This window comes from Mesorhizobium sp. LNHC252B00, assembly GCF_000502955.1.
In the GTDB taxonomy this organism is placed as follows: domain Bacteria; phylum Pseudomonadota; class Alphaproteobacteria; order Rhizobiales; family Rhizobiaceae; genus Mesorhizobium.
The window spans coordinates 230,687-285,773 of the sequence record NZ_AYWO01000005.1 but is presented as its reverse complement, the minus strand read 5'-3'; the positions used below and the strand labels follow the sequence as shown (position 1 = coordinate 285,773).

Below are 55,087 nucleotides of genomic sequence, written 5' to 3'. Positions count from 1 at the left end.
GTCGCTCGCCGCCGGCCATGTCGGGAGTTGCGCCGACTATCTTCGCAACACCGTCCTTCAGCTCGAAGCGCGCAACATCCGCGACGCAACCTTATGGCGGCTGCAGGGCAAGGTCGCAACCTACCTGGCATCGCTGCAATCGAGCGCGACCTTGCCACCCTCAACGTCGGAGATTGATCATGCATGCGAAGGTTAATGGACCATTTCCCCCCTCGGAAATCGCAAGGGAGGCGGTGCACCGTATCCTGTCGACGGGCAACATTGATCTTTGTGGCGGCGAAACGGTGCAGATGCTGCACTATCTCGATGGACTGATGCCCCATGACATAATCATAGTCGCTGGCAAAGGAAGGCGTGGGCTTTGGAAACGCTTTTCCGGCGTCTTTCGGACTTGACCTTTAGCGACTTCTGCCGCTCCGATGGTCGTGGCGCATTTAGGCGCGGCGATGGTGCAAAGGCTTGGCACAACAGATCGGCAGCGCTGTTCTCGATCTCGAGCGCGGCACGTTGCGGCGCGACGGCGAGATCGTGCCGGTCAGGCCAAAGACTTTCGACTTGCTTACCTTCCTGGTGCGCAACCCCGCCCGTGTGCTGAGCAAGGACGAACTGTTCCAAGCGGTCTGGCCCCATACCATCGTGACCGAGGATTCTCTCACCCAGTGCATCCGTGACGTGCGCAAGTGTATAGGCGACGAGATGCAGTCCTTGGTCCGCACCGTTCCTCGACGCGGCTACATATTTCAGCCTGCCGACGACTTCGCGCCCGTTTCGCTGGCGCCGGCCACTGCCGCCGTCGTAACCGGACGAACGCCCGAACCGATGGTGGCTATCCTGCCGTTTCAAATCAACGTTGACGATGCGACGGCAAAGCCACTCTTTGACGGGGCGGTCGAGGAGATCACCAATGCACTGTCCTACTTCAAGACAATTGCGGTGCTGGCGCGCCATTCGGCTTTCGCACTCGCCGAACACTCTGTTCAGGACATCTGGGCGACCGCCGAGCGTCTCGGCGCCGACTATGTCGCGGAGGGCACCGTCGAAAGCAATCCCGGTGGTTACAGTGCGCGCGTGGTGCTGTCCGAGACGGCCTCCGGCCGGAGGGTGTGGGCGCACGCTTTTTCATTTGAGGTCAGCGAGATTTTCGCTTTCCAAAGAACGGTGGCGCAACGGATTGCCAGCGCGCTCGTCGCCAACATCGAGAGCGCGGCTATGCGGCGCATTTCCCCCGCACCTGCTGCCAACATCACGGCTTATGTTCACATCTTGCGCGGCATTGCGCTGCTGCGCAGTTATGGCGAGCGGGTCAACCACGAGGCCCGCGACCATCTGCTGAAGGCGCTCGAAAGCGATCCGGATTCGGGGCTCGCCCACGCCTACCTCGCTCTGGCCGATACGATCATAGGAGGTTACAGCTCCGCATCCCGATCGGTGCTGGACCAAGCGCGCGACCGGGCTCTCCATGCCACGGCCCTCAGTCCCGATGAGGCTCGATGCCATCGCATCCTCGCACTGATCCTGCTCTATCAGTCGGACTTCGACGCCGCAGCACAGCATTTCGCCCGCGCGCTTGAGCTCAATCCCTACGATGCTGACACCTTGGCCCAGACCGGCTTTTTCGAAGCCATTCGGGGCCATGGCGAGACCGGCCTGGCGCTGCTCGATCAGGCCATTCATCTCAATCCGATGCACCCGGCATGGTATTATTTCGACAGGGGCGAGGCGCTGTTTGTCCTTGGTCGCTATCCGGAAGCGGTGGCCGCGTTTTCGTGCCTGCCGCGCAAGAGCGGATGGTATTGGGCTCGGCTTGCCGCGTGCTATGCCCTGGAGGGGGACGTCGACAGGGCCCAGCGGTGCGCAGTGGAAGGACGGCAGCTGGAGCCTGGCTTGACCGTGCAGGCGATCGTCGCGGATCTTCGCTTCGAGCGTGTCGAGGATCGGGAACGAGTAAGGTCCGGTCTCGAACTTGCAGGTTGGGGCGCTAGCGAGACAGCTGGATAGTTCAGGTTCGAGGCCGGTGCGCTGCTTGCTTCTCGGCCTGCGAGACGCGCTGCATGACCCCGAAGTTGCGGGCGAGGATCGTCGGCGTCCACCTACCGAAGAGGCTTTCGCAACGTATTTAGCCAGACAGATTGTTTTCCACCGGAGGAACCGTGCTCTCATTTCGCTGTTTGATAATTGAACGGCAGTTTTTTCGGACAGGAGACCATGAGATGAACGGCTTCTTTTCGCATTAGCCATGGTGGCTTTGTCAACCGGCCTTGCCTTTGCTCAGTCGAGCACCAGTGGATCGTCCACGACGACTACCACCACAACGATGCCGAGCACCAATGACCAACAGAGAACTGACTCGACCATCACCGGCGGGACCAATCCGAACTCGGCGAGGCCCTGCGCCCCCGGTCAACAGACCGGCAGCGCAAAGCAGGCCGCTCCGGGGCAACAGGATACCGCCGCCAAGACCGCTGCTCCAGGGCAGATGAAAAAGACGACGAAAGGTTGTTGATCAGCCGCTGAGCCGCGAGTCTGATTGGCCCGCGTCATCCACTAGTGACGCGGGCGGATTGTGTAAAGTCTGCTCATGCCTTCTACCTCGATATGCAAAACGGAACATGATCCGAACAGCAGAATCCTGTCTGTATGGTTTGTGGCCAGCGGCAAACGCTACGAGTTCGAGGACGTGCCGCCCGCCTTTGCTGCATTTCGAGCCGCTTTCGCCAAGGGTCGCTACTTTAACGATCACCCGCAATCACTTCCGGTATCGTCAGGCCGACCAAGACGACGATCCTTGATGAGGTTTGCTGTTTCCGCTCTCGCGGGCTTCAAATCTCCTCTGGCTCTTCGTTTTGTCGACCTCACCGGCAGCGCGAAGCAGCCCCCGCGATGCTCCGCGGCTGGATAAAGGTGAGGGACCCATTTACCGGACGTTCGATCATCGATGCGGTCTTACTGGTGATCTATAGCTGTCGACGACAAACAAGGCCTTCCAGCGGGCGGGCGGCATCAACGTTGCGCTGCACGCCTGAGAGTGCGAGCACACTAGGCTTCAGCCGTTCGTCCTTGCCGTAGTCATCGGCGGCGTGGAAGAATAATCGCGGCGTGTCGTTGATTTCTTCGAGCCTCTTTCGGTAGGCCTCCAGGTGGGCCTTGCGGCCATCGTCGCCGACGCGGCCCGGCATGTAGGCGACAAGGGGTGGCAGCACATCAAAGCCTGAGTAGCGTAGCAGGCCATTGAGGATCGGCCACAGAACCGTGAGAAATGCTTACTCTAGCGCGTCCGCTGGGGAGAATCGTGATCACCGTACTGGTCAGCGCGACCTCGTCACCGATCTCAAATTCCCGAGGTATGCCGTGGTGCAACATGGGCTTTCTGCGGTGCTTTTCTTATTAATGCTGCAAACTGACTTGGTTGCGCGAAATCGTACGTGAATGGTACAAAGGAGAGAGGATGGTGGGCCTGAAGCCCAGTCGTCCGGAACTGTAGCCAATGGGCGTCGCATCTATGCTCTGGCTGGATCACTTCCCGGCGGCGACCTCGTTTTGCTCAACCTTCGCCCTGATCTCCAGAAGCTTGCTGAATTTGGTTCATCACATGTTGGGGATCGATATTCTCTGCCAGTTGCGGCAGCTCGTTGTCGGCGGGGGTCGAGACGTTCAGACGCGCCGTCAAAGCAGCCATCATCTCGATCAGTCGCGTGGTTTCATGCTCGTTGAGAAGGCTGATCTGCAAGTCCAGTTCCGCTCGGTGCTCGCTGTGTTCAGCCATTCTGTTCTGATTGATCAGCACGAAAGTGGACAAGAAGATTGCCTCGACGGAGGCGACCATGGCCAGGATCACAAAAGTGGGGTCCCAAGCTGGGATGGATGGTATCGCGCCAAGGTTCGCGAGAATCCAGGCTACAAGAATTGCGAGATGCAAATAGACAAAAGGCATGCTTCCCGCGAAGCGCGAAACGGCGCCAGCAACTCGCACCTGAACGCCTTGGTTCTCCTCCTGTTGTCGTCTGTGGTCGACCAGAGTCTGTATGTTCTGGCGAAGGACGGACTGCATGTCGGCGGGACGTTGATCACTCATGTTTTTTGAATGCCATTTTTGTGAAAGCGGCGCTCGTCTCCCCCCTCGACTGGTCAGGCGGTCTCGAGCTGTGGCGACGAGCCCTGCAACTTGCCACCATCGCGAACACCGCCCGCGGCGCCCTTACGAACCCTGTGGCCGAAGCCCGAAACGATCTCAAGGAGAAACCCACTGATCTCTCCATGCAGGCGTGGTGCATCCGCTTCCGGGTCGAACAGCCGGTCCCCAGATCCGGCCACGATGCCGGTCGGCTCGGCGATATTCTTCTAGCTAGCCTTCGACAACAGGCCTGCGGCCAACATTTCGCCCAAGGCCAGGCCAGCCTCACAAGCAGCGGCAGCAGGTGTGACGGAGAGCGGTGCCGATTACCGGTAGGGCCGGGAGTGCGGCTAGCGCAAGATCGAGCCGCGGAGCCGGATAGCCGGAGAGCAGCACCACGGCCAGGGTGGAGCATGCCTGCGGGCCGGCACGAGGGCTGCCCGAGCTCCCCAGGAATGTCCAAGCACGAGATATTGCTCGATACCGTCAATGTAACTATTAGCGAACTCCCGTTGCCTCGCCAGACGGGCCTTACCGCTTCTTCACCTCCTCGACCCGCACCTTGGCACCGTTCTCCTTTGCCATGGCCAGCGCCTTATCCTTGGTGGTCTGACAACGTAGGTTCCGACCATCGCCTGTGCAATTGAAGCCCGCGCCCTCTGTGAGAGCACGGGCCGATCAGAGAACACCGATCTTCAGCAGGCGATGGAGGGCACCTGCCGCACGCACAACCCTTAGGGACTGTTAATGTTCCATCGAGACTGATTGAAAATCGACTTCCAATCGAGGTCGTCGCTTCTTCGGCGTTGTAGCTGAACCCCACGGCCATACGACCGTTTTTCCACGAGAGAAACGAAGGAGTTCGCCACCATGGACTGGAACCGCGTCGAAGGAAATTGGAAGCAGGTCAAAGGCAAGGTGAAGGAACANGAAGGAGTTCGCCACCATGGACTGGAACCGCGTCGAAGGAAATTGGAAGCAGGTCAAAGGCAAGGTGAAGGAACAATGGGGCAAGCTCACTGATGATGATCTTAACCGCATCGCCGGCAGGCGCGATGAAACTACGCCACGAAGGGCAAAGGTCCCAACCCAATAATCGAGCGGTGGCCGCCTTCACGTCAGTCGGCGTGATGGCGCGCGGCGGCTTTGTGTTGCACTGGCTTGGCGGGGACTCAAACGCATTCGGCGTTGGGAATCCAGCCACTCACGGGCTCCTGCGATATTTAAGGACACATATGGTGCCATCAATTGACAGGGGTCAAATTTAATGACACAGGCAGTGTCGTGAAATTTGGAACGAGCCGCATGTCTAGTGTCCGTGCCTACAACAGCCCCGTGCGCGAGGAAAAAGCGCGTGAGACACGCGAGGCGATCCTTATCGCACTGTTTGAACTGATGGATTCGGCGAGCGCCGCGGACGAGATCAGCACGGAAGCCATCGCGTTGAGGGCCGGAGTACAGCGGCGGACCGTGTTTCGCCACTTCGCGACTAAGGACGACCTGTTGGCCACCTTCTGGCCTTGGCTGAATGCCCGGATAGGTGTCTCCGCGACACCTGAGAGTCTAAAAGACCTCGTCGATGGCCCACGACAAGCGTTCCCAAAGTTCGACACACACGAAGCGGCGATCCGCTCCTCGCTACACTCCCGGACCGGCCGCGAGATGCGTACAGGCACGGTGGCGAAGCGGCGTGCCAATTTCGCTCACGCACTCGCTCCCGCCATCGCCTCCCTTCCGCCCGCCGAGGCCGAGAAGATCAGGTCGCTAGTCCATCTTCTCTTCTCGGCCTCTGCCTGGGAGGTCCTGAAAGACTACGGCGGTCTCACCGGAACCGAGGCTGGCGAGACCGCATCCTGGGCAATTGAGGTGATACTGTCCGCAGTCACCTCGGGCCACTCTCCAGCGGACGTTACATCGCAAATGAAAGAGACAGGTAATGAAAATTGACGTCACCAACCCCTACGACGGCCAGACCCTCTGGGTCGTCGCCGATCGCATCCGCTTCCTGGGAGGCCTTGTGGGCTCGAACCTCGAACTCATTGAGGTCGAGGTCCCGCCGGGCTCCGGCACCCCGCCGCACAGCCACGCGTCGCCCGAACAATTTTATGTAATCGAGGGCGACCTCACGGTCCGCCACTTTGCCGAGGGCGGCCCGCCCGAGGTGACGGTCGCGAGCCCCGGAACCTCGGTGCGTATCGGTCCCAGAGAGCCGCATAATTACTCAAACGACAGCAGCCACCCGGTGCGGATGCTCGTGCTCATAGAAACTTCTATGGTCGTCTTCTTCCGCGACATCGGCACGGCCGAGCCACAGACGCAGCCCGACTTCGCGCGGATCGGCGCGGCAATGCAGCAGCACGGGATAGAAATGCTGACAATGGCGGCCTGAGTTGCATCGCAATTTCGAGTGGTTTCGAGCTCTTGCGTCATATCCGGCAATGATGGTCCCCGAAACCATTCCTCCGACAACCGGCTGTGGTGATGGTATTTGCGCCCCTCCGAGAAAGCCATTCGCGAGGGAATCGGGCCGGCGCCAGGCACGGTGGCGACCTTGCAATGGTCCATATCCAGAGGCGGCGGCCGAGCGAGAGCTCGATCATCGCCGTGTACAACGGCCGGGCGATCAAGTGGCCGGCGATGGGGCGCTGGTTGGTTCCGCAGTCTGGATGCCGTGTGCTGCGGGCGTGGCGGCGCCCGGCGCCATCTGCCTTTCCGAGGATGCCTATCGGCAGGTCAAGGCAACGCTCGACCTCTCGGTCCGCGATCTCCACAGCACACAACTCAATAATTTCGCCGAGCCGATCGTGGTCTATTCGCTGCAAGTCGGCAGCGCCGGGAACAAGGCGATCGCTATGTCGGAACCCTCGACGAGCCGGCCGGCAGGGTCAACGCCGGCAAAGCATTCGATCGCCGTCCTGCCGTTCGCCAAAATGGCGACACCGAGCAGGGCTACTTCGCCGACGGCATCAGCGAAGACATCATGCATTCCTTGATCCGCCGCTGCATCAGACCGTTCCGCGTATCGGGTTGACGATCTGAAGTCCGGCGAAGTCCTTTTCGTTATCCGTCACCACCACGCAGTCATTCGCACTGGCGACGGCGGCGACGATCATGTCGAGCGCGCTACGCGGCCGGCCAGCCGCTTTCCCTTCTGCCATCAGTTGCGCCCAAATCAGCCCCGATTTGTCGTCGAACGATAGGATGCGCCCGGCAAACAGAGCCTGCGGCCCTTCCGACCCAGAGAACCACTTGTCCAGTGCGTCACGTTTCTTACCGCGCGGCTTCTCCAGAATACCGCGGCGGATTTCCGCAACGGTTAGCGAAGCGATGAAGAGGTCATCGTCGTTCTGCGTTCCCATCCAGGCCAGCAGCGATTCTGAAGGCTCCTGCTTTATGGCATTGCTGATGATATTGGTATCGAGGAGGTAGCGCGTCACAGGTCGACCTTACGCCCCTCTTCTCGCGGCCGGCTGAGGTCGAGATCGGCACCGACCAGAGGCGAGCGACGCAATGCGGCGAGAATACCGCCCGTTTTCCGAGGTTCACCCGCAACGGCCTGCTGTATGGTCCGGCGAAGCCGGCCAGCTTCCGGCCCCTCCTCCGTCAACTTCCGGGCAAGGCTCCTGAGTAGATCGCGGTCGGCGTCGAGCGCCTGGATTTCAAACCGCGCGATGCCACGCGCGGTCAGGCGGGACCGATAATTGTCGATCGCTCTTTTCTGCGCACTGTTGCTCATCGCGTGCCTCCGTGCTATATCCAGATATATAGCCGTGTAGTCTTTGGAGCGCAAGGCTGGGTAGTGGATCAGTTTGAAATTCGGCCCGACCACAACAGGCGGTTTCGCCTAGGCTCTGTCTGGAAATAGGCGGAAGCGCGGGGCCGCATGATTGAGCAGGAATGCAAATGAAGCTGCGATTTTCGGGATTGTGTTTCGCACTATACCGGTCCTGATCAGCCTTTGCGCTTTAGAAGATCTTTTACGTTTGACGCACTTCGGCTGCCCTGACTCTTATTCTTTTATATGGTTCTACGCGATCGGCCATTACATTTCTAAATTTGCTCGCTTTATACTTCGTTCCCAGCGGGAACCCTAAATTTCATGGCTCATCGCCGGCAGTTACCAACCGTAGCTGAAGGTGGCACCGCCACCGCCATTGCCGTTCTGTGCGACGTTGGCGTCGGTAGTCCTTCCGAACTGGAAAATGCCGTAAGCGTTGTCATTGCCATTCTGCTGCAGGGTGGCGGAATGGCCATTACCCTCCTGCTGGATGATGCCCAGATTGCCGCGACCATTCTGGCCGATGCCAGCTGCGTTTCCGTGTCCTGACTGACGGATGCTTGCACCATGCAGGCCGCGATACAGCGAATAGAAGCGCAGTCCAGTCGCCAGGGCGCCAGCGTCGCGAACGTTGCCGGGGGCAAATGTCACCGAAACCCAGCCGCCCGCGTAAGCCGGTGCGGACAGCGCCGCTGGCCGATGCTGCCGGCAACGAGAACGGCGGCAAGAGTTTTCAATGTATTGCGGGTCATCTTGGTCTCCATTTTCCGGCTGCCCCAGCCTGTGGCCAATCTTCTCATCTGGTGGCTGAACCCTGCCGGAATCCTTCGTTCAGCTGTCGTTCATTCACTCCCGGCCTGACGCACATAGGAAAAGGGCGCCGATTGCCGACGCCCTTTTCGCAAGTCTGGCGATCCGATCAGGTCGCGCCTCCGAACTGCTCGGCGCAGCTGCTGCTCTTGCCATCGACCGTGAGCTCGAGCCTGGCGTCATAGACGCCGCCCTTCGCGTCGAGCGTGACAGCGCTGAGCGTAGCTGGCTTGCCGNGAGCTCGAGCCTGGCGTCATAGACGCCGCCCTTCGCGTCGAGCGTGACAGCGCTGAGCGTAGCTGGCTTGCCGGGCGCTGTGCTGAAGGCGCCGCCCTGCTCGATGTTGGTGCTGCCGGTGCGAGCGGCACTTTCAACATGGAAGGAATAGGTGCCGCTCACGCTTTTGTTGGCATGGGCGAGCGCCTCCAGCGAGACCATGTCGCCTTCCGGCGTTGCGCGGATCTCGCAGCGCACCGGCCCGAGGGCCTGACCGGCGGTGGCCATGGTCGCCAAAGCGCCGGCCGGGATCAGAAGCAGGGCGAATGCGGTCATGACGCTACGGGGAAGTTTGACGATGCTTGGCATGGTTCGTCTCCTTGGCATTCGTGGGCCGCGGACTGTTTCCGCGGCCGCCCAGCCGGTGCTGCTTATGGGCAGGCCTGAACGAAAGCGGCGACATTGCCGCTGCCACCCTGGCTGACATTGGCATCGCAGCCGTGGCCAACCTGCACGCCGGCAGCGATGTTGCCGTTGCCGTCCTGAGTCAGGATGGTGGTGTGATTGGAGCCGAACTGGGCGACGCCTGCGACGTTGCGATTGCCATTTTGATAGGTGGCGCCGTAGTTGCCGATCCCCTGCTGGCCAATGGCCGAAAGGTTATGGCGGCCGCGCTGCTGGCCGATCACCTTATTGAATCGGCCGTCCTGGTAAACCCGGATACGGTTCTTGAAGCCGTTCTGGGCGCCACCAGCCGAATTGGACCAGCCGTATTGCTCGATGCTCACGTCGTTGGCCATGGCCGGGGCAGCGACGGCAATGCCGAGAAGAGCGGCGAGCGCGGTTGCGGTGAAAGAATTGGGGATCATGAGAGCGTCTCCTTTGGCGGACGGGACCGCGAGTTTGAACGGCTTCGTTTTAGGAGATGCAATTCGAACCGATGCTGAAGACGGCGTTCAGCCGTGGTTCAGGAGGAGCAGCGCGTGAGAGGGCCGGTCAACTTGCTTTCGGACGCTCCATTGTTCGAGACGCGGTTCCCTCGACCAGTGGTTAGGAGCGCCTCTCAAGTGCGACTGCAGAGCCGCCGGGTCCCCTGAGTGAACTGCTGTCCGGCAACGGCCAATGACTTTTTCCAGTCGGCCGGAACTCAATTTCCCGATCGTAGTTAAGCTCAACGTAATAAACCGGTCGTCCCCTAGGGCGACGACCGAACCGAGGAAGACTAACATGGTCCAGGCCAATGAGATGAAAGAGCATGCACGCCAAGCGGCGGAGCAACAGAAGGAAGCTGGCGCCGAGCGGATCGACGAGATGGCTGACGCGATCCATAGCGCTGCCCATGAGCTGGAGAAGCAATTTCCACGAAGTGCTGACTACGTTCACGACGCCGCATCACGTCTGGAAGGCACAGCCGCTGCACTGCGTAAGCGCAGAGTCGAGGATCTGGTTAACGACCTTGGCGATTTCGCACACACTCAGCCTGCGGCGTTCTTCGGCGGAGCCATTCTGGCAGGGATCACTCTCGCGCGGGTTCTGAAGAGGTCTCCCGGCCCTCAGAAGCACGGCGGAACGCATCCCTGACAGGAGAAGAAAATGACAACTCTCGGACATAGCCGGTCCATTCCGGACATATTCTCGGATGTCGTGTTGCAATTCACGACCCTGCTTCGAAAAGAAGGACAACTTGCCCGCAGCGAGATTTCGGAGAACATAGGCCGTGCTACGGCCGGATTGAGCCTTGTGATTGGCGGCGCTGTGCTGCTCATTCCGGCGCTGGTCATACTGTTTCAGGCCGGCGTCGCCGCTTTGGCGCCTGCACTTGGAATCACGGCCGCCGCATCGGCCCTGATCGTGGGCGGCATAGCCCTGGTGTTGGGTCTCATCTTCCTTCTCGTGGGCATGAACCGGCTCAAAATCAAAACGATGATGCCCGACAAGACCATTCACCAGCTTCAGCGGGACGCATCCGTTGCAAAAGAGCAAGCGAGGCATCGCCATGACTTACACAGAGCAGCTTGAGCGCGAGACGGAGCGGATACGCTCGCAGCTCGTGGACACACTTGACGAACTGAGGGCCAGCGTCACGCCTGGCCAAATTCTGGATCAGTTCAGCGACTACGCCGGTCGAGGCGATGCCGGTGAATTCTATCGTGGCCTGCGCCATCAGATGGCAAGAAATCCGCTGCCCGTCACCTTAATCGGAGCCGGAATCGCTTGGCTGATGTGCGCTGGCCCGGCAAACGGCAGAGCCGCCGACATTGGCACACGCCCCAAGCCCGAAGGCAGCGACCTGGACCGGATGAGTGACAAGATTGGGGCCGTCGCCGACTCAGTCACGGAAGCTGGTGCGGCGGCCGGTTCCCAAATTAGGGATGCAGCTGGGCGCCTGGGCGCAGCCGCTGGGGAGAATGCTCTATCGGCGGCAGCATCTGTCTCAAGGACGGCATCCTCGACTTATGACGCGGTGGCCGACAGCACCAGCCGAACAGCGATGGCGATCGGCGGTTCAGCACGAAGCCTCGGCCATAGCCTCGCATCGACCACTCAGAGCCTGCTGAATTTCTGCCGCAATGAGCCGCTTGTCCTGGCGGGCATCGGCTTGGCAGTCGGCGCGGCAATCGGTGCGGCTTTGCCGCCCTCGGAAGTGGAAGATCCCCTGATACGCGATAAACCAGGCGGTGCGACAGAAGACCCACGCAGTCCGCAACCCGGCCGACATCGCCAGTCCGGAGATGGTACTGAACAACCCACTCCGTCCGGCGAGAAAGAGGTTGCCGCTAAGACAAAAGAAGAAGGAAAGGAGCCAGCAAGGCCGGCCGTGCCCGCGGCAGCGGCAGAGCCAGACACGGGCAACAAAGCAGCCTCAAGAGAAAACACCGCGCGCACACCGCAGGCGAAAGAAGAGCACGACAAAGCAGGGTGATGACAACGACTGCCACCGGCCAGCCGGAGAACCGCTCCCTTCACAAGAGGGATTTCACTCCATTTTGGGTTCCTGCGGCTACTCTGGTTCTGCTGGCGTTCGGATTCTCACCACGTCGATACGCCGCTCCAGCTGCTACGCCGCTGCATGAGGAAAACAGTGACGCTGGCCAGCAGCGCCTCACTAATTCTTCGGCAAGCTCGTTCGCAAGCTGGAGGAACATCCTTCTTCGCGTTAAGACGGGCATCACAGAACACCGCGTGCTTGCCATTGCTGCGGGAATCGCTTTTTACACCATCCTTGCCATTTTCCCTGCCATTGCCGCACTGGTCGCCGTCTACGGATTGTTCGCCGATCCGCAGACTATTGCCTCACACTTCGACCGCATCTCAGGCTTGCTACCCGCCGGGGCACTGGAAGTTATCCGCAACCAGATGCAGCACATCGCCTCGCAGCGAAGCGGAACTCTTGGGCTGGCATTCATAATCGGTCTTGCCGCCTCGCTGTGGAGTGCCAACGCCGGCGTTAAGGCACTCTTCGATGCCCTTAATATAATTTATGGCGAGAAGGAGAAACGCGGCTTCTTCCGCATCAATGCGGTTTCTTTGGCCTTCACGATGGGCGGGATCGTCCTGGGGCTACTGGCAATCGGCGCTGCCGTGGCCGTCCCAATCCTGTTGTCGTTCGTCGGACTGTCTGGGGCGACGGACCTGCTTATCCGAATTCTGCGCTGGCCTGTAGTGCTTGCAATCGTCGCGCTCGGCTTCGCCCTCCTCTATCGTTTCGGTCCGAGCCGGCACAGCGCGCCATGGCGCTGGATAGGTTGGGGCAGCGCCGTCGCGGCACTCGGCTGGCTGGTCGGATCGATTCTGTTCTCCTGGTATGCGGCCAATTTCGGAAACTATAATGAAACCTATGGTTCGCTCGGCGGGATCATCGGCTTTCTGATTTGGATCTGGATTTCTTCCATTGTCATCTTGGTTGGCGGCGAGCTCGACCATGCAATGTCAAAACAGTAACGCGCGCCTCAACAACCCAGACCTCCCACCATTCCGCAAAAAGGCTGCGTCACCTGTCTCCGATGTGAAATCGACGAACGACCTGCGCCAAGCATAGCCGTAGCGGCAATGTTTCAGCGGCAGGAACCATTCCATGGTGGGTGAGTTCGGCGTGTAAACCAATGTTCCGAGAGTTCCGAACATGCCAGAACTTGACCGATCAAGGCAGAAGGCTATTGCCGAAATCGTGCGGCGCTGGATTGGCACGGAAATCCTGCGCCGGCATCTGCGCAAGCTCTTAAACTGGCAGGTAGAGCCCGAGCTGCCCCCCAACATTGCTTCATTGGCCGATGAACTTGATGAAAAAGGACCCGATGCCCAGCCCGACGATACGCAGCGTTGAACGCTCTGCCCCGATGACGCGACGATATGACATGGAAAGAACGCCTGAAGGCACGTGGGACGTCATCGACGTGTTCACCGGCATGCCTGCCGTCGAGTTGGGCGTTCCGTTGATCGACATGCCTGTCGAAGAGGCTGATGATCTGGTCGAGCTTCTCAATTTGCGCGACAAGAAGCGGCGGCGAGACTAGGCAAAACGGAAATGTGCCTTGTCACCCGAGCGGCCCGGCGTCGAGGGGTCTGGGGGACTGGCGCGAGCCTAACCGGTACGGGGTACTTCACCGGCTGCTTTAATGTGCTCTAAAGCTAATGTAAGTGCAAACGCAAAGACGCGACGGAGGTCGCGTCGGTCCCTATTCACCCGGCCTCTTGGCTTGATACATCCAAACTTGATCTTCGTTTGGTGAACCATAGACCACTTAGGTTTCTCCCTTGGGGAGGAGCGATGAGGCTTCAAGCAGTTTGCGAGCCCGTGGCCACCGCCAACGAGTTGGTCGAGGCGGCGATGCGTTTCATCCCGGTTGGCAAGCATTGTCTCCGGTCACACCATCGCCGCAGTTCATAAGGCCGGGCCCGTCCTACGAGAGACCGACCGGAATTGGTCGAGATCATCATGGACTGAGCGACGCTTCACGATCAATTCGTGCTCTTCGTCCTCAGAGAGCCCTGACGGCTCTGCATTGATTCAACCTCCGGTCTACGTCAGGACAGACAAACCTGGCATCCGCTTCGGGTCAGTCATGCCGAAGGTGCCTCCGAGCATCTCCTGAAGTGTACGAGGCGTGGCCCTAAGGCCCTAAGGAAACAGGCGGTGGAAACCTGCTTGTCTGCTGTGGAAGGCAACATGCCCGCTCAGGAGGCCCGCAAGAGATTCGAGGCGAAGAGAAGATGTTCCTCCCCCTGTAGGGTCTCCGGCGCAATTCGGCAGCGTTAGATTCAATGGCTTGCTCCACCACCAAAGGCCATTCGGAGCCCGAGGCCGACAATGAAGAAGCCCGCGATCCGCTGCTGCCACCGCCTTACGCGGGGATGCGCCATGATCCACGTCCCTATGCTGCCCGAAGCCATGGCATAAGTTCCTAACACGAGTACGCCCGTCAATTTCTGAGTGGCGCCCAGCAACAAGAGTTGGAGCGTAATCGAGCCTCCATGCGGGTCCACGAACTGGGGCAGGAATGCAACCATGAAAGTGATGGGCCAAGGATTGATTAGATTGGCGATCATGCCTTCGCCTGCCGCCGCAAGGTGCCCGGGCGACCTCCCATCGTGCTGGGCAGGGACATGCGCGGCTGTGAAAATCAGCCGAAGCCCGAGCCAAATGAGATAGGCCGCTCCCATCCATTGGAGCGCAGCGAACGCGAGCGGTGAAGCTCTAATGAGAGTAGTGAGGCCAAGCGCGATAAGGGGCAGTTGCACCATGCCCGCTCCGACGGTCATCCCGAGCACAGTGAACAGCGCAACTCCACGGCCCTGCGCAATTCCGCGCGCCATCACAAGCATGCTGTCCGGCCCCGGTGGCACTTGCAGTGCGATGACCGTTCCGACGAATGCTATCCAGAGGCCAGGATGCACGGAATGTTCCTCTCGAACGCGGATGACTGCAACTAGGATGCATACGCCGCTGGTCAACGGCAGCGCATCGTGACCTTGTCTGACATACCGGCGGTCTTTCGGCGGATCGTGCGCTGAAAGAACGGAAGAGGTTTGCGGCGAAAACCGCCGCAGTGCCGACTATAAGCATCATCGAAGGCTCCAACGCTGGCGCTGTCTGCTTGGTCTTAGGGCGTGCAAGGGTGCGAGCGAAGGCGCCAGCTGCTCTTCCATGCGCCGTCGGTAAGGGCCAAGGGTTACATTCGCAATCCAGGCCCCCGATCAATCCGAAATGCGGCTACTATCGGACGAGCAATTTCGAACAGACCAGCGAGGGATTGCTCGAACAAAACCGGCTCGACATACCGGGCCTTCGCTGCCCGAGAATGCGGGGCATGCAGCCCAGTGCCATTAGGCGAAACACGGCTTGTCCACCAGCAAAAAGAGCACGCCACAACAAGCTGGCTTATGCCGTCCGGCTGATCCGCCTCTGACGTTTGGCATTATGACTTCGGCTGAACCAGAGATCGGGTCGCTGGGCCGTTAAGTACCGTCCCGTCCGGCGCGAACTGCGAGCCATGGCAGGGGCAATCCCAGCATTGCTCGGTGGAATTCCAGTGCACGATGCAGCCAAGATGGGTGCAAGTGGCTGATCGCCTGTGCAACTTGCCGGCGCGGTCGCGGCACACGGCGAGTTTGCTCAAGCCGTCCTGAAGGACGCCGCCTTCTCCGGGCTTGAGATCCCTGGCCGATTTCATCTGGCCGGGTAGCAAGTAACCGGCGAGATTCTTCACCGTCGTGAGGTTCTCATTGATGTAATGCGTGAAGGCAGCTGGCGGCGTCCGGTCGGGAGCATAGACGGCTTCCCAGGGATTCGATCCGTCGACGATCAGATCGCGGATCAGGCGCCCGGCCAATGCACCATGCGTCATGCCCTGGCCGGAGTCGCCGGTGGCGATGAAGACGTTGCCGTTGCCCGGGCTGCGGCCGATGAAGCCACAATAGTCAATGGTTTCGAGAACCTGACCTGACCATCTCGCTCTTTCCCCACCAAGATTGGGCACCAGCGCTCTGATCCAGGCCTCGAGCGCCGCAAAGCGCGCCTCGCCATCGTCCGTCTCGCCCGATCTATGATCGCGACCGCCCGCAATGAGACAGTCGGTCTTACCAGACCCGCGGCTGAGGCGGACGTAATAATACGGGTCGTCCATATCCCAGTAGAGCGCGTCCGGGAGAATTCCCCCGGCGATCTCGAAAGCCATCGCATAGGTGCGATAGGGCGCCATCTTGCTGTGGATTTTGACCCAAGTGTTGATCGGAGAGTTGGTTGCAAACACCGCGTTCAAAGCCGTGATGGTTGAGCCGCTGTCGCATTTGAGGCGAATTTGCTTCCCCTCCTTGATTTCGACGACGGCGCTGTCGGCGAAGGCCTTGCCGCCTCGCTTCTTGAAATCAGCAAGCAGGGCGCGCAGGTACTTCAGCGGGTGGAAAGTGGCCTGGCCCGGATAGCGCAGGACGGGCGCCGATTCATGACCCTTGAGCGGCACGCCCTTGCCACGCTCGACTTCGACGCCCGTCTTTGCCGCAGCCGCATACTCCTCGTTGCATCGTCTGGCGGCCTCCTTCTCGTCCATCCATGCGGCGGGGAAAAGGAACCCCTCCAGTCGCCGGAAATCGCAGTCGATTTCCAGGCTGGCGACATGCTGTTCGATCCGGTCGATCGCGGCTCGCTGGCTTGTCTGAAACCCGCGCGCCAGAGCTTCGCCACGCATCTCGACCAGTGCGCTCAAGCCGTCGTCGCAGATGGGCGCCAGATGGGCGGTCGTGCGCGAGGTCATGCCGCCGAGCAAGGGTCCACGATCCACGAGCACCACTTTGCGTCCCGCTAGTGCCAGTTCATAGGCAACCGAAATCCCGGCGATGCCAGCCCCAATCACGGCCACGTCGCATTTCTCGTTTTGCTCAAGACGGGGAGCGGTGGGCAAGCTGGCGTCAAGCGCCCACAAAGACTTCGTCGCTTCGCTGCTGACGTTCATCGCGTTCTCATCGGAACGAAAACGGATGAAGGGGATATCTGCCGACGACAATCAGGTTCTGCGTGTCCGACAGCTTCCATCATTTAAGTGCTCCTGAGCGTTCCGTTCATCCCGTTGGGGTAGAAACCGCCCTTGCTCACTCCGGGTTGATCAGTCAGATAGACAATGCGCAGCACCTCTTGCGGTGTTCTTGTGAAGGCGATCGCGTCTGGCGTCGAAGGAACGAAGTTGGCTTTGCCGTCGACATAGATGCCTTGGTCCTTGTCGTCGGGCCCGTCGATCTTGTCCCGCGCGTCGGAAATGGCATTGGCAGCCTTCCAGGCCTTCTCGCCCATGCGGTAGAGCGAAGACCGCGCCATTCCCATGTGGTAAGCTTCGACGGCGAGAATACCGGCTGCAGCAGCCAGGAACTGCTTGTTCTTTAGAACGGTTGTCGCTCCAGCGTAGGCCGTTACACCCACATCCTCAAACAGCATGCCGCCGAGCACGAAATTCATCTGGTTGCCAAAGGGGTCGAAGTCCGCACCCAGGCCCGCAGCCTTCGCGACTGCAGCAAAGCCGGCATCAAAATCGATTGCCGGCCGGTCGACGGCGTCCGACCCAAGCGTCTTGCGATAAAACCTAACATGGGCAAGTTCGTTTTCCGCAACTTCCCGCATGAATTCACCGAGCGCGGGCGTTTCGAAGGAAACCTGTTTGCCGCCGACGACATCGCCGGGCTTGGAACCGGCATCTGAATCGTCGATGCCTTTTCCAGTGGTACCCCGAAGATAGTATTCCGCCTCCATGTATTCGAGGTTGAGTGCAAAGCGGAAAATGTCTTCGTCCTTGACGCCATCCTGCGCAAAAGCGGGCGAAGCCGGAGCAAGGCCGATGGTTGAAGTGAGCGTTGCTCCCAGGCCAATTTGCAGTGCCCGCCGGCGACAGACGTGAAGCGAAGGCGTGACATGAATCATAGCTTCCTCCCAAAGCCCGCCTGGCCATCGTTTTGGCCCCAAGAGCGAGCCGTCCAACCAAACTTCGCTAAATGCCTAATGTTCCGAGAAGACCCAGATCTCCCGCCCCAGAGGCAAGGCAGGTCGTCGAGGCGCTATCCTTTCGAAATGGTCAGGCTGCGATCAGCATGGTGGCTGCGTCCGACCGCGTGGAACAGGTAACTGCTCATCCACTTTCGGCTCTTACACCCCAGCGAGCCCTGTCGCGCATCCAGTCAATGGTGATGCTGCCGATCAGTCTCGCAACTCAATCGGCTTGAACAGCGACGCAGGAACAACGGCGCTGGGTAATCGCCGACGAAGCACGCCATCCATTCACGACCACCGAAGCCGGACTTAATGTTCGTCTTCGGTGGTTGGCAGCGCTATTTTAGCTGCCCATCTTCTTGGCCATTGCGCAAAATTCCGCATGCGCCTTGTTAAGCGTGGTGTCGCCACAGTCTTTCAACACCGCCGTTCGTTCGTCGGGTTTCATGGCCGTCCACGCGGTCTTGAAATCCTTTTCGGACCTCAATGTCTTCATACCGGCATCGGTGAAGAACGGCGACATTTTGGCAGGATCGTCGAGCGCGGATGTGCCGGTTGTGGAACCAGCCATCGCAACACCCCCCATCGATGCGAGCGCGATTGCAGCAACGAGAAGTTTCATGCTCATTTTAACCTCCTTCAGGTCAACAAGCTTGTCGTGACTGCGCGAAGCAACGTGCGCTTGACCACCTGGTTCCGTCGTGGATAACGTATATTTTAGCAACGTCTTGCTAGCGAAAAGCTTGACCGGAGACGGCCTCGCCTGACGTTTCATGACGGCCAGGGCGCGCACTTAGGCAAGCCTGATGCAGACGGCTCCCATACAACCCACGAGGGTCTAAACCTCATGGATTTGACCGCTTCAAGAGTTCGGCGCAGCTCGCTCCTATGGCGGGGCTTTTCGTCCTCTTCAGCTTTGTCCTCGTCGTGCGGAGGCTTCTACTCCTTGAGGGCTTGGCCGACACGGGTGGTGGAACGCCTTCGCGCAGCCCACAAGGTGTGCTGGCGCGATAGGGAAGCCGGCACGCTCTAAACCTTTGGGGACGCAGGCCGCGTCGGCTTGCTGGGGCTTGAGGGGACATCCAGCGATGGCATTTTGAGTAAAACTTAGCAATGACTCGATTAATCCAATGGCAGTGAGCAGGGTCGGGAACATTTCAGCTGAGTTGCATGTTTCAATCACAATCACGATCATGAGCGATTTGAATGGCGCGAAAACCGAAAGTCGGAGATGAGATCACGCTATCGGCCACCATCCTGAAGGTGATGGAGGACGGCGTTTCGAGCGTTAGTGTGCCGACCTATAATTTCCCGCTTGCCATCGACACGCCGCAGAAGGCCAAGGTAGGCCAGAAAGTCGCAATCAGTGGTTTCGCCACGCGCGTCGATCAAGAGGACGGCAAAGTCACCGTTCGTATCGACGGATGCGGTCTTGTCACTGTCGTTATTGATTCCTCATTGCCGAGGTCTCAGCGACATCGCGGGTAACCGTGCGCGAGTAGCTCGCGCAACCTCACTACGCGAAACCACGATAGGGCGGTGACGAAGGCACGTTAGTTTGTGCCTGCGGCGTGTCCCAACGCCTACCTGGGAACTTCTCGGCGATCGCTGCCTACGAGCCGAATGCGATGGCGGCTATGGGTAACGCGGTCCGCGCAGGACAGCCTTTCTATTATGCCTAACCTCCTGAACAGCCTCAGCCCCTGGAACTTTCCAAACGATTGAGTCTTATTGCCCACCAAAACAATGACGTGCCCAGCAAAGGCTCTCGACAAGGCGGCGCGACACAGGCGCGGTAAACTCCGCACGTATCGAGGGGCAGATTCCACGACAACGCACCGCTTGCCGTCAGCCGGGTAACTTGCGTGCCTGGACCAGTCTCGCGCAGGAGAGTTGCCGCATAATGCCCAGCGGCAGCTTTGGAACGAAAACCTTCATGGAGAATTGTTACTTCGTCTCAGCACCTTTTAAAGGAGGTAGTTATGGGTCGAGGTATCTTGCTTTGGTTGCTTGGAGTGCCGATCCCAATCATCATTCTGATTATGCTTCTTGCGCGGTAGGGGGTGAAAATGGGAACCGTGGTTTCATCGACAGACATCACGCCGGTCACTGAGTCGTCCTCATCGGCCGTCAGCTGGGGGCCGATCGTCGCGGGCGCTTTCGCGGCCTCGACGCTGACGGTTATTCTGATGCTGGTCGGCTCCGGTCTAGGACTGACCATGGTTTCGCCCTGGACCGGAGCGAGCGCTTCGACCACGACCTTCGCGGTTTCGGCGGCTGCCTGGCTTGTCGTCGTTCAATGGCTATCAGCTGGCTTAGGCGGCTATCTCACCGGCCGGCTGCGCACCAAGTGGGTAAATGTCCACACCGACGAAGTCTTTTTTCGTGACACCGCGCACGGTTTCCTTGCGTGGGCGCTGGCAACATTGCTTGTTGCCGGCGTGCTGGGCTCGGCTCTTTCGGCGGCGCTGGGCACGGGTGTGCAGGCTGCATCCTCCGTGGCGTCAGGCGCCGCGACGGGGGCAACGACAGCAGCCGCCAATGCGGCTACGACAGGTGCCCCACCTTCTGGCATCTGGACCGGCTATTTTGTGGATTCTCTGTTCCGCGCGGCGACCCCCGCCGCAGCGCCCGCCAATGAACAGAACGGCGCCACCGCTACGGAACAGGCGACGCGAATCCTGCTGGCGGGGGCGGCAAATGGCCAGATATCGCCTGAGGACAAGGCCTATCTGGCGCAACTCGTCGCCGCCCGCACAGGCCTGTCGGAGGCCGATGCGAAGGCTCGAGTGGATGCGGTGATCGCCAAAGTCGACGACACCAAGGCCAAGGCCAAGCAGGCGGCCGATACAGCAAGGAAAGCCACTGCGTCCTTCGCACTTATAGGCGCATTGTCGATGGTTGTCGGCGCCTTCATAGCCAGCGTTGCAGCAGTGTACGGTGGCAAGCAGCGCGACGAGGAGGAGGCCCTCGTTCTGACCCGTTGAAGTCCGGATCGCATCGGCCGGCGGCGGGTTTGGTGTCACGCCTCAATTTATGCCGGTCGAACCAATGAGGTGATCGAAGCCGAGGAGCAATGAGGCGACCTCACTGACGATGATCTTGATCGGATTGACGGGCCATCGCGACCTACTGCTGGGGCATGCCATCGCTCAGAACGGGCCAAGATTCAATTTGCCTAAAATACGCGACCGCGCTGGGTCAGTCGGCGCAGCGGCGACGATCGTGCCGTCTTGCTGGTCGCGCTCTCACGAGGGAAAAAACTCACGATCGAACGCACAGTCGGGTGATGATCGTGCGGCATCTCTCCGTCCCAGTGCTATGCGGCCTAGCGGTCGCGGGGTGTTCTGGCAGCAGGACGGACGGCAGGTGCCTGGTGGACGGGTTTCTCTTCCTGTCCACCTTGCGATCCTATCAGATTTTCCGCCTGGCCAGCAGCGTTGTGAGCCAGTCCGGATCCATTTCCGGTACGGACGACAAGAGCCTTTCGGTGTAAGCCGGATGCGGCGGCGTAAGAACTTCGCTCTTCATACCCTGCTCAACGACTTTGCCCTGGTGCATGACGACAATTTCGTCGGCTATCGCCCGTACGGTGGCAATGTCGTGAGTGATGAAGAGGTAGCTCATGCCGAAGTCCTTTTGCAGGCGCATGAGGAGCTTTAGAATTTCCTCCTGCACGATCTGGTCGAGCGCGGACGTAATCTCGTCGCAGATAATGAGATCCGGATCGGCCGCAAGCGCCCGGGCAATGCAAACGCGCTGTTTTTGGCCACCCGACAATTCGGCCGGCAGTCGGTCCAGGTAAGCTTCGCTCATCTCGACCATATGCATGAGTTCGCCGATCCGGCGATCCCGCTGCGCGCCGCTAAAGCCGAGGTAGAATTCAAGCGGTCGCGCTATGATGTCTTCGACCGTCTGGCGCGGATTTAACGCGTTGTCAGGCGTTTGATAAATCATCTGTATGCGGCGCAGGACCTCCTTCGGGCGCATCTTCAAGCTCTTTGAAAGGGGCTGGCCGGCAAAAGAGATCGACCCCGAAAGCGATGGCAGAAGGCCGGTGACGACCCGAGCGAGGGTCGACTTCCCGGAGCCGGACTCGCCGACCACAGCCACCGTTCTTTCGCGTGGAACTTTGATGCAGACATCCTGGAGCACTTTGACGGTTCGGGCATAGGCCGCGGTAACGTGGTCTATCGTCAGCAGATACTCTTCGGCCGCAACTTCGGGCTTCGCGAGCTTGCGCACAGCCCACAGTGTTTTGGTGTATTCCTGGGCAGGCGCAGCGAGCATCTGCCGTGTTTCAGCCTCCTCCACAGTGAGCCCGTCGCGCAAAACCATAATGCGGTGCGCCATTTGCGCTACCACCGCCAGGTCATGCGTCACGTAGATTGCGGCCGTATTGAATTCCTCCACGATGTTGCGAATGGAGGCAAGAACTTCGACCTGCGTCGTCACATCGAGCGCGGTCGTTGGCTCGTCGAACACTATGAGGTCCGGACGACAAGCCATAGCCATTGCGGTCATTGCTCTTTGCAACTGCCCGCCGGAGACCTGATGAGGATAGCGAAAGCCTATTGTCTCCGGGTCTGGGAGCTGAAGACGTCGATAAAGATCGACGGCGCTCCGGTTTGCCTCTTCCCGGCTGGCAATTCCATGCGCCACCGCAGTTTCGACGGTTTGTTCCAACAGCCGGTGGGCCGGGTTGAAAGAGGCCGCCGCGCTTTGCGCGACATAGGCGATGCGGGAGCCCCTGAGGCGACGGCGCACTGTTTCACTGACTGCCAGAAGATCAATCCCGTCGAACAGGATCGAGCCTTGTGTGATCCGGCAGCCCGGCTTGGCATAACCCATGGCGGCAAGGCCAATGGTGGACTTGCCGGCGCCTGACTCGCCGATCAGGCCCAGAACCTCCCCCCGCTTCAGCGTCAGATCGATCCCGCGCACAATGGGATGCCACCGCTCGTCCGAGAACCCCTCCACATGCAGATTGCGGATCTGCAGTAGATCCTTTCCTTTTTCGCGCGGACCTGGACCGCTATTTTTCATCCCGCAACCCGCTTGTTGCGTGCAGGAACCAGTCCACGACGAAATTGACTGACACCGTAAGGAGAGCGATCGCGCCGGCCGGAAGGAGCGGCGTGACGTCTCCGTAAGTGATCAGGGTTGCGTTCTCGCGCACCATCGAACCCCAATCGGCGGTCGGTGGCTGAATACCGACGCCGAGAAAGGACAGCGCCGCGATGGTGAGGAATACGAAGCAAAATCGCAAGCCGAACTCTGCGACCAGCGGCGGCATTACATTGGGAAGGATTTCCTTGGCGATGATCCACCTCGCGCCTTCGCCGCGCAATCGCGCCACCTCCACATATTCCATCACGGCCACGTTAAGCCCAACGGCGCGAGAAAGCCGAAAGACACGGGTGGAATCAAGAAGGGCAATGATCACAATCAGGCTGGTGATCGACGAGCCGAAGATCGACAGCAGCACCAGCGCGAAGATCAGACTTGGGATTGACATCAACACGTCCACCGCACGCGACAATATCTGGTCGAGCCATCCCCTGTGCAACGCGGCAAGAAGACCGAGCGAGACGCCAACCGCGAAGGACAGCAACGTGGTCGCGACTGCAATAGCGATGGTGTTGCGCGCACCGTAGATCAAGCGGGTGAGCATGTCGCGGCCGAGCTGATCGGTTCCCAATTTGAACTCCTGGCTCCACGGCGCGAAGGCTTCGCTGAAGACCTGAGTCTCCCCGTATGGCGCGATCCAATGCGCGAGGACCGCAACAAAAACGTAGCCGACGATCACGACGATCCCGAACCATGCGCTGAAGGGTGCCTTCTTCAGGGCCGTTTTCGCTCGGGTGGCACGCGAGCGCCTCAGCCTTTGAATCGCCGCGATAGGTTCGAAGCTGGTCATCGTGGATGCAAGAGCCTGGGGTTGGTGGCGATGGAGATAATATCGGCTATCAGATTGAGCAGGATGTAGGTCGCGGCGAAAATCAGGGCGCAGGCCTGAACGACCGGAACATCCCTGGATTTCACCGCATCAACCATCAACTGACCGATGCCGGGATACACGAACACGACCTCGACCACGACCACTCCAACGATGAGATACGCCAGATTGAAGGCCACCACGGTGACGATGGGAGCCCAGGCATTGGGCAGGGCATGCCTCAGCACGATCACCATCGGGGACATTCCCTTGAGGCGCGCCATATCGATGTAGGGGCTTGCCAGCATGTTGATGATGGCCGCTCGGGTCATGCGCATCATATGGGCCACGATGACGAGCGTAAGGGTGATTGCCGGCAGGGCCACTTTCCAGACGTGATCCCAAAACGGCGTCTGCTCGTTCACATTCGACAATGTCGGAAATTTGGGAACAGCATTGAGTGCCCAGCCCAGTGAGGCTGCCAGCCAATGTGGCAGCGATTGAGCGAAATCGGATCCGATGAACGTGTCGCGCGAGATGACCAGGTAGGCCAGCATATAGGCGACGAAAAACTCCGGGAACGAGATGGTTGTCAGCGTCACAGCATTCACCAGCCGGTCGAACCAGCCGTTGCGGTACAGAGCGGCAAGAATGCCAAGCCCCAGGGCCAGCGGGACTGCGACCAGCGCAGTCACCGCTGCGAGGAACATCGTATTGTATAGCCGTGGCGCGATGATCTCGGCCACGCTACGCCGGTATCCGGTGCGGCTCGCAAACGAGGAGCCGAAGTCACCGTGGAGCATCTGCGCGACCCAGACAAAATAGCGTTCGACAGGTGGACGATCGATGCCGATTTCTCGCTGGAATGCGGCGACCGTTTCGGACGTCGCCGATTGCCCGAGCGTGGCCTTGGCGAAGTCGCCGGGGAGCATCGCGATCGCAGAGAAGATAATGATGGACACGATGAACAAAGTAATCAGGCCGAGCCCAAGCCGCTCCAGAACTGTTCTTGCGACAGGGTTCATGGGCGTGCGTTTCCTGTTTGGGCGGCAGCCCTTGCAACAGCCAGGGAAGCCAACCGGAGCCTCACAGTCAACGCGGCTCCGGCCCGCCATCTCATGCAGTGGCGATCCACCAGCGTTCGGCCATTTTCAGTCCATCGTTCTCCCAATTGGGCGCCACTTCGCCGTGTGCGAGCTTTTTGGATTGAGCGCTGACGAAATTGTTGAAGACCAGCACGATGCTGCCGCCATCATCGTGGGTTAGCTGCTGCATCTCCGCATACATCGCCGCTCGCTTCACCTCGTCCGTCTCGGCGCGCGCTTGGACAAGCAATTCGTTGAAGTGGGGATTTTTCCAGAACGACTCATTCCAGCTGGAGTCCGCGGCGAAGGCTTGGGTGAACATCCAGTCGGCCGTCGCTCGACCGCTCCAATAGGAAGCGCACCAGGGTTTCTTGAGCCAGACATTGTCCCAATAAGCGTCCTCGGCCTCACGCACGACATTTACGTCGATGCCACATTGGGCTGCCGTCTCGCGAATGAGCGAAGCCGCGTCCACCGCGCCTGCAAAAGCGGCATCGGCGACCGAGAGATCCACTTTCAGGTTCTCCATTCCGGCCTTTTTCAGGTAGTGCTTGGCTTTTTCCGGATCAAAGCTGTGCTGCGGTTGCGGATCCTTGGCGAACTTGATCGCTGGCGCGATCGGGTTGTCGTTGGCCACGGTGGCGTGGCCGAGAAAGATCTTGTCGACGATCTCCTGACGATTGATCGCCCATTTCAGGGCCATTCGCACGTCCGGATTATCAAACGGCGCCATCGTGACATTCATCGGCAAGGTATAGTGACCGTAGCCAGTGACTTCAACGATTTCCACCTTGGGATTGCGTTTGAGCATGCCGAGAGTCTTCAAGTCGGCGCGGCCGATATAGTCCACCTCCCCCGTAGACAATGCCGCCATGCGAGCGGCAAGATCTGTAATGGCGATGAACTCCACCTCGTCGAGGTATGGTTTGCCGTTCTTGAAGTAGTTCGGATTGCGCTTGAGTTTGGCCGAAACGCCGGGCTGGAAGTTCTCGATTACGAAAGCGCCCGTGCGAACGCCTGAGGCCCAATCCGCCTTGCCGTCCTTGGCTGGCATGATGACCAGATGGTAGTCACTCATAATGTAAGGGAAATCGGCGTTGCCGCTCTTAAGCGTGAAGACCACCGTTTCCGGGCCGTCCGCCTTGATCTCGGCGACGGACTCCAACAGCGACTTCGCCGCCGATTTGGTGTCCTTGCCCATATGATATTGCAATGAGGTCACGACGTCATCCGCCGTCACGGTCTTGCCGTTGTGGAAGGTTGCGGCTTTGCGCAGCTTGAAGGCCCAGTTTTTGGCCCCATCCGAAGATTCGAAGCTCTCGGCGAGGTCCGGTTGGACATTGCCTTTGGCGTCGACCTCAGTGAGGCTGTTGGACAGCGAGCCCGAAAATGCGGTTTGTGTGAACGTATCGGGGTAGCCGGCCGGATCGATCGAATCCGTCGTCGCGCCGTGAGCCATGCCGAGCTTGGCGAACCCGCCCTGCATCGGTTCGGCCCGCGCCGTGCTCACGAACAGCTTGTCGGCGGCGGCGACGGTCAGGCCAGCGGCCAGGCCAAGATGAATGAAGTCGCGGCGGGAAACATTGCCGCCACCGATCAGGCTTCGAGCGATACCAAGCTTGTATTCAGATTCTGACATTCGACTCTCCCATTGCGGAGTTCTCCGCGTTATTTCTCGTCAAAACACCTGCAAATCTGCTAGTTTGCTGCGGCCACCTTTCCTTCGAATTTTCCAATCCCAATCGGTTTTGCGCCAATCAGGCCGTCACATAGATGCCGCCGGCCTCCACGGTGACTGGAAATGTGCGAGCGCGAACGGTCGGATCGACCAAGGCCTCACCTGACTTGATGTCGAATTCCCAGCCGTGCCAGGCACATCGGACGATCTCGTTTTCGCGATGATAGATGAATTGCGCCTGTTCGACGGGCGCGGTCGTTCCACACTGCGGTCCCTCGCAAAGTGGAGCGCCGCGGTGCGGACAAACATTCAGCAGCGCGTGGAATGAATCCCCGACGCGGAAAACGCCAACCGAAAGGCTGCGGATCTTGGCGATAAAGGGAGACCCGGATTCGATTTCGTCGACGCGGCAGATGTAGGTCTTTTCGGGCATCACATGGTTCCTCAGGCGGCATTCGCCGCTTGCGCGCGCGGGATGCGTTTGTAGACCTCCAGCGCATTCAGTCCCATGATCTTGCTCTTCCAGGCAGGAGGGATCTGCAGCGTGTTTGCATCGTCGTAATCCCAGTGGGGATAATCGGACGCAAACATCAGCGTATTTTCGCCGTCCATCGCCTCAAGCGTGGACCACAGATGCTGGATGTTTGCGGGCTGTTCCAGCGGCTGCGTGGAAAAGCGGATGTTGCGCCTGCAATATTCCGACGGCAGCATCTTCAGCCATGGCGTCTCCTTGCGCAGCGCTTTGTAGTCGGCGTCCAGGCGCCAGAGTACCGATGGGACCCAAGCGACGCCGCACTCGATGATCACGAAATAGAGGTCCGGCCATTTCTCGAAGACGCCATGCGCGATCATGCTGGCCACGTGCGAGATTGCCGACATGTGGAGGATAGCGTGGGTCTCCCAGAAGAACGTCGTTGGGGCAGGAGCGATGGCAGTTGAATTCACTCCGCCATGGCCGCCCAGATGGATGGCGAAGGGCAATCCTACTTCAGCGCAGGCTTCGTAAATCGGGTGGTAGAACGGGTCGCCATACGGCTTGACGGATCCTTGGGAAGCGAGCACCTGCACCATGCGCGGGTGATTGCCAAGGCGACGTATTTCGGCGGCGGCGAGCTTTGGATCTTGTGGCGCGATGATGATCGAGCCCATGAAACGGTCGTCCTTCGGCAGCCACTGATCGATTTGGTAGTCATTGTAGGCGCTGACCAAGGCGCTGGCATAATAGGGGTTGGCGAGGGTTGACGCCTCGATCGGCTCATCACCCGTCAGGATCGCCACGTCGATCTTGTACTTGTCGAGGTGCTTCTCTTTCATAATGAGATAGTTATCGGCTTCGGTTTTCGGACGGACGTCCTTGCGGGAGAAATCCTGCGGATGAAACCAGGGACGATGGCCGTGGGGGAAGGCCCCAACGGGACCTGTCTTCTCGCCTTCGACGAACATGTCCTTCCAGAGGCCGGAAAGGTAGGGCTGCAATACCGTGGCGCTTGACCAGTAATTATGACAATCGCAGTCGATTATAAACACTTTGTTCCGCTCCGTAGCCTCGTCCGGCGATGCTGCCGGATCGCTGACTGGTGCAGCTTCCGCCTTGGCTGTCGTTTGATCAAGCTTATGAAACGTGCCAATATGATCGAGTTTTTCGATCGAGGGTTCAATGCAGCTTGATCACATCGAAACCTTTCTCGATATCGTCGAGTCGAGAAATTTCAATCGGACCGCGGATCGGTTGGGCCTGACCCAATCGACGATCAGCACCCGCATCAAGAACCTGGAGAGCGCAATCGGGTCCGAACTGTTCCAGCGTGGACGCGCCGGGGCAGAGCCGACTGCCGCGGGACGCCGGTTCGAAGCTTACGCCAGGTCTCTGCTCTCGACCTGGTCGCAAGCTCGCCACGACGTACGCGCGTTCAACCGTTTCGAAGGCACCTTGCGCGTTGCCGCCCAAGTGGGCATGACCCGCTCAGTCCTACCCGGGTGGGTCGAGACACTGTGCCAGGTCCTTCCGAAGTCCTCGATTCATATCGAGTCGGATTACTCGAACCAGATGGTCAGCGACTTGAGCATGGGAAACCTGGATATCGCGGTGCTTTATGCCCCTCGGTACTTGCCCGAGATCGCCTACGAGCACCTGATGGTCGAGGAATATGTGATGGTTTCGACTGCCGCCAGAACGCTGTCGGATGTTGATCCTGACACCTACATCCGCCCAGGCTACACCGTTCTGCTGGAGAAAACGCACGCGGAGCTGCTGGCTCAATTGGCGATCTGTCGACTTTCGACCGGATCGGAAACGCTGGCGGAGATCATGCTTCGGCGAACGGGCGGCACTTGCTACATGCGTAGCGATGATGCGCGCCGGTTCACCGCCGAGCTTCCATCGTTCCTCGTTGAAGGAGCGCCGACGCTGCACCAGCCAGTTCACACGGCAATACTGGCACGTCGCAAACACGAACCGATCATTCGCAAAGGCATCCGAGCTCTCCATCTCGCCGTTATGTCGCTGGAAGTTTAATCGAAATTGCCGATCATAACGTTGGGTTTATACTGCTGTTTTATGGGATAAGAACTGGCATGTTCGCTCGACCGCAAAGCCGAGCCGAACAATGAACGCATACGCTTCCATCCAAGCATCCGATATCGTGCCCACGTCGCGTCAGCGGCAATGGACACAAAAGACGCGAGATGTTGTGCTCTGCCGTCGCGTAATCGACGAGACGCACGATGTGAAGACATTCGTTCTCACGTCTGCCGCAGATTGGATGTTCTGCTTCAGCGCCGGCCAGTATGTTCTCGTGCATCTCAGGATTAACGGTGCCGCGATGACGCGCTCCTACTCTGTATCATCACCGCCGACTCGACCGCTTGATCTTCAGATCACGGTGAAACGAAAGCCAGGCGGGCTTGCTTCCAACTGGCTCCATGACAATGTGAGGCCAGGCAGCGAGATCGAGATCGAAGGGCCGCTCGGCTCGTTTAATCTTGATGAGTTGCCGGCTCAGAAACCCGTTTTCCTTTCGGGCGGTAGCGGCGTGACTCCGGTTATGTCCATGCTGCGTGCACTTACCGATCGCGCGGATGACAGGGAGATCCGCTTCATTCACAGTGCGAGAACGCCAGGCGACATCGTCTTCCGATCGGAACTGGAAGCACTTGCCGCTCGCTTTCCCAACGTTCAAGTGACTTTGATTTGCAGTCAGGGAGGTCCCGCTTGGACGGGTTCAACCGGCCGAATTGGTGGTCGGATGCTGCTGAGCCTGGTTCCCGATCTCCACAAGCGCACCGTTTTTGCCTGTGGGCCCGAAGGATACATGAAGACGGCACGCGCCTGTCTTGACGCAATTGGCCTCCCGCCGGCCCAGTATCACGAGGAGAGTTTCGGAGGCAGCAACGGTTCGCGTTCGGAAATGGGTTCAGCGGTTCCGTCTTCGGTCCGTTTCGCCCGCTCGGGCCTGGAGTATCAATGCACGCCCGGAGAGACCCTGCTGGAGGCGGCACGGAATTGTGGCATCTACATCCCGACCGCTTGCCAGCAGGGCGTTTGCGGAACGTGCCGAATAGCCAAACTATCCGGCGAAGTTGCGATGGACGACCTAGGCGGACTGAACGCTGAAGAGAAGTCGGCCGGCTATGTCCTGGCATGTTGCAGCCGCCCACAAGGAACGGTTTTGCTCGACATTTAACTGAGTGTCATCGAGCATTGAAGATGTCGGCCGAGGCACGCATTGGCATCCATGGTGCTTCAAAACAAGAAACCGCCGCTGTCGTCGAGGTGGGCGTCGGGCCGCCCCCTCTCTGCCTCAGTTTCCGGTTTGCCAACCGCGCACCTGTGGACGCGAGTGTCAGATCGAGGGCAGTCCACGGGAGCGCCTGAATGTCCGCTTCTTACAACCCGCACTCGAAGCTGCCAGTCCGTTTGTGACGTCGGCGTGTCCGCCGCGCAGCTCCCGTGTTTAGCGGAGCGGCGGACACATGACGGTGCTCAGGCGGCCAAGGCCCTCAGGCTCTCCTTCTTGTGCTCACGCAGATGATCCATGTTGAGATAGCGGGTCGCCTCGAGCCAGTTCTCGTGGATCTCGACCGCCAGCGCCCGAACCAGCCGCAGGCAACTCTGCGGGTTGGGGAAGATGCGCACGACCAGGGTGCGCCGTTTGATCTCCTGGTTCAGCCGCTCCAGCATGTTGGTCGATTTCATGTGCTTATGATGGGCAAGCGGCAGCCGATAGAAGCTCAGCGTCTCCTCGATGTTGTCCTCCACCCAGTTGACCAGCTTCGGATATTTGGCCTGCCATTTGGCAATCCGCCCTGAGCCCCAAATGGTCGTCGGAGACGACGAACTCGACGCCGGCGAGCCCGCGATTCTTAAGCCCTGTCACGAACTCGCGCCAACTCGAATGGCTCTCCCGGTTGGCCAGCTCCACCCTCATTGGCGAGGAGCGGTATCCGTATTCCTCCATGAAAGGGGCATGGAGACCAGCCTTGAACTGAACCGCCCCATGAAATCGTGCATTCAGATCGCGCGCGAACAGCTCGCCCTGCTCGAAACGGCCGAACAGCTAGAGATTGAGGGCTTCAAGGAATTAGTCGAGGGCAGTTCTCTCATTACCGACGAGCTCTACCGACGGGCGACCACCAACTGCTATATTCATGCCGATGAAGCGCGCAGGCTGGGTATCGTCGCCGACGTGCTTGGATAGGACGGTTCACCGCTTATGGAGACGCCGAACGGCTCGGCGTACGCATGTCGAAATTGTCGGATCTTGCGGAGGCATTCCTAAGAGGTCGACCGCTTCAGCAGTGAGACGCCATCATCAGCCCCATTGCTACGGCTTCTCCGGACGTCCCATTTGTCACGCGTGAGCTTGTTCGTTCCCGATCGAAATACACCCCAAGGAACAATCAACCCGCAACTCCGTTGGACAGATTGCGTCAGGAGAATGCTGTTGCGACATATGATGTTGGGAGCTCTGGCCGGCCTTGCGGCATCGGTGGCGATGACCAGTGCCATGCGGCGATCCCGTGGGTTGCTGAACGAGACGAGTCGCTACCCGTTGCCGCCCCGCGAAATTGTCGATCGCCTGAACTTCGGGGGCGATGAAGGGCAGGCGCGAGCGAATACTCTGTTGGCTCACTTCGGCTTCGGCGCCATGACTGGCGCTGTTTTCGCCATTTTGCCTCGGCGTCGCGGCAGCGGCACACTCTTTGGCCTCGGCGTGTGGGCGGCCAGTTATCTGGGTTGGATTCCTGCAGCGCGAATTCTTGCCCCCGCATGGCGTCATCCTGCAGGGAGGAATCTGCTGATGATCGCTGCGCACATGGTGTGGGGTACCGTGCTCGCGAAATCGCTCAGCGAGTTGGAAGCCGCCGAAGCCGAAGCGTTCGGCAGGCCTTCGGACGCCGAACTGTCAGTCTTGGAAAGGCGAGAGAGAGGACCTGGTCGATGAAGCCGGTCCCGTTTTGGCTCGATCGAGAGCCCGAGATTTCATTCGGCGCCTTGCAGGGCAACCATGACTTCGAAGTCGTAATCGTCGGCGCGGGCATCGTGGGCCTGCACACTGCCTGTCGGCTGCGTAGCTCGGGTCTGAAGGTCGCGGTTCTTGAGGCGCGCCAGATCGGCCAGCAGGCCACCGGCCGCTCGACCGCCAAGGTCACATCCCAGCATGGGCTCAAATACGCTTCCCTCCTTCGCAATTTCGGCCGCGAAGGCGCGAAGCTTTACGCCGACGCGAATGAAAAGGCCAAGGAGGAAATCGCTGCACAGTGCTCCCTTATGGTGGATAAGGCCGAGCTGGAAGCCAAATCTGCCTTCATCTATGCTGAAGACGAACAACAGGCGGATAGGTTACGCCGTGAGGCCGACGCCGCCGCATCGCTTGGATTGCCCGCCGAATTCCTGTCCGATGCGGAGCTGCCCGTGAGGGCGACGGCAGCGCTCCGTTTTTCGGGCCAATATCAATTCGACCCGTATCTTTATATTTGCGGGCTGGCCCGCCTGGTGAGCGAGAGCACCATTTCCGTTTTCGAGAACAGCCGCGTTGTTGAGATTGCAGGCGACGGGCCTTATCAGTTGACTCTGGCTGGCGGTATTTTGACCGCCGGTAAGGTCATCGTCACCACGCAGATGCCCATCATCGGAGACGGACTCTTCTTTGCCAAGGCCTTCCCATTTGCGCATCCGGTCGCGGCAGCATCACTGGCCGAACATGCAACAGTGGACGGCATGTTCATCAGCGCCGGCAGCCCGTCTCATTCGTTTCGCACAGCGAACCGTGACGGCAAGCGCTTTCTTGTGGCCGCCGGCGGCGAATTCAAGACCGGAGACCGCGAGGCTGCGGATCGCGCCGTCGCTGACATGCTGGCCTTCCTCGAGACAACATTCGCTATTAACCAACCGTCGCACCTTTGGATAAACGAAGATTTCCGGTCGGTGGACGGAATGGCCTTCGTCGGCGTGGCGAGTTCTTCAAAACCGGACCTTCTCGTCGCCACCGGTTTCGACGCCTGGGGCATCACACAAGGCGCCGTCGCAGGGGAAATCCTTGCGTCGCAGCTTCTCGGCCAACCCCATCCTGCGGCCGAGATCTTCGACGCGACCCGTATCAAGCCGCTCGCCGGCGGGCCGACGTTCATATCGGAGAACGTCAAGACGGCTACTCATCTGGTGGCCGAACGGCTCCTGGGTTCAAGAACGGTGGATATCAACAAGATCGCCCTGGGAGAAGGCGGTGTGGTCGAGCACGACGGAGAGCAACTGGCGATCAGGAAGGCGTGGGACGGTACGGTCACCGCCCGCTCCGCAATCTGTACGCATCTCGGCTGCGTCGTCGGGTGGAACCCGGTCGACCGGACGTGGGACTGCTCATGCCATGGGTCCCGCTTCGATGAAGCTGGTGAGGTTCTTTCCGGCCCCGCAACGAGACCGCTCGAGCCGCGGGCGTCGCCAAATGCCGGGCACGCGGAATGAGGGTCCTGGTCACCGGCGCGTCGGGTCTGATCGGAGCCGCGCTTTGCGCGCGCCTGGCGGCCGAGGGACATGACGTCGTTCGTGTGCTCCATCGCCCCAGTGTTGGCCCGTTCACAGGGCCCACTCCCATCCTGCTAGACATGGCAAATGCGCTGCGGGCGCAGGACTGGATCCATCATCTTGCCGGTGTCGATGCCGTTGTGAACTGCGCCGGCGTTCTGCAGGACAGCCTTCGTGAGAATACCCAGAACGTCCATGCAGGCGGCGCCTCGGCACTCTTTGCCGCGTGTGAACAGGCACGAGTGAAAAAGGTCATCCACTTCTCGGCTATCGGCGTCGATCGCCAGCAGCCATCCGCTTTCTCCGCCAGCAAGCTTGCTGGCGATGAGGCCATGATGGCGCGCGATATCGACTGGGTCATTCTGCGCCCTTCGGTTGTGTTGGGGAGGCCGGCGTTCGGCGCAAGCGCGCTTTTTCGTGGTCTCGCTGCTTTGCCACTATTGCCTGTGATGCCCGACGCTGGTCGTCTTCAGGTCGTACAGCTAGACGACGTGATCTCCACCGTTCTCTTCTTTCTCAGGCCCGACAGCCCAACGCGCCTCACTCTGGAGCTGGCTGGGCCTGAAGCGCTTTCTATGAACGAGGTCGTTGCCTGCTACCGCCATTGGTTCGGATGGGACAGCGCCCGGGAATTCATCCTGCCCAATTGGGCCGCAGCAATCCTATACCGGGTTGGGGATGCGGCGGCTCAGCTCGGCTGGCGTCCGCCGATGCGCAGCAATGCCGCAAAGGAGATCGCGCGGGGCGCGGTCGGTGATCCCCAGCCGTGGATAGCGGCGACCGGCATTCAACCGTCAAGTCTTGCAACCGCACTCAGCCTTCATCCTGCCACGGTGCAGGAACGATGGTTCGCTGGTCTCTACCTCGTCAAGCCGGCGATCTTCGTCGTGCTACCCTTCTTCTGGATCATGACCGGCATCATTTCCCTCACCACCGGCTGGCGCAGCGGAGTTGAGTTGCTGATTGACACAGCAGTCGGCGCGCTGGCCGGACCGGCCGTCGTCGCCGGGGCGCTGGCAGACATGATCGTCGGCGTGCTGATCGCCTGGCGCCCGACCAGCCGGCTTGGTCTCTTCGGTGCAATCGCGGTGTCGCTTTTCTATGCGACCGCTGGGAGCATTCTGCGGCCGGAGCTCTGGAACGACCCGCTCGGCCCGCTGATGAAGATCCTGCCGATTTTGGTTCTGCATTTTGTCGCGCTGGCGATCCTGGAGGAACGCTGATGGTCTATTTCGTGCTCAAGTATCTGCATGTCATCGGTGCGGCTGTGCTGTTGGGGACTGGCGCCGGCATTGCCTTTTTCATGCTCGTGGCACACCGGACCGGTAACGCCGGGACCATCGCGGCTGTCGCCCGCATCGTCGTACTCGCCGACTTTCTGTTCACGGCTACGGCCGTTATCGCGCAACCTGTGACCGGGATAGCTCTCGCCCAGTATGCGGGGTATTCGCTTGCTGAAGGATGGATCGTTCTTTCGATCCTGCTCTATCTTGCCATCGGCCTGCTCTGGCTGCCCGTGGTGTGGATGCAGATCGAGATGCGCAATCTCGCCATAAAGGCCGCGACGTCCAATCAACCCCCGCCTGAGCGTTACAGTCAGTTGTTCAGGCTCTGGTTTGCCTTCGGCTTTCCAGCCTTTGCGGCTGTGCTCGCCATCTTCTGGCTGATGATTGCGCGCCCGCCAATCGAGTGGCTGGCCTTGTAGCCCCGTCGCCGCTTTACCGCGGCAACCGACCTCACCCAATGTCGTTGCGCATGTCAGGGGAAACTCCGGCCTGATCACCGCTCTCTCGTAAGTTCGGCGAAATCAACTCTCGGCAACCAGCACGCCTTGCGCATCGCTGCTCCTACTGCCCATCCTATCGTGCTTCGCCGCGCGGCAACGCGTCCTGCCACAGATCCTCGGTCGATCGTCGACATTCAGCGGCAACGGCATCCAGGCTCGGATACGCAGTCCACCCACCGAGCGAAGCCGTCCCTTGGCCTGATATTCCAGAGTGTATAGCTGTTCGGCCGGCGACCCCGTCAGTTGTGGCTACGCCGCTCAGTTTGGTCCATCCCGAACTGAGCGACCTGGACCATCATCACCTTTGCCTTTGCGACGAGTTCATCATCCGTAAGCGTCTGATCGGCCTGCAGTGTGACGGTGATGCACTCGCCTCCCTCCCCGCGAAATTCGACGACCGGAGCCTGGTCCCGGCTGACGACAGCTTCTATCATCTGCATAGAAAATCCTCCTGCCATTGTGGGAATGGCGACCAGTTGGGAGCAAGACCGAAGCTCCACCATCCCTGTTTTAGTGATGACGTCTGGCTAATCCTTGACATAGGCTCCAGGCCGACGGCCGCCCCTCGGCGCCTTGGCGTCTTTTGAGTGCTCCGCAGCCGCTGGACCTGCGCCGGAGATTTTCTCCGTGGCTGGCGAAGGTGTGGCTTTCTTTGAACTGGTGCTGCCGCCGGATTTTTTGGGGGCGGATGACATGCCAACCGGAGAATTGTCTGTAGAGGTCATGGCTTGATCCCGAACGCTGCAAAACTCCATAGGTAACCTGGGACATGGCTTGAAGTTCCATGCGCCTGCATTTCGCGAAGGAGCAAAGGTTCAGCGCACGTATGGCTATGTTTCCGAATATGGAGGCTCTGCCGAGGGCCCTGGACATTGTGGACGTTTGGCGATGAACGCAAAGCGGCAGATGTCTTGATGCGATTCCAGACGAGAACGCCGAGCGAGCTCTTGAGCCTTCTCAGGGCGCCTCAGCAACGGGTTGAGTTCGCGAAACGGACGGCAAAACGCGAAGCTGCTCGGCAAAGACATAGCTTCGCGGGGCACGTGCTGCGCGGGACGCAGGCGATGCCGACGCGAAACAGTGACGATCTCCGCCAACGGCGCAGTCGTCTACAGAGATGCTTCCGCAACTCCAGACTGCCGGCGATCCCCGGGTGAAGGGCGGCACGGACCGGCAAGAGACCGCCAACGCAGGCCGCGGCGGCTCTGACATCTGTTCTGCGACCCGGCCGTTCAGGAACAATACCTGCGTTTGCAAGCTTGAACGGGATCGCTGACTGCGATGGCACAGTCGCTGAGCGGCATCATCGCTGGCGACGAGGTCATGAAGGGATCGCTTGCAAGCTATACGTTCGAGTATATGGAAATCGCCTCCTACACGATCCTTATCGTCGCTGCGAAATCGCTCGATGAAACGGAAGGCGCGCATGTTTGCGAGGAGAACCTGCGCGAGGAAGTCGCGATGGCGGACTGGCTGAAAAACCATCTTCCCGCGACAACCAAGCAGTTCTTTACTCGGGCTGATACAGAGAGCGAGAACGCCAAGCGTTGATCTACCGCCGAGGTTGCTTCGATCGGCTGACGGAGCGCGACCGGCCAGTATGGTGCGGCGGGACCTACCTGCCGCGCTGAGCGGGTTGAACAGGATTGGGAGATCTATGACGGCAGGACGATCCATGGGAGCAGATGCTACCCCATGCATGAATGTCGACAACGCGCCGCGCCAGATCGCCTGCGCCGTCAACTTGCTTCGGCGATCTTGCTGAGAAAAGCTGCCAAGCTCTGCTGCGGATCCTCATCGTCCCCAGCCACGACGTTGAGCCCCCAGCGTCCGAGGACCGCCTCCTGAACCACGTTCGGGCCCGGCATGAACACGATGACTTTGGACGGTCCCGCTCGTAACCCGATAGGCGCCAGGTCTGCCACAGACGGTGCAGCAGCAGACGGATGTNCCCAGCCACGACGTTGAGCCCCCAGCGTCCGAGGACCGCCTCCTGAACCACGTTCGGGCCCGGCATGAACACGAATGACTTTGGACGGTCCCGCTCGTAACCCGATAGGCGCCAGGTCTGCCACAGACGGTGCAGCAGCAGACGGATGTTCATATCCGACATGCTGTAGCCGATGAACAGGATGGTGCGCCCCAGTGCATCTGCCCGGAATTTCACATCAAGTGGTGAGTCGAAGGAAAGCCGGTCAAAATAGTCCGTCTCTGCCAACACAAGGGAAGTGTCGTCGTCAAAATCGCCATGGTATTTGATGATCTGTGTCAGGTCGCCGTTGACTTTGGCGATGTCTTTCGCGTTGGCGATTTTGACGAACGGCCGGCCATAGATCTCGAAAGCAGCTTCCAGGTTTCGATCGTAATTGGTGGTGTAGATGATCGGGAAATCGAGCGACACGATCAGCTTGTGGATCTCCGATCGCTTTACCTTGTCCCGAGAAACGCTCCACTCGCGGTCCATCCAGCTGCGCAGGGGGCCGATGCTGCCATGCTTGAGGCGGTAGTATTCGGCAAGCGCCTGGTAGGTCGTGTCAGGCATGCCGACCGTCTGGTCGTCCAGGCCGAGATCATCTGCCATGTGCTCGATGAGTTTTCTCCACGGTGGCAAGCCGACGCTCATCGACACTCCAGCGCCAACAAACAGCATGGCTCTCCGCTTTTTCAGCGACCGCGCAATTTGTTCGAACACCGACTGCATGCCAGCAAACTGGCGAATGCCTCTTCTGTTCCAACCATTGNAGCGACCGCGCAATTTGTTCGAACACCGACTGCATGCCAGCAAACTGGCGAATGCCTCTTCTGTTCCAACCATTGCTGCACGAACGGTAGGTGGGGCCGCTGTCGTCCTCCGGACGGTGCCCGCAAGCGCGCGAAGAACAACATTTTTTCGCCCCAATGGCACTTCCGCCCGTCTCAAGCGTTAGAGAGTGTTCAACTAACGTTAGAGACAATGGATTATCGTCCAACCCTGTCACTGGCCTTAAGTCTGTTCCTGCTGGCGATAGGCGACGCGGGGCAAACGGCCTCGGCGCAAGCACCCTGCCTCGCCGACCACGACAAGCTGCTGACGGCCCTTAAGGCGAGCGTCAAGGCCAGCGGCGGGCCCGGCAATGGCGGCTTCGATACCAATGAATGGGCCGCAGTTGTGGCACGTGACGGAACGGTCTGCGCCATCGCTTTCAGCGGCCCCACCGCCGACGCGCAATGGCCCGGCAGCCGGCTGATCGCAGCCGAAAAGGCCAGCACGGCCAACGGGCTCAGCCTTCCCCAGATGGCATTGTCGACGGCAAATCTTTATGCGCCGGTCCAACCGGGCGGTCCGCTGTTTGGGCTGCAGGCCACCAATCCGGTCAACCAGGCGATCGCCTATACAGGCGACCCGTCGACGTTCGGCAGCGCCGGTGACCCGCTGATGGGAAAGCCCATCGGCGGGGTTGTCGTGTTTGGTGGCGGCCTGGCGCTGTATGATGGGAAGGGCATCGTCGGCGGACTGGGCGTCAGCGGCGATTCCTCCTGTGCCGACCACAATGTCGCCTGGCGCGTGCGCGCGGCCCTTGCGCTGGACAAAGTACCGGCCGGTGTCAATCCAAACCGCAAGGACGCCATCATCTACGATCTCGATCCCGGTGGAAAGAGCGCTTCGGGCTGGGGTCATCCATTATGCGCGGGAACCGAAGCCGACGTCGCCGCAGAGCTTGGTGCCGGCGTCGGCGGTTCGCTACACAAATGACGCAGCTTGCGTCGATGCGGGGCAAAACCGCTAAAGCGGGGAGAGCGATGCGGGCAACAGAACGCGGTTCCAGATTCAGTCTTGGTTTGGTGATGCTCGCAAGCCTCGCTTTGTTGGCAGGCGCGGCTGCCCAACCCGCGGCTGATACCGCGATAAGGCCGCCGCCTGCAGCCGCTCCGCCCGATGACGGCCAGTGGACGATGCCGGCAAAGAACTATGCCTCGACCCGCTACAGCGATCTGGCGGAGATTTCCGAAAGCAATGTCAAGAACCTGCAGGTGGCTTTCACCTTCTCGACCGGCGTAAACAAGGGCCAGGAGGCCGCGCCGCTCGTTGTCGGCAACACGATGTATATCGTGACCCCGTTTCCCAACATCGTCTACGCGCTCGACCTGTCCAAGCCAAGCGCACCGATGAAATGGAAATACGAGCCCAATCCGGAACCGGCGGCGCAGGGCGTCGCCTGCTGCGATGTCGTCAACCGGGGAGCAGCCTTCGCCGACGGGCGCATTTTCTTCAACACGCTCGATGGCCACACGATCGCACTGGACGCCGGCAGCGGCAAGCCGATCTGGAATACGCAGATCGGTAACATCAACATTGGCGAAACGATCACCATGGCGCCGCTGGTGGTAAAGGGCAAAGTGCTGGTCGGCAATTCCGGCGGCGAGATGGGCGTGCGCGGCTGGGTCAAGGCGCTCGACGCAGCCGACGGACATGTCGTCTGGACGGCCTACAGCACCGGCCCCGACAAGGACGTGCTGATCGGCCCGGATTTCAAGCCGCATTACGACACGGACAAGGGCAAGGACCTTGGCGTGACGACATGGCCGCCGGAAGCATGGAAGATCGGCGGCGGCAATATGTGGGGCTGGATCTCATACGATCCCGACCTAAATCTGTTCTTCCACGGCACCGGCAATCCCGGCCCCTGGAACCCCGACCTGCGGCCCGGCGACAACAAATGGACGGCCGGCATCTTCGCCCGCGACCCGGACACCGGGGCGGCGAAATGGTTCTATCAGTGGACGCCGCACGATCTGCACGACTACGATGGTATCAACGAGCAGGTTCTTCTGGACATGAACTGGCAGGGCCAGCCGCGCAAGGTGCTGGTGCGGCCGGAGCGCAATGGCTACGTCTATGTGCTGGATCGCACCACCGGCGAAGTCCTGTCGGCTCAGCCTTTCGGCCCAGTTAACTCCAGCAAGGGCGTGGATCTGAAGACCGGCCGACTCGTCGTAAATCCCGACAAGAAGACCGGCACTGGCAAGGTCGTGCGCGACATCTGTCCGACCGCGGCCGGCCTCAAGGATTGGCAACCGTCAGCATTCTCGCCGAGGACAGGCCTGCTCTACATCCCCCACAACAACCTTTGCATGGATGAAGAGGGCGTCGAGGTGAACTACATCGCCGGCACGCCCTATGTCGGCATGAACGTCCGTATGATCCCAGGGCCAGGCGGCAATCGGGGTGCATTCACTGCCTGGGATGTTGCCACCGCCAAGCCTGTATGGAACTTGAAGGAGAACTTTCCAGTATGGAGCGGTGCGGTGGTCACCGCCGGCGATGTCGTCTTCTACGGCACGATGGAAGGCTGGTTCAAGGCGGTCAGCGCCAGGACAGGGGAAATGCTTTGGAAGTTCAAGACGTCGTCCGGCATCATCGGCCAGCCGATCACCTACCGCGGTCCCGACGGGCGTCAATATGTGGCGATCCTGTCGGGCGTCGGCGGTTGGGCCGGTGCGATCGTGTCGGGCGACCTCGATCCACGCGACGCCACAGCCGCGCTCGGCTTCGCAAACGCCATGAAGGATTTGAAGGACGTGACGACGCCAGGAGGAACGCTCTATGTATTCCGCCTGCCCTGACGACTTCGACAGGCCCGTTGGGCGAAAAGCCGTCCGGCACATTGCCGCCGCGATCGGTGCGCTCGTCTTGTTTTCCGCCGCCGTAGTCGCTCATGCGCGCGAGTTGAGGGTATGTGCCGACCCCAACAACATGCCCTTCTCGAACGCCAGCGGCCAAGGTTTCGAGAATAAGATAGCGGAAATCGTGGCTGGCGAGCTTGGCGCCAAGCTTTCCTACGTTTGGTGGGCGCAGCGCCGCGGCTTTGTCCGCAATACGCTGAAGGCCGGGCTTTGCGACCTCGTCCCGGGCACTCCCGCCAACCTCGAAATGCTGCGCACCACCACACCCTACTACCGTTCCTCCTATGTATTCGTGATGCGCAAGGATGGCCCCGATATCACGTCCTTCGACGATCCGCGCCTGCGTGAGCTGCGCATTGGTGTGCAACTCATTGGCGATGACGGCGCCAACTCGCCTCCGGTCCAAGCGCTTGGCCGCCGTGGTATTGTCGGCCATCTGATCGGATACCCCGTCTATGGCGACTATTCAGCGCCAAACCCTCCGGCGCGCATCGTCGAAGCGGTGGCCAATGGCGAGGTTGACCTCGCCGTCGTCTGGGGGCCGCTCGCCGGCTACTTCGCCGCGAAGCAGAAGGTGTTGCTTAAGCTCACGCCAGTGACCCCCCGCATAGACGGGCCGATGCTGCCGATGATTTACGATATTTCGATGGGCGTCCGGCGTGAGGACGCCGCGTTGCGTGACGAACTCGATGCCGCACTTGCTAAGCACAAGGCTGAGATCGATTCCATTCTGACTCAGTTTGGAGTGCCTCGTCTAGACGCAGGCGGGAGTCCGGTGCGATGAAACGGGGGCTCGTCGTGCTCCTGTCCGCTACGCTGGCGCTTGCGGCATGCCAACGGGAAGAGCGCGACACACGTCCGCAATCCGCGCTCGGCTCCGGCGAGCAGCCGGCCCCCGTCACCACGTTGGAGCCTGGCGGCGAGCGGCCCTCTGTAAGTGACAACAAGGCTGCCGCTTTCGAGGCCAACGCCTTTCACCTTAGCGAGGGCAAGCGCCTCTTCAACTGGTTCAACTGCACCGGCTGCCATGCCAATGGCGGCGGCGGCATGGGACCGGCCCTGATGGACCAGAAATGGATTTATGGCAGTTCGATCGAGAGCATCCACGCCACCATCCGAGACGGGCGGCCGAACGGCATGCCAACATTCCGCGACAAGGTTCCCGACGACCAGATTTGGGAGCTTGCCGCCTTCGTCCGCTCGCTGGGCGGCAACGCGCCCTCCTCCGCCGCGCCTTCGCGCAACGATGATATGATGGTGCATCCGTCCGAGAACCGCCTGCCGGATGCCGCGACTTTGGGGAAGTCGCCGTGAGACGGCCCGTGTTTGCGGCGTTCGGCACGACCTGCGTGTTGCTTCTCCAGGGATGCTCCGGCTGGCAATCGGCACTCGACCCGAAGGGCCCCGCCGCCTCCGAATTGGCTTGGCTCATCTGGTTCTTCACCGGGCTCTGCGCGCTGATCTGGCTCCTGGTGATGATCGCCTTGGCAGCGCCACTTGCGATGCGATCGCGCACGCGCTCCGACCCGCTCGTGCTCGATCCAGGCGCCGAGCACCGCAAGGCGCGGGCGGTTTGGGCCGCGCTTGGCGCGACGACCGTGATCCTCGTCGGGCTCACTCTGTTAAGCTTCTTCGCCAACAGGACGCTCGCCGCCATCGGCTCGGACGCGGAGCTGACGATCCGGGTTACCGGACACCAATGGTGGTGGGAGGTACGCTACGAAAACGCCCAGCCGAGCCGCATCCTTACGACGGCCAATGAGATCCATATCCCCTCCGGCGAGCCGGTACGGATCATCGTGACCTCGACCGATGTGATCCACTCCTTCTGGGTGCCGAGCCTCGCCGGCAAGCTCGACCTCATCCCCGGCCATGAGAATGTCCTTGATCTCATGGCCGACAAGCCGGGCGTCTATCGCGGCCAATGCGCCGAGTTCTGCGGTCAGCAGCACGCCAATATGAGCACGTTGATCATCGCCGAGCCGCGGCCGGTCTTCGATGCCTGGTTGAACGACCAGCTTCGGTCCGCCGCTGCACCGGTAAGTGCTGAGGCCAGCGCCGGGGCGGAATTGTTCCTCAATCGTGCCTGCGTGATGTGTCACAAAATTGGCGGCACGGTTGCCGGCGGCACGGTTGCGCCCGATCTCACGCACATCGCGAGCCGGCAAACACTCGCCGCCGGAACGCTGACGATGAGCCGCGGCAATCTTGCCGCTTGGATCGCCGACCCGCAAGGCATCAAGCCGGGCGCCCACATGCCGGTGGTCGATCTCAATGGCGACGAACTCAATGCGATTGTCGCCTATCTGGAGGGGCTCAAATGAGCAGCTCCGATCTGACCAGCGAACGCGACCTGGTGCCGCAAGCAACCCCCAAGGGCGACCTTGCCCCAGAACGCGACGGGCCGCGCGATACCGGTCTTGACGATGCCACCCTGCATCGCTGGCTCGAACGGACCTGGCGAACGAAGCCGGGCATCATCGGCGCGCTGTCGAGCGTCGACCACAAGGTCGTCGCGCGGCGCTATCTCGTGACCGCTTTCGTCTTCCTGTGCCTGGGCGGGCTCAATGCAGTCGCCATGCGCATCCAGCTGTCGGGACCGCAACGCGGCCTGATCGGGCCGGATCTCTACAACCAGCTATTCACCATGCACGGCGTGACCATGATGTTCCTGTTTGCCGTACCGATCGTGCAGGCCACTGGCATATATCTGGTGCCGCTGATGGTCGGCACGCGCAACATCGCCTTCCCTCGCCTGAATGCGTTCAGCTATTGGATCTACGTCTCGGGCGGGATTTTTGCCTGGGCGTCGTTCGCGCTCAGCATGGCGCCGGACGTCGGCTGGTTCGCCTATGTGCCGTTGTCGGGCCCCGAATTCGGACCCGGCAAGCGCGCAGATGTGTGGGCGCAGATGATCACCTACACCGAAGTGTCGTCCCTGGCCGTCGCCGTCGCGACCATCGTCACCGTGTTCAAGCAGCGGGCGCCAGGCATGTCGCTCGACAAGATCCCGCTCTACGTGTGGGCGATGCTGGTCACGTCCTTCGTCGTCGTCTTCGCCATGCCGGCGGTGATGATCACCTCGACATTCCTGATCCTCGACAGGCTCGTCGGTACCCACATCTTCAACCCGGCCGAGGGCGGCGATGCCTTGTTGTTCCAGCATCTTTTCTGGTTCTTCGGCCATCCAGAGGTTTACATCATCTTCCTGCCGGCGACAGGCATGGTGTCGTCGATCATCTCCGCCTTCGCCAGACGCCCGGTCTTCGGGCATCTAGGACTTGTGCTGTCGCTGATCGCAGTCGGCTTTCTGTCGTTTGGCCTATGGGTCCACCACATGTTCGCGACCGGCCTGCCGAAGCTCGGCGCCAGCTTCTTCACCGCGTCGAGCATGCTGATCGCCATTCCCAACGGGCTGCAGATATTCTGCTGGCTGGCGACCTTGTCGGACGGCCGGCCGGTGATCCGGACGCCGCTGCTGTTCGTGTTCGGCTTCGTTTTTACGTTTGTCATCGGCGGTCTCACCGGCGTGATGGTAGCATCCGTGCCTTTGGACCTGCAGGTCCACGACACCTATTTCGTGGTCGCGCATTTCCATTATGTGCTGATCGGCGGATCGGTTTTTCCGCTGCTTGGCGCCGCCTATTTCTGGTTGCCCAAGCTCACCGGCCGCATGATGAGCGAGCGGCTTGGGCGCTGGCATTTTTGGATGGCGTTCATTGGCTTCAATGCGGCGTTCTTCCCCATGCATCTTGTCGGTCTCTGGGGCATGCCGCGACGGGTCTATACCTATCCGGCCGAGCTTGGCTGGGGAAACATCAACCTGTTCATCACCGCCGGCGCGGCGGTGTTCTTCCTGAGCTTCGTCCTGTTCACGTTCAACATGCTGCACGGCGCCTTGCGAGGCGCACCGGCGGGCAACAATCCCTGGGATGCCGGCACGCTGGAATGGGCGACGACCTCGCCGCCACCGAGCTACAACTTCGCCCGCATCCCCGTCGTCACCCACGCCGAGCCGCTGTGGGCCGAACGTGAGGCCTTGCCGGTCGCGACAGGCCTCCGCGTCGACGCGCGCGAACTTGTCATCTCGACGGTAGCCGAAGCGCGTCCCGACATTCGCGAGAAATCGGCCACGCCATCGATCTGGCCGCTGTTTGCGGCCATCGCTGTGGGCGCGACCTTCCTTTATTCGATCTTTACGCCCTGGGCCGTGGTCTGGGGCGCCTTGCCGATTGCTATCACGCTGATCGGCTGGTTCTGGCCAAAAGGCGATCCGGAGGACGAGGAATGAAACAGCGTCCCGCCGCCGATCTTTCCGCCCTGCCCACCTATGGAATTGGTCCGCGCAGCCCCACATGGTGGGGCACGCTCGGCTTCATGGCACTGGAAGGCACCGGCTTCGCGCTCGCCGCAGGTGCCTATCTCTACCTGGCGCTGTCGTGGCCGCAATGGCCACTCGGCGCGCCGCGGCCGAACCATTGGCCCGGAACCATCGTGACGCTGCTGTTGATTGTCAGCTTGGTGCCAAACCACATGCTCAACCGCTATGCTGAGCAATGCGCGATCATGCCTGTGCGGATCGGCCTCGTTGTCATGTCGCTGCTCGGGATTGCGCCGCTCGTCGTACGCTGGTTCGAGTTTCCGGCGTTGAACATCTACTGGGACACCAACGCCTACGGTTCGATGCTGTGGGTGCTGCTTGGGCTGCACACGACGCATCTGATCACCGACGTTGGCGATACCATTGTGCTGACGGTGCTGATGTTCACGCGTCACGGCAACAGCGGCCGTCGCTTCGGCGATGTTGGCGATAATGTCTTCTATTGGGATTTCGTGGTCGCCAGCTGGATCCCGATCTATCTCCTGATCTACTGGACCCCGAGGCTCGGCTGAGATGCGTGCGGTTGTGTTGGGCACTTCTTGGGGCGGACTTCTTTCAGGGCCACTGGCCTGGGCGGTATCGACGCAACTGAATTATTCGCTTGTGCATTGGCAATGCAATCGCCAGGTGCCGATCGTGCTGCCCATCGCTTTGGCGCTGGCGCTGTTTTCTCTGCTCGGCGGTGCTTTGTCATGGCGGGCAAAGCGGCTGGGCGGTGCCGCGTTCAAACCAGAACGCACGCGAGGGACAGAACAGTTCGTTGCCAACCTTGGCATGTTGTCCGCACTGCTGTTTGCCTTGGTGATCATAATGCAAGGCAGCGCCGCGCTCATCCTCGACTGGTGCGTGCGATGAGCTTAGACGCCTTCTTCTCCACTTCGATCTCCTACGGCCCCGGTTCGCAAGAGGCGGGATGGACGCTGGCGCTGCCCATCACTTTGCCGCTTGCGGCAGTCGCGCTGATCTATGCGGGCGGAGCGCTGCGACTCTGGCGGCGGAGCGACCGCGGCCGCTTTTTGCGAGTGCGCCAGGCGCTGTTGTTCGCAGCCGGGTGGATCGCGCTGGCGGCAGCGCTGGTCAGCCCGATCCACGCCTTGGGCGAGCGCGTGTTCACCGCGCATATGATCGAACATGAATTGCTGATGGCCGTTGCGGCGCCATTGCTGGTCGCTTCTTTACCGGCGGCGGCAATGATGTGGGCGCTGCCGGTATCGCTGCGACGGCCATTTGGCCATGCCGGGCATGCAAGTGTGGTTCAGGCGGCCTGGGCAGCGATAAGCCGCCCCCTAGCCGCCACTCTGCTCCACGGCGTGGCCATTTGGCTGTGGCACGTTCCAGCGCTGTTCCACGCGGCGCTCGAGCGCGGCTTTTTTCACTATGCCCAGCATGCAAGCTTTCTCGGTACCGGATTGTTGTTCTGGTGGGCGCTGCTGCCGCGGCACGGCCGAGAACAGGCCTATGGCAGCGCGGTCATGCATCTCTTTTTAACCTCCCTGCACACAGGGCTGCTCGGTGTTCTGCTCCTGGTATCGCCGCGGCTCTGGTACCCTGCAAACGCTACCGGCGCTGAGATTTGGGGCCTCAGCCCGCTCGAAGACCAGCAACTCGCGGGGCTTATAATGTGGGTGCCGGCCGGGCTGGTCTATGGCGGTGCGGCGTTGCTGCTGGCAGGACTGTGGATTCGTTCAAGCGGGCAAAGAGCCGGCCGGGAGGCATCCCATGCCCTTAACGCCGGTTAGAATGATGCTGCTGACGGTCGGCGCGGCTGCGGCCGGAGCCATGCTCGGCTTGACGGTGGCATCGCCCGGTTCACGGACGGAAGGCGCCGATGGGGGTGGGCACGAGCAATCGGGAAAGACCAACCGGATCTGTGTTGCGGCAATGTTCCTTATATTGCCAGTGATACTGGCATCGTTTGCCTGGTGGCAGCAGCAACGTACCGAGAGGGCCGAACACGAGGCGAACGAAGCGACCGGTGGCATCGCCACGCGGGCTGTACCGATCATGTCGGCGAACGGTTGCGCCGGTTGCCACACGATCAGCGGTGTGCCCGGCGCGCAAGGCCTGGTCGGGCCGCGCCTGGACGCCAGTCTGGCCGCTCGCGTCTATATCGGCGGCATCCTGTCCAACAATCCGGAAAACATGATCCGGTGGATTCGCGCGGCAAGAGACGTCAACCCGCGCACGGCAATGCCCTCGACCGGCATTTCCGAACAGGAGGCGCGGGACGTGGCCGCCTATCTCTACGCGCTTAAATGAAGGTCATTGATCGCCGCGCCGGGACCACAGGCCGCGTCCTGGATCATAGCCGACAACTGCCGCGAGGAAAAACACCAAAAGGCAGGCCAGCACGACCAGGAAGGAGATCGGGGTGAAGCGCAGATAAAGCGCGAAGCGGATCAGTTCGACCGCGTGGCTGAACGGATTGAGCATTGCCACGGTCGCAAGCACCGGGCCGGCCTCGGCGAGCCGCCAAAGCGGGTAAAGCGCCGTCGAGGCGAAGAACATGGGAAAAATGACAAAGTTCATCACCCCGGCGAAATTTTCCATCTGCGTGGAGAGTGACGACACAAGCAGGCCGAAAGCCCCCAGCATGAGCCCCGAAAGGACAAGCGCTGGCAACACGGCGAGATAACCGAGCATCGGCGGACGCACATCCCAGTAGCGCGCGACAACCAGGAACAGATAGACAAGCGGCAGGCCGACCACGACGCTGGCAAGCAGCCGGGCACCGAGCAGATACCAACGCGGTAACGGCGCGGTCAGCAACAGGCGCATGCTGCCCATCTCGCGGTCGTAGACCATCGCCAGCGAACTTGCCATGGCGTGAAACAGAAGCATCATCGCGGCGAGCCCGGGCACGACATAAACTTCGTAGAGGACATAGGTCTGATAAGGCGGCGTTGTCGACAAGCCAAGCACGGACCGGAACCCGGCGGCGAAAATGGCAAGCCAGACCAGCGGCCGGACCATCGCCGAAACCAATCGGCCGCGCTGCCGAAGGGTACGTAGCAGCTCCCTATGGAAGATGCCGTTGAGCGCTCGCAGCGCGTGGCGCCTTTTCATGCCGCAGCCGTGAGCTTCGCGAAGGCATCGGTCATGCTGGCGACGCCAAGCTCGGCCTCGATGCGGTCGGCGCCGCCCGCCCATTGCACGCGGCCAGCATGGAGCACGACGACATCGTCCTCAGGCGTCACCTCTTCCAGGAAATGTGTGGCCCAAAGCGCGGCTATGCCGCGCTCGCGGCATAGCCCATGCACATGGTGAGCGAGTGCCTGACGGCCCGGAACATCGAGCCCCGTGGTTGGTTCGTCGAGTAGGAGAATGCGCGGGCGGTGCATCAAAGCACGGGCGATTTCGACGCGCCGCCGCTGGCCGCCAGACAAAGATCGGACGGGATCATGAAGCCTGTCGAGAACCGCGAGACGGCCGAGCTCCTCGCGCATCCGGGCTTCCGCTACTTCGGCGGCAAGCCCATGCAAGGCAGCGTGATAGCGCAGATTCTCCGCGGTCGTGAGATCGAGGTCGAGGGTCTGCTGCTGGAATACGACTCCCATCGCGGCCAGTGCGGCCGCAGGATCGGTGCGCATCGCGTGACCGAATACCTGCACCGATCCGAAGCGGGCATGATAGAGACCTGTGACGAGCGAGAACAACGTTGTCTTGCCGGCTCCGTTGCGGCCGAGCAGGATGCAGACCCTACCCTGCGCAACCGAAAAGGAGACGGCGTCCAGAACTCGCCGCTGCTTGAAGCTGTGACTGACACTGTCGAGCGACAAAGCGTTCATGGCCCAACCACGACGCCCCACGGGCCGCGCCCGACGGGCAGTGATTTGAGCACTTCGTCGTTTTCCAGGTCGATGAAGGAAATGTCGCCGGAATTGCCGTTGGCACTGATCAGATGTTTTTGATCGTCCGACAGTGCGACATGCCAAGGTCGCTGGCCCACAAGATAGAGCCGACGCACCGCCAGCGTCCCGGTATCGACTTCGGCGACGCGGTTTGCTGGCCCAAGCGCGACATAGGCAGTGCCGCCGTTGCGGGACATCTCGATGCCTACGGCTTGGACGCCTTCACGGCGAATGCCTTGCACCTCAAACTGGACCTTGCCGGTCTGTGCACGCGTTAGGGTGTCGAACACCGTTACCGTGCCGCGAATTTCGGAAGACACCCACAAGCGCTTCCCGTCCGGAGAGAAAGCGGCTGCCCGCGGCCGTGTGTCGACCAGCAGATTGTCAACCAGTTCGAGGCTGCCCGCGTCGATGAGGTGCACCATGCTTGACGTCTCCGAGGTGCAGGCGACGTAACGGCCGTCGGGACTGACTGCCATGCCCTCTGGCTCGACGCCGACATCGACCGTACCGATCACCTGGGCGGCCGCGATGTCGACCACGGATACGAGGTTGTCGTTCTCATTGGCGACGAACAGCCGCTTGCCGTCGGGATGAACCACGAAGAATTCCGGATCGGCGCCTGTGGGCAGTTGGCCGACAATTTGCCGCTTGGCGAGGTCCACGACATCGATGCGGTTGCCGTCACCTTCAGCGACAAAAAGTATCTTCTTGTCGGCCGAGAGTGCCAGTCCGCGTGGCCGGCGCCCGACATCGATCGTCGCCGACAGCGTCATGGTTGCACCATCGATGACGGCCACTGTGTTGTCCTGCTCGTTTGAGACATAGATGGTTTCGGCGGCGGCAGGTCCGGCCAAAGCGGACAACAGCAGCGGGACCACAATCACGATTAGGACTTGCATGTGCTCTCCTCCAGGTCGATGCCCAGAGTATCAAGCGGCGTGCGTTGGTGCAGGAAGCCAGGCTGAGGCGAGCTGGAAACCAGCAACCGCGATCCAGCGATGAGTATGGGCTGGCGCATCTGGCCGTCCCAGGCACGGAAGCTGAGTCCCTGCCCCTTGAACCCGGCGAGAAGAAACTCACTGCCTCGGATGTAGACACTGATCGCTGCCGGATCGACGCTGTTCAGCCGCGTCGCGGCCTCCCCGACGCTCCGCACTGCCAGCCAGGCGGCGTAATCGCTCGACATCATCCAGCGTCCGGCCTGTCGCCTGAACCGCTCCTGCAGTTGCGTCGCACCCCACTCCTGATTAACGGCGCTCCAGCCGGTCGCCACCAGCCCTTGCGTGCCCACGACGGGCCGAGGCAATGCTGTGCGGCCCTCGAGATAGGCGCCGAACTCGTCGGCCTCGTCGGCGACGACGAGAACGTCGTAGTCGGCGACCTGGGTTGCGGCCGGTATTTCCGTTTGCAGGGTGACATGCCCTGTGTCGGCTCGGCCGTTTGCTGGTCGGAAGATCCACGCTTGGTCGACGGAGATTTCCGCGCCGAAACGCGCCGCTGCGCGCCGGAAGGCGGCAGCCATGGCCTGGTCTTCCGGATGCGGACCGACAAGCAGGAACCAGTGCCGCCAGCCCTTCCAGGCGAGATATTGCGCCAGCCCATCGGCCAGCATGGCGCGGCTTGGAATAGTGTGCAGCAGGTTTTTCCTGCATGCCTCCTGACGCAATGAGTCATCGCTGGCGCGGCTGTTGAACAGGAGCATCCGCTCGGCGCCCGTGGCCGCAAGCGCTTGCGTCAGCGGCCCCGCGTCGAGATCGGCAACGACAAAGGTGATCCCCTCGCCAGCAAACTGTCGTATCGCGTCCTGCGGCGGCTCGCCGGGTTTCAGCGATCGCTCCACCAGCCGGAAGCGCTGTCCCAGAAAGCGGCCCGTGCTATCGTCATCGGCGATGCCGAGACGGGCGCCTTGCACCCCATCATCGGCGGCGAAATGGTCCAGCGGCCCAAGCGGCATGGGCGGACTGCGCGTCTGGCCGAGATAGCCAATCGCTATCGGCTGAGGCTCGGCGGAGCCTGGAACGACAAACAACAACAGAGCAAGAAGCGCGGTGACCAACCTCTCTGCGCGGCGCCTCCGGCGCCGCGAGACTCCGTCGTCGTGCATCCAGCAATCCTTGTACCGAGGGAACTGCACGGCGGGCCCTGAACATTCGGGGAGTTGGATTAATTCCCGGCCAACGAAAAGGTTCCACTGGATCGTCATGCCTCGTGGCAACTGGCTGATCAGACACAGCTGTCAACGTACGATAAGAGCTTAAGCGCTGGCGATGCGGCGAAAGGCGTAGGGCGCGATGAGGTCTCCTCCGGTGCCTTCGGATGTCGAAAGGGCCTCCTCAACCAGCGTAGCAATCGCGGCATGGAGGGGCGACCTGACACATGCGGGATCAGTCGCAGCCGCATCGCCCGCCAGCGCCAGCGCCTGGCAACGGCAGCCGCCCCAATCAAATTCACGCCGCTCGCAGCTGCGGCAAGGCTCAAGCATCCAGTTCGTTCCGCGGAAGGCCTCGAATGCCGGTGAGTCCCGCCAGATATCGGCCAGCGGCCGCGAGCCGAAGCGCTCGAAGCGCAGTGATGGAATGGTCGCTGCCGCATGACATGGCAGCACGGCGCCGTCCGGTGCGATGACGAAAGCATCGCGTCCCCAACCACCCATGCAGGGCTTGGGATAGGTGGCAAAATGGTCGGCCAGGACGAAATCGATCTCCAACACGCCGACAAGTCGTGCCCGTGCCTCCTCCACAGTCGCGGCCTGATGCTCTATCGAGGCGCGATCGGGCAGCAGATGACGACGATTGAGCAGCGCCCAACCGGCATATTGTATATTGGCGATCTCCAACCGCTGGGCGCCAAGCGAGAGCGCCAGCTCGATGTAGTCCGGAACTTGCGCGATGTTGTGCCGATGGATCGGCGCATTGATCGTAAGCGCCAACCCGAGTTCCCGCGCCTGCCGGGCGGCAGCAAGCTTGTTCGCGTGAGCCCCGGAATGGCGTCCGATGCGCGCGGTCGTTTCGGCGTTGGCTCCCTGAAAACTCACCTGGACATGGTCCAGTCCAGCACCTGCAAGTGCTTCCAGCCGGGCCCCGGCAAGGCCAACACCAGAGGTGATGAGGTTGGTGTAAACACCGGCATGCGCAAGTGCCGAAACAAATTGTTCGAGATCCCGGCGCAGCATCGGCTCGCCACCCGAAAGATGCACCTGGAGAACACCCATATCCGCTGCTTGCTGGAAGAGGTCGAGCCAGCATTCCGTCGCCATTTCGCGGTCGGCTTTTAGCAAATCGAGGGGATTGGAACAGTAGGGGCACTGCAGAGGACAGCGATGCGTCAACTCCGCCAGCATGGCGATGGGTGGGAGCGGCACCTCCGTCACAGCCGCACCAAAAGCCGGTCGGCCCATTGTTGCAGAAACGCGCCGACGTCACGGTCGATCTCCCCGCCGTCGGCGTCGTATTCCAAAGCAAGAGACATCACCATAACACTGAACGGCGTCTTGCCGTCACAGCGCTGCAAGATGTCCAGCCCGATTGCGTCCGGCCAGAAAACGCGCTCGGGAGACAGCACCGCCCAAGCATGCCGGACCGGATCAAAGCGCAGGCGTACATAGGGCGCGAGTCGCGGGAGAGATTGCCGCGATACAAACGCTCTTGGGCGGTCCACCGTCATCTTATCGCCTCCGGACGAAAGCAGCCAGGGGGCACAATCCCCTCGCGCCCGTAGGCGTAGTCGAGTGCATCGAGCATCGCCCAAAGCACATCGCATTTGAAAACCAGGGAATTGACAACCTTCTGCTGGCGTTCTGCCGTGTCGGCGTGGCGAAGCACGTAGTCCAGCGCGAATTCGGAATCGCGCGCGGCCTGGTCTGGCCGTCGGTCGAAATAGGCGAGCGCGTCGGTGGTGACGAAGTCGTACCGAGCCAGCAAGGCGGGCACGCGTTCGGCGATAATATCGGGCGAGAAAAGTTCCGTGAGGGAAGACGCCACTGCCTCGAGCAGGGTATGGGAGGCGCAGAAATTGACATACGCTTCCACCGCGAAGCGCGTTGCAGGCAGCGCAAGCCGTTGATTTTTCACCTCTTCCGGCAAAAGACCGAGCGAGGTCGCGAGATGCAGCCAGCGCGCAATGCCGCCGCTCCGGCCGTCCTTGCCGTCATGGTCCTCGATGCGCTGACGCCATACGGCCCTGAATGCCGGATCCTCGGCATGGGAGAGGATGATGGCATCCTTGCGCGGGATTGCCTCCTGATAGCAATAGCGGTTGAGCGCCCACGCTTGCAGTTCGGCCTTTGACATCGCTCCCTCCACCATTCTGCGATGGTAGGGGTGTCGGTTGTGATAGCGCTCGTGACCGACTTGCAGAAGTACGGCGCGCAGATTTTGCGCGTCAAGACCGCTGCCGACCACATCGGAAAAATCGGTCACAGCACAAGCTCCATCCGGTCTTGCGCAATTTCCCATCCGGCCGCGCGCACGGCCAAGTGCTCAGGAGATGTCTCGTCCAAAACTGGATTTGTGTTGTTGATATGAATGAAGATGCGGCGACCGACCGGTATATCCTTCAGACGTGCGATCGCACCGTCAGGCCCGGACATGGCGATGTGCCCCATGCGCGCTCCGGTCTTCACGCCAACACCGCCCGTAATGAGCTCGTCGTTCGTGAATACCGTACCGTCGAGGAGAAGCATGTCGGCGCCGGCAATCCGTTGCTGCAATCTTTCATCGACGGCTGTACAGCCGGGGACGAAGAGCAACGAACGGCTTCCTTCCATCAGGCGAACCCCTATGGTTCCGCCATCGGCGTGACGGAGCTCGTGTCGGCCGTTATCTTCAAGAAAGAGCGCCACCTTGCCGGGAACGGGAAAGACCTCGATGCGGACGCCGATTTCCGCCCCCCCAGCATCGCGAAGATCAACGACGCCTTCAGCGGGAAGGCGGCGGCGCGAAACAATCCGAGCATCGAGGACATCGAAAATCGAATTGGAGGCGATGACCGCAAGGACCTGCTCGGTTGCATAGAGGGCAAAGGATTGTCGCTCGCGCAAGCTGAGGAGCCCCGCAATCTGGTCGACCTCGGCGCCGGTCACGACCACGGCGGCCATCGGCGTGGCACGGGCCGACATATTCGAATGCGGCTGGAGTTCCGTATTATCCGCGATCTGCTGGCGGATGTCTGGAGACGCGTTGAAAAGAATCCACCGTCGCCCGTCTGAGGATGCCGCGACACTGGTCTGAAGGCGCGAGCGGACGCCGGGAGCGCCCGCTCGCGCCGCCCTGTTGAGCCGGTCGTTGGCGTTCCACTGGGGAAAACCGCCACCCGCTGCGGATCCAATTATCCTAATCCACACGCCGTGACGAACTCCAGTTGCTATTGCACCAGTGTCAGGCAACCAAGCGAGCACAGCCGATGCCGAACCCGCCGGTGCGTCATTTCTTCTTGATTTCGGCAGGCAGATAGCGGGATATTTCCATGCCCGCCGCGACTTCGCATATGACGGGCTTCTTCCAAGTCCTCTTCATGATCTTCTCCGATCTTGCTGCCGCGAATGGAGCGGCCAATCCCATAAGCTCCTAGCCGCGCCTTTGTTCCCGATGGGGTCTTTTGGTCCAGACCGTGCCTCCCCTTCTGTGGACCATCTGTCGCGACCGTCTAACCTAGGCCGGCGGCTGCCAGTCCGAAGACCCAAGCCTATTGCAACGACCAGTAATGCAGGCGCCAGGCCATCATCTGACGTCTTGGACCAAGTCGCCGATGGCATAGGCCCCTTTACGGCGCTTCTTGCCCTCGTGGCTGGCGA

At 60.6% G+C, this 55,087-nt stretch carries 57 protein-coding genes and 7 pseudogenes (1 of these 64 only partly in view); 34 read left to right on the top strand and 30 right to left on the bottom strand.

From position 1 onward, the window contains the following. From X744_RS160130 to X744_RS1000000171810, 4 genes are all read left to right on the top strand, one after another. Positions 1-196: the final stretch of a gamma-glutamylcyclotransferase gene (locus X744_RS160130; RefSeq protein ID WP_245266524.1), read on the top strand. Its footprint begins 821 nt before the window's first position; 196 of the gene's 1,017 nt are visible here — the last part of the coding sequence; the start codon falls outside the window, past its left edge; its stop codon occupies positions 194-196. Continuing rightward, a complete protein-coding gene (locus X744_RS1000000173540) occupies positions 180-395 on the top strand; it encodes a hypothetical protein (RefSeq protein ID WP_156938507.1) in 216 nt (71 codons plus the stop codon). Before X744_RS160130 ends, X744_RS1000000173540 begins: the two co-directional genes overlap by 17 nt. 64 nt (positions 396-459) lie before the next feature. Next, on the top strand, positions 460-1,998 hold the full coding sequence (locus tag X744_RS160135; RefSeq protein ID WP_023758526.1) for a winged helix-turn-helix domain-containing protein: 1,539 nt from the start codon (positions 460-462) through the stop codon (positions 1,996-1,998). A gap of 580 nt (positions 1,999-2,578) precedes the next feature. Continuing rightward, the gene (locus X744_RS1000000171810) at positions 2,579-2,899 is read left to right on the top strand and encodes a KTSC domain-containing protein (RefSeq protein ID WP_084025305.1); all 321 of its coding nucleotides are present in this window, start codon (positions 2,579-2,581) and stop codon (positions 2,897-2,899) included. A 55-nt stretch (positions 2,900-2,954) separates the two neighbouring features. Here the strand turns inward: X744_RS1000000171810 and X744_RS01000000169480 are convergent, their stop codons facing one another. The 3 genes from X744_RS01000000169480 to X744_RS1000000173535 form a co-directional block, all read right to left on the bottom strand. Beyond that, positions 2,955-3,200 carry a hypothetical protein gene (locus X744_RS01000000169480; protein WP_031259937.1) on the bottom strand — a complete coding sequence of 82 codons (246 nt, stop codon included), beginning with the start codon at positions 3,198-3,200 and terminating at the stop codon, positions 2,955-2,957. A 341-nt stretch (positions 3,201-3,541) separates the two neighbouring features. After that, positions 3,542-4,072 carry a DUF1003 domain-containing protein gene (locus X744_RS160140; protein WP_023758524.1) on the bottom strand — a complete coding sequence of 177 codons (531 nt, stop codon included), beginning with the start codon at positions 4,070-4,072 and terminating at the stop codon, positions 3,542-3,544. 53 nt (positions 4,073-4,125) lie between these two features. Beyond that, positions 4,126-4,311 carry a hypothetical protein gene (locus tag X744_RS1000000173535; protein WP_156938506.1) on the bottom strand — a complete coding sequence of 62 codons (186 nt, stop codon included), beginning with the start codon at positions 4,309-4,311 and terminating at the stop codon, positions 4,126-4,128. Positions 4,312-5,057: 746 nt separating this feature from the next. On the opposite strand from X744_RS1000000173535, the pseudogene X744_RS1000000171800 reads away from it, so the two are divergent. From X744_RS1000000171800 to X744_RS1000000175005, 4 genes and pseudogenes are all read left to right on the top strand, one after another. Continuing rightward, a pseudogene (locus tag X744_RS1000000171800) lies at positions 5,058-5,171 on the top strand (CsbD family protein); the annotation flags it as partial. Between the two features lie 245 nt (positions 5,172-5,416). Further along, positions 5,417-6,058 (top strand): TetR/AcrR family transcriptional regulator, encoded by a 642-nt coding sequence (locus X744_RS160145; RefSeq protein ID WP_023758522.1) that lies wholly within the window; start codon positions 5,417-5,419, stop codon positions 6,056-6,058. Continuing rightward, entirely contained in the window at positions 6,048-6,500 is a 453-nt protein-coding gene (locus X744_RS160150; protein WP_023758521.1) for a cupin domain-containing protein, read from the top strand. The genes X744_RS160145 and X744_RS160150 overlap by 11 nt, the downstream gene beginning before the upstream one ends. Positions 6,501-6,792: 292 nt before the next feature. Next, a pseudogene (locus X744_RS1000000175005) lies at positions 6,793-7,103 on the top strand (adenylate/guanylate cyclase domain-containing protein); the annotation flags it as partial. A 13-nt stretch (positions 7,104-7,116) separates the two neighbouring features. Here X744_RS1000000175005 and X744_RS160160 read toward each other — a convergent pair. The 6 genes and pseudogenes from X744_RS160160 to X744_RS160170 all read right to left on the bottom strand — a co-directional run bounded on the left by X744_RS160160 (position 7,117) and on the right by X744_RS160170 (position 9,784). Beyond that, a complete protein-coding gene (locus X744_RS160160) occupies positions 7,117-7,548 on the bottom strand; it encodes a PIN domain-containing protein (protein ID WP_023758519.1) in 432 nt (143 codons plus the stop codon). Continuing rightward, entirely contained in the window at positions 7,545-7,847 is a 303-nt protein-coding gene (locus X744_RS160165) for a hypothetical protein (RefSeq protein WP_023758518.1), read from the bottom strand. The genes X744_RS160160 and X744_RS160165 overlap by 4 nt, the downstream gene beginning before the upstream one ends. Positions 7,848-8,228: 381 nt before the next feature. After that, a pseudogene (locus X744_RS01000000169475) lies at positions 8,229-8,641 on the bottom strand (curlin). A gap of 167 nt (positions 8,642-8,808) precedes the next feature. Next, positions 8,809-8,889: pseudogene (locus X744_RS1000000176210) on the bottom strand (hypothetical protein); the annotation flags it as partial. A gap of 98 nt (positions 8,890-8,987) precedes the next feature. Beyond that, positions 8,988-9,137 (bottom strand): annotated as a pseudogene (csgH, locus tag X744_RS1000000176205) (curli-like amyloid fiber formation chaperone CsgH); the annotation flags it as partial. A 209-nt stretch (positions 9,138-9,346) separates the two neighbouring features. Continuing rightward, the gene (locus X744_RS160170) at positions 9,347-9,784 is read right to left on the bottom strand and encodes a curlin (RefSeq protein ID WP_023758516.1); all 438 of its coding nucleotides are present in this window, start codon (positions 9,782-9,784) and stop codon (positions 9,347-9,349) included. Positions 9,785-10,142: 358 nt separating this feature from the next. Here X744_RS160170 and X744_RS0136445 point away from each other — a divergent pair, with 358 nt between their 5' ends. The 6 genes from X744_RS0136445 (at position 10,143) to X744_RS1000000174395 (ending at position 13,429) form a co-directional block, all read left to right on the top strand. Then, the gene (locus tag X744_RS0136445) at positions 10,143-10,496 is read left to right on the top strand and encodes a hypothetical protein (RefSeq protein WP_050589506.1); all 354 of its coding nucleotides are present in this window, start codon (positions 10,143-10,145) and stop codon (positions 10,494-10,496) included. A 12-nt stretch (positions 10,497-10,508) separates the two neighbouring features. Next, entirely contained in the window at positions 10,509-10,934 is a 426-nt protein-coding gene (locus tag X744_RS160175) for a phage holin family protein (protein WP_023758514.1), read from the top strand. Further along, positions 10,885-11,838: a DUF3618 domain-containing protein gene (locus X744_RS160180; RefSeq protein ID WP_198032201.1), complete on the top strand. Its 954-nt coding sequence runs from the start codon at positions 10,885-10,887 to the stop codon at positions 11,836-11,838. The genes X744_RS160175 and X744_RS160180 overlap by 50 nt, the downstream gene beginning before the upstream one ends. Then, entirely contained in the window at positions 11,838-12,857 is a 1,020-nt protein-coding gene (locus X744_RS0136440) for a YihY/virulence factor BrkB family protein (RefSeq protein ID WP_023758512.1), read from the top strand. The genes X744_RS160180 and X744_RS0136440 overlap by 1 nt, the downstream gene beginning before the upstream one ends. A 181-nt stretch (positions 12,858-13,038) precedes the next feature. Further along, positions 13,039-13,239, top strand: coding sequence for a hypothetical protein (locus X744_RS0136435; protein WP_031259929.1), 201 nt, complete (start codon positions 13,039-13,041; stop codon positions 13,237-13,239). A 31-nt stretch (positions 13,240-13,270) separates the two neighbouring features. Next, positions 13,271-13,429, top strand: a complete 159-nt coding sequence (locus X744_RS1000000174395) for a hypothetical protein (protein ID WP_198032214.1) — start codon at positions 13,271-13,273, stop codon at positions 13,427-13,429. A 745-nt stretch (positions 13,430-14,174) separates the two neighbouring features. Here the strand turns inward: X744_RS1000000174395 and X744_RS160185 are convergent. From X744_RS160185 to X744_RS160200, 4 genes are all read right to left on the bottom strand, one after another. After that, positions 14,175-14,867, bottom strand: coding sequence for a LysE family translocator (locus X744_RS160185; protein WP_245266522.1), 693 nt, complete (start codon positions 14,865-14,867; stop codon positions 14,175-14,177). A 464-nt stretch (positions 14,868-15,331) separates the two neighbouring features. Next, positions 15,332-16,864 (bottom strand): FAD-dependent oxidoreductase, encoded by a 1,533-nt coding sequence (locus X744_RS160190; protein WP_023758510.1) that lies wholly within the window; start codon positions 16,862-16,864, stop codon positions 15,332-15,334. A gap of 83 nt (positions 16,865-16,947) precedes the next feature. Further along, positions 16,948-17,820 (bottom strand): ferritin-like domain-containing protein, encoded by an 873-nt coding sequence (locus X744_RS160195; RefSeq protein ID WP_023758509.1) that lies wholly within the window; start codon positions 17,818-17,820, stop codon positions 16,948-16,950. A gap of 409 nt (positions 17,821-18,229) precedes the next feature. Beyond that, entirely contained in the window at positions 18,230-18,514 is a 285-nt protein-coding gene (locus tag X744_RS160200; RefSeq protein ID WP_023758508.1) for a hypothetical protein, read from the bottom strand. 578 nt (positions 18,515-19,092) lie between these two features. On the opposite strand from X744_RS160200, the gene X744_RS160205 reads away from it, so the two are divergent. Both X744_RS160205 and X744_RS160210 read left to right on the top strand, forming a co-directional pair. Then, positions 19,093-19,374: a hypothetical protein gene (locus tag X744_RS160205; RefSeq protein WP_023758507.1), complete on the top strand. Its 282-nt coding sequence runs from the start codon at positions 19,093-19,095 to the stop codon at positions 19,372-19,374. Positions 19,375-19,955: 581 nt separating this feature from the next. Continuing rightward, positions 19,956-20,873 (top strand): membrane protein, encoded by a 918-nt coding sequence (locus X744_RS160210; protein WP_023758506.1) that lies wholly within the window; start codon positions 19,956-19,958, stop codon positions 20,871-20,873. Positions 20,874-21,300: 427 nt separating this feature from the next. Here the strand turns inward: X744_RS160210 and X744_RS160215 are convergent, their stop codons facing one another. From X744_RS160215 to X744_RS160240, 6 genes are all read right to left on the bottom strand, one after another. Further along, complete coding sequence (locus X744_RS160215) at positions 21,301-22,932, bottom strand: ABC transporter ATP-binding protein (RefSeq protein ID WP_023758504.1); 1,632 nt, start codon at positions 22,930-22,932, stop codon at positions 21,301-21,303. After that, positions 22,922-23,806, bottom strand: coding sequence for an ABC transporter permease (locus X744_RS160220; RefSeq protein ID WP_031259927.1), 885 nt, complete (start codon positions 23,804-23,806; stop codon positions 22,922-22,924). The genes X744_RS160215 and X744_RS160220 overlap by 11 nt, the downstream gene beginning before the upstream one ends. Further along, positions 23,803-24,849, bottom strand: coding sequence for an ABC transporter permease (locus X744_RS160225; RefSeq protein WP_023758502.1), 1,047 nt, complete (start codon positions 24,847-24,849; stop codon positions 23,803-23,805). The genes X744_RS160220 and X744_RS160225 overlap by 4 nt, the downstream gene beginning before the upstream one ends. 91 nt (positions 24,850-24,940) lie before the next feature. Continuing rightward, entirely contained in the window at positions 24,941-26,548 is a 1,608-nt protein-coding gene (locus X744_RS160230; protein WP_023758501.1) for an ABC transporter substrate-binding protein, read from the bottom strand. Between the two features lie 118 nt (positions 26,549-26,666). Then, entirely contained in the window at positions 26,667-27,020 is a 354-nt protein-coding gene (locus X744_RS160235) for a Rieske (2Fe-2S) protein (protein ID WP_023758500.1), read from the bottom strand. An 11-nt stretch (positions 27,021-27,031) separates the two neighbouring features. Further along, entirely contained in the window at positions 27,032-28,114 is a 1,083-nt protein-coding gene (locus X744_RS160240; protein ID WP_031259925.1) for an amidohydrolase family protein, read from the bottom strand. A 130-nt stretch (positions 28,115-28,244) separates the two neighbouring features. On the opposite strand from X744_RS160240, the gene X744_RS160245 reads away from it, so the two are divergent. Together X744_RS160245 and X744_RS160250 are read left to right on the top strand one after the other, a co-directional pair. Next, complete coding sequence (locus X744_RS160245; RefSeq protein WP_023758498.1) at positions 28,245-29,102, top strand: LysR family transcriptional regulator; 858 nt, start codon at positions 28,245-28,247, stop codon at positions 29,100-29,102. Positions 29,103-29,193: 91 nt separating this feature from the next. Next, entirely contained in the window at positions 29,194-30,270 is a 1,077-nt protein-coding gene (locus X744_RS160250; protein ID WP_031259923.1) for a hybrid-cluster NAD(P)-dependent oxidoreductase, read from the top strand. A 299-nt stretch (positions 30,271-30,569) separates the two neighbouring features. Here X744_RS160250 and X744_RS1000000171795 read toward each other — a convergent pair. After that, a pseudogene (locus tag X744_RS1000000171795) lies at positions 30,570-31,014 on the bottom strand (transposase); the annotation flags it as partial. 39 nt (positions 31,015-31,053) lie between these two features. Between X744_RS1000000171795 and X744_RS1000000171790 the strand changes: the two are divergent. The 5 genes from X744_RS1000000171790 (at position 31,054) to X744_RS160270 (ending at position 35,316) form a co-directional block, all read left to right on the top strand. Then, on the top strand, positions 31,054-31,284 hold the full coding sequence (locus tag X744_RS1000000171790) for a hypothetical protein (protein ID WP_084025303.1): 231 nt from the start codon (positions 31,054-31,056) through the stop codon (positions 31,282-31,284). Positions 31,285-31,530: 246 nt separating this feature from the next. Then, entirely contained in the window at positions 31,531-32,031 is a 501-nt protein-coding gene (locus tag X744_RS160255; RefSeq protein WP_198032200.1) for a hypothetical protein, read from the top strand. After that, on the top strand, positions 32,028-33,551 hold the full coding sequence (locus tag X744_RS160260) for an FAD-dependent oxidoreductase (RefSeq protein ID WP_023758493.1): 1,524 nt from the start codon (positions 32,028-32,030) through the stop codon (positions 33,549-33,551). The genes X744_RS160255 and X744_RS160260 overlap by 4 nt, the downstream gene beginning before the upstream one ends. Next, on the top strand, positions 33,548-34,834 hold the full coding sequence (locus tag X744_RS160265) for an SDR family oxidoreductase (protein WP_023758492.1): 1,287 nt from the start codon (positions 33,548-33,550) through the stop codon (positions 34,832-34,834). Before X744_RS160260 ends, X744_RS160265 begins: the two co-directional genes overlap by 4 nt. Beyond that, a complete protein-coding gene (locus X744_RS160270; RefSeq protein WP_023758491.1) occupies positions 34,834-35,316 on the top strand; it encodes a DUF2269 domain-containing protein in 483 nt (160 codons plus the stop codon). The genes X744_RS160265 and X744_RS160270 overlap by 1 nt, the downstream gene beginning before the upstream one ends. Positions 35,317-35,636: 320 nt before the next feature. Here X744_RS160270 and X744_RS160275 read toward each other — a convergent pair whose 3' ends face one another. Beyond that, a complete protein-coding gene (locus X744_RS160275) occupies positions 35,637-35,837 on the bottom strand; it encodes a hypothetical protein (protein WP_023758490.1) in 201 nt (66 codons plus the stop codon). 841 nt (positions 35,838-36,678) lie between these two features. Between X744_RS160275 and X744_RS1000000173520 the strand changes: the two genes are divergently transcribed. Then, positions 36,679-36,948, top strand: coding sequence for a DUF892 family protein (locus X744_RS1000000173520; RefSeq protein ID WP_050589503.1), 270 nt, complete (start codon positions 36,679-36,681; stop codon positions 36,946-36,948). Positions 36,949-37,136: 188 nt separating this feature from the next. On the opposite strand, the pseudogene X744_RS0136410 reads toward X744_RS1000000173520, so the two are convergent. Beyond that, positions 37,137-38,098, bottom strand: a pseudogene (locus X744_RS0136410) (SIR2 family protein). 252 nt (positions 38,099-38,350) lie between these two features. Between X744_RS0136410 and X744_RS160280 the strand changes: the two are divergent. The 10 genes from X744_RS160280 to X744_RS0136405 all read left to right on the top strand — a co-directional run bounded on the left by X744_RS160280 (position 38,351) and on the right by X744_RS0136405 (position 47,701). After that, positions 38,351-39,130, top strand: a complete 780-nt coding sequence (locus tag X744_RS160280) for a heme-binding protein (RefSeq protein ID WP_023758487.1) — start codon at positions 38,351-38,353, stop codon at positions 39,128-39,130. A 92-nt stretch (positions 39,131-39,222) separates the two neighbouring features. After that, positions 39,223-41,001, top strand: coding sequence for a methanol/ethanol family PQQ-dependent dehydrogenase (locus tag X744_RS160285; protein WP_280948944.1), 1,779 nt, complete (start codon positions 39,223-39,225; stop codon positions 40,999-41,001). Continuing rightward, complete coding sequence (locus tag X744_RS160290; protein ID WP_023758485.1) at positions 40,982-41,845, top strand: substrate-binding domain-containing protein; 864 nt, start codon at positions 40,982-40,984, stop codon at positions 41,843-41,845. The genes X744_RS160285 and X744_RS160290 overlap by 20 nt, the downstream gene beginning before the upstream one ends. Next, a complete protein-coding gene (locus tag X744_RS160295) occupies positions 41,842-42,375 on the top strand; it encodes a c-type cytochrome (protein ID WP_023758484.1) in 534 nt (177 codons plus the stop codon). The genes X744_RS160290 and X744_RS160295 overlap by 4 nt, the downstream gene beginning before the upstream one ends. Next, positions 42,372-43,385 carry a cytochrome c oxidase subunit II gene (coxB, locus tag X744_RS160300; RefSeq protein WP_023758483.1) on the top strand — a complete coding sequence of 338 codons (1,014 nt, stop codon included), beginning with the start codon at positions 42,372-42,374 and terminating at the stop codon, positions 43,383-43,385. The genes X744_RS160295 and coxB overlap by 4 nt, the downstream gene beginning before the upstream one ends. Then, positions 43,382-45,352 carry a cytochrome c oxidase subunit I gene (ctaD, locus tag X744_RS160305; RefSeq protein WP_023758482.1) on the top strand — a complete coding sequence of 657 codons (1,971 nt, stop codon included), beginning with the start codon at positions 43,382-43,384 and terminating at the stop codon, positions 45,350-45,352. The genes coxB and ctaD overlap by 4 nt, the downstream gene beginning before the upstream one ends. Then, on the top strand, positions 45,349-45,954 hold the full coding sequence (locus X744_RS160310; RefSeq protein ID WP_023758481.1) for a cytochrome c oxidase subunit 3: 606 nt from the start codon (positions 45,349-45,351) through the stop codon (positions 45,952-45,954). The genes ctaD and X744_RS160310 overlap by 4 nt, the downstream gene beginning before the upstream one ends. A 1-nt stretch (position 45,955) precedes the next feature. Then, positions 45,956-46,297: a hypothetical protein gene (locus X744_RS160315; protein WP_023758480.1), complete on the top strand. Its 342-nt coding sequence runs from the start codon at positions 45,956-45,958 to the stop codon at positions 46,295-46,297. Further along, positions 46,294-47,181, top strand: a complete 888-nt coding sequence (locus X744_RS160320) for a cytochrome c oxidase assembly protein (RefSeq protein WP_023758479.1) — start codon at positions 46,294-46,296, stop codon at positions 47,179-47,181. The genes X744_RS160315 and X744_RS160320 overlap by 4 nt, the downstream gene beginning before the upstream one ends. A 4-nt stretch (positions 47,182-47,185) precedes the next feature. Beyond that, positions 47,186-47,701, top strand: a complete 516-nt coding sequence (locus X744_RS0136405; protein ID WP_245266520.1) for a c-type cytochrome — start codon at positions 47,186-47,188, stop codon at positions 47,699-47,701. Between the two features lie 3 nt (positions 47,702-47,704). On the opposite strand, the gene X744_RS160325 is transcribed toward X744_RS0136405, so the two are convergent. From X744_RS160325 to pqqB, 8 genes are all read right to left on the bottom strand, one after another. Next, positions 47,705-48,508: an ABC transporter permease gene (locus X744_RS160325; protein WP_023758477.1), complete on the bottom strand. Its 804-nt coding sequence runs from the start codon at positions 48,506-48,508 to the stop codon at positions 47,705-47,707. Then, the gene (locus X744_RS160330; RefSeq protein WP_023758476.1) at positions 48,505-49,230 is read right to left on the bottom strand and encodes an ATP-binding cassette domain-containing protein; all 726 of its coding nucleotides are present in this window, start codon (positions 49,228-49,230) and stop codon (positions 48,505-48,507) included. The genes X744_RS160325 and X744_RS160330 overlap by 4 nt, the downstream gene beginning before the upstream one ends. After that, positions 49,227-50,195, bottom strand: a complete 969-nt coding sequence (locus X744_RS160335; protein WP_023758475.1) for a PQQ-dependent catabolism-associated beta-propeller protein — start codon at positions 50,193-50,195, stop codon at positions 49,227-49,229. Before X744_RS160335 ends, X744_RS160330 begins: the two co-directional genes overlap by 4 nt. Next, the gene (locus X744_RS160340) at positions 50,183-51,400 is read right to left on the bottom strand and encodes an ABC transporter substrate-binding protein (RefSeq protein WP_084025301.1); all 1,218 of its coding nucleotides are present in this window, start codon (positions 51,398-51,400) and stop codon (positions 50,183-50,185) included. The genes X744_RS160335 and X744_RS160340 overlap by 13 nt, the downstream gene beginning before the upstream one ends. Positions 51,401-51,550: 150 nt before the next feature. Further along, a complete protein-coding gene (gene pqqE / locus X744_RS160345; RefSeq protein WP_050589501.1) occupies positions 51,551-52,693 on the bottom strand; it encodes a pyrroloquinoline quinone biosynthesis protein PqqE in 1,143 nt (380 codons plus the stop codon). Further along, on the bottom strand, positions 52,663-52,959 hold the full coding sequence (pqqD, locus tag X744_RS160350) for a pyrroloquinoline quinone biosynthesis peptide chaperone PqqD (RefSeq protein WP_023758472.1): 297 nt from the start codon (positions 52,957-52,959) through the stop codon (positions 52,663-52,665). Before pqqD ends, pqqE begins: the two co-directional genes overlap by 31 nt. Further along, a complete protein-coding gene (gene pqqC / locus X744_RS160355) occupies positions 52,956-53,750 on the bottom strand; it encodes a pyrroloquinoline-quinone synthase PqqC (protein WP_156938502.1) in 795 nt (264 codons plus the stop codon). Before pqqC ends, pqqD begins: the two co-directional genes overlap by 4 nt. Beyond that, positions 53,711-54,637: a pyrroloquinoline quinone biosynthesis protein PqqB gene (gene pqqB, locus X744_RS160360; RefSeq protein ID WP_023758470.1), complete on the bottom strand. Its 927-nt coding sequence runs from the start codon at positions 54,635-54,637 to the stop codon at positions 53,711-53,713. The genes pqqC and pqqB overlap by 40 nt, the downstream gene beginning before the upstream one ends. Positions 54,638-55,087 lie beyond the last annotated feature (450 nt).

What these genes read in the sequence shown, in the direction of transcription:
- X744_RS160235 (WP_023758500.1), bottom strand. Translation starts at nt 27,020, where the DNA reads ATGCCCGAAAAGACCTACATCTGCCGCGTCGACGAAATCGAATCCGGG.
- X744_RS160295 (WP_023758484.1), top strand. Translation starts at nt 41,842, where the DNA reads ATGAAACGGGGGCTCGTCGTGCTCCTGTCCGCTACGCTGGCGCTTGCG.
- pqqD (WP_023758472.1), bottom strand. Translation starts at nt 52,959, where the DNA reads ATGACGGTGGACCGCCCAAGAGCGTTTGTATCGCGGCAATCTCTCCCG.
- X744_RS1000000173540 (WP_156938507.1), top strand. Translation starts at nt 180, where the DNA reads ATGCATGCGAAGGTTAATGGACCATTTCCCCCCTCGGAAATCGCAAGG.
- X744_RS160140 (WP_023758524.1), bottom strand. Translation starts at nt 4,072, where the DNA reads ATGAGTGATCAACGTCCCGCCGACATGCAGTCCGTCCTTCGCCAGAAC.
- X744_RS160330 (WP_023758476.1), bottom strand. Translation starts at nt 49,230, where the DNA reads ATGAACGCTTTGTCGCTCGACAGTGTCAGTCACAGCTTCAAGCAGCGG.
- pqqC (WP_156938502.1), bottom strand. Translation starts at nt 53,750, where the DNA reads ATGGGAAATTGCGCAAGACCGGATGGAGCTTGTGCTGTGACCGATTTT.
- X744_RS160165 (WP_023758518.1), bottom strand. Translation starts at nt 7,847, where the DNA reads ATGAGCAACAGTGCGCAGAAAAGAGCGATCGACAATTATCGGTCCCGC.
- X744_RS160340 (WP_084025301.1), bottom strand. Translation starts at nt 51,400, where the DNA reads ATGCACGACGACGGAGTCTCGCGGCGCCGGAGGCGCCGCGCAGAGAGG.
- X744_RS160225 (WP_023758502.1), bottom strand. Translation starts at nt 24,849, where the DNA reads ATGAACCCTGTCGCAAGAACAGTTCTGGAGCGGCTTGGGCTCGGCCTG.
- X744_RS1000000174395 (WP_198032214.1), top strand. Translation starts at nt 13,271, where the DNA reads ATGGAAAGAACGCCTGAAGGCACGTGGGACGTCATCGACGTGTTCACC.
- X744_RS1000000171810 (WP_084025305.1), top strand. Translation starts at nt 2,579, where the DNA reads ATGCCTTCTACCTCGATATGCAAAACGGAACATGATCCGAACAGCAGA.
- X744_RS160215 (WP_023758504.1), bottom strand. Translation starts at nt 22,932, where the DNA reads ATGAAAAATAGCGGTCCAGGTCCGCGCGAAAAAGGAAAGGATCTACTG.
- X744_RS160260 (WP_023758493.1), top strand. Translation starts at nt 32,028, where the DNA reads ATGAAGCCGGTCCCGTTTTGGCTCGATCGAGAGCCCGAGATTTCATTC.
- X744_RS160210 (WP_023758506.1), top strand. Translation starts at nt 19,956, where the DNA reads ATGGGAACCGTGGTTTCATCGACAGACATCACGCCGGTCACTGAGTCG.
- X744_RS160265 (WP_023758492.1), top strand. Translation starts at nt 33,548, where the DNA reads ATGAGGGTCCTGGTCACCGGCGCGTCGGGTCTGATCGGAGCCGCGCTT.
- X744_RS160315 (WP_023758480.1), top strand. Translation starts at nt 45,956, where the DNA reads ATGCGTGCGGTTGTGTTGGGCACTTCTTGGGGCGGACTTCTTTCAGGG.
- X744_RS1000000173520 (WP_050589503.1), top strand. Translation starts at nt 36,679, where the DNA reads ATGGCACAGTCGCTGAGCGGCATCATCGCTGGCGACGAGGTCATGAAG.
- X744_RS0136440 (WP_023758512.1), top strand. Translation starts at nt 11,838, where the DNA reads ATGACAACGACTGCCACCGGCCAGCCGGAGAACCGCTCCCTTCACAAG.
- X744_RS160145 (WP_023758522.1), top strand. Translation starts at nt 5,417, where the DNA reads ATGTCTAGTGTCCGTGCCTACAACAGCCCCGTGCGCGAGGAAAAAGCG.
- ctaD (WP_023758482.1), top strand. Translation starts at nt 43,382, where the DNA reads ATGAGCAGCTCCGATCTGACCAGCGAACGCGACCTGGTGCCGCAAGCA.
- X744_RS160175 (WP_023758514.1), top strand. Translation starts at nt 10,509, where the DNA reads ATGACAACTCTCGGACATAGCCGGTCCATTCCGGACATATTCTCGGAT.
- X744_RS160190 (WP_023758510.1), bottom strand. Translation starts at nt 16,864, where the DNA reads ATGAACGTCAGCAGCGAAGCGACGAAGTCTTTGTGGGCGCTTGACGCC.
- X744_RS160170 (WP_023758516.1), bottom strand. Translation starts at nt 9,784, where the DNA reads ATGATCCCCAATTCTTTCACCGCAACCGCGCTCGCCGCTCTTCTCGGC.
- X744_RS160195 (WP_023758509.1), bottom strand. Translation starts at nt 17,820, where the DNA reads ATGATTCATGTCACGCCTTCGCTTCACGTCTGTCGCCGGCGGGCACTG.
- X744_RS160310 (WP_023758481.1), top strand. Translation starts at nt 45,349, where the DNA reads ATGAAACAGCGTCCCGCCGCCGATCTTTCCGCCCTGCCCACCTATGGA.
- X744_RS1000000171790 (WP_084025303.1), top strand. Translation starts at nt 31,054, where the DNA reads ATGGAGACCAGCCTTGAACTGAACCGCCCCATGAAATCGTGCATTCAG.
- X744_RS0136435 (WP_031259929.1), top strand. Translation starts at nt 13,039, where the DNA reads ATGCCAGAACTTGACCGATCAAGGCAGAAGGCTATTGCCGAAATCGTG.
- X744_RS160335 (WP_023758475.1), bottom strand. Translation starts at nt 50,195, where the DNA reads ATGCAAGTCCTAATCGTGATTGTGGTCCCGCTGCTGTTGTCCGCTTTG.
- X744_RS0136405 (WP_245266520.1), top strand. Translation starts at nt 47,186, where the DNA reads ATGCTGCTGACGGTCGGCGCGGCTGCGGCCGGAGCCATGCTCGGCTTG.
- X744_RS160320 (WP_023758479.1), top strand. Translation starts at nt 46,294, where the DNA reads ATGAGCTTAGACGCCTTCTTCTCCACTTCGATCTCCTACGGCCCCGGT.
- pqqE (WP_050589501.1), bottom strand. Translation starts at nt 52,693, where the DNA reads ATGGGCCGACCGGCTTTTGGTGCGGCTGTGACGGAGGTGCCGCTCCCA.
- X744_RS160205 (WP_023758507.1), top strand. Translation starts at nt 19,093, where the DNA reads ATGGCGCGAAAACCGAAAGTCGGAGATGAGATCACGCTATCGGCCACC.
- X744_RS160250 (WP_031259923.1), top strand. Translation starts at nt 29,194, where the DNA reads ATGAACGCATACGCTTCCATCCAAGCATCCGATATCGTGCCCACGTCG.
- X744_RS160285 (WP_280948944.1), top strand. Translation starts at nt 39,223, where the DNA reads ATGCTCGCAAGCCTCGCTTTGTTGGCAGGCGCGGCTGCCCAACCCGCG.
- X744_RS160230 (WP_023758501.1), bottom strand. Translation starts at nt 26,548, where the DNA reads ATGTCAGAATCTGAATACAAGCTTGGTATCGCTCGAAGCCTGATCGGT.
- X744_RS160270 (WP_023758491.1), top strand. Translation starts at nt 34,834, where the DNA reads ATGGTCTATTTCGTGCTCAAGTATCTGCATGTCATCGGTGCGGCTGTG.
- X744_RS160200 (WP_023758508.1), bottom strand. Translation starts at nt 18,514, where the DNA reads ATGAGCATGAAACTTCTCGTTGCTGCAATCGCGCTCGCATCGATGGGG.
- X744_RS160245 (WP_023758498.1), top strand. Translation starts at nt 28,245, where the DNA reads ATGCAGCTTGATCACATCGAAACCTTTCTCGATATCGTCGAGTCGAGA.
- X744_RS160325 (WP_023758477.1), bottom strand. Translation starts at nt 48,508, where the DNA reads ATGAAAAGGCGCCACGCGCTGCGAGCGCTCAACGGCATCTTCCATAGG.
- X744_RS160150 (WP_023758521.1), top strand. Translation starts at nt 6,048, where the DNA reads ATGAAAATTGACGTCACCAACCCCTACGACGGCCAGACCCTCTGGGTC.
- X744_RS160220 (WP_031259927.1), bottom strand. Translation starts at nt 23,806, where the DNA reads ATGACCAGCTTCGAACCTATCGCGGCGATTCAAAGGCTGAGGCGCTCG.
- X744_RS160275 (WP_023758490.1), bottom strand. Translation starts at nt 35,837, where the DNA reads ATGCAGATGATAGAAGCTGTCGTCAGCCGGGACCAGGCTCCGGTCGTC.
- X744_RS160280 (WP_023758487.1), top strand. Translation starts at nt 38,351, where the DNA reads ATGGATTATCGTCCAACCCTGTCACTGGCCTTAAGTCTGTTCCTGCTG.
- X744_RS0136445 (WP_050589506.1), top strand. Translation starts at nt 10,143, where the DNA reads ATGGTCCAGGCCAATGAGATGAAAGAGCATGCACGCCAAGCGGCGGAG.
- X744_RS160290 (WP_023758485.1), top strand. Translation starts at nt 40,982, where the DNA reads ATGTATTCCGCCTGCCCTGACGACTTCGACAGGCCCGTTGGGCGAAAA.